We start from the raw sequence: 57,120 nt of genomic DNA on the forward strand, positions 1-57,120 counted from the left end.
TAGCAGTCGCCGTCTCAGTCTCAGGTGGCGCTGAGGTTGTGGGCGTCGTGTTGCAGGCCGGGGCGGTCACCACGTTGGTGTCAAGGGAAACCTGCCCGTTGCGGGCCAGCAGCCGCCCCTCCACTACTGCGTTGGTTTGAGCGGTTATGGACGTCAGGGCGAGGATGGTTCCCTTGAAACTCGAGGCGGTGCCCAGGGTAGCTGAGCTGCCCACTTGCCAGAACACGTTGCAGGCTTGGGCGCCGTTAATGAAGACGATGCTGCTGGCTGAGGCCGTAATCAGGGTTGAGGCAACCTGGAAGACAAAAACCGAGGCAGGGTTGCCTTGGCCGTCCAGGGTGAGCTGTCCGCTGAGCGCCAAGGAAGACGTTGATTTGTAAACGCCCTCAACGAGCGTTCGACCCACCAGGTCTCCGGAGACACTGGTTGTGAGTGGTTGCCCGGCGGCATTGTTGTACGCGGTGGTCAGATCAGTCTGAGCCTGCAGTGCCACTGCGTCCGCTGCATGAATGGTTCCAGCGGTGATACCCGGCGGAAATCCTGTGATGGCAGTGCCCGGGCTCACGCCGAGGTCGCCTTGGAGGGTAGTTGGTCCGGTGTTGGTCACGGTTGTGGCGGCAAGGACGGAATAGGACGTCGCCGTACCCAAGTTGACCGGCGTGGCTGCGAACGCAGGAGCCTGTTGCAACATGATGGCGCCTACAAGGAGAAGAACTCCGGAGGCCGCTCCTACTGATGCCGTGGTGCGGCGACGGCCCAATACCGTGGATGGCGCTCCTGGATTTTTTCGCGCGGAGCTGTGTTGCATGGCAGTTCCTTCCCCCGGCGGGGCAAACGCCCCAAAGCAACTGCCCAACAGAATGCGGGGAGCTATACAGCGGACTGTACGCCCGAAAATACAGCGCGACTAGGGCAGGATCGGGGCAAATTAACGGCGGCCGAGTGCGCAGGATCTCCTCCGATAGCCGCGAAATGTGTATCGTCCCTGCTCAAACCATCAGGATGCTGATAATTGGGGCAAAGGCGCCTGTTTAATTTCACAAATAATTTCTCCAGAATCTCGACAAATATCGGAACGCCGGGCTTGCAATTGCTCAAACCGCTGTTGTCGGCGCCCGGCCTTCGTCACCGTGCTGCGTGCGTGCCGCAGCCAGCCGAAGCCGGTCCAGTCGATTCATCAACGGCGCAGTGGTGGCCCCGTGCACCACAATGGACAACGCCACTACCAACGCGATCAGCGCCCACAGTTGGTGCGCCTCGGCGTCGAAGTTTCCATGGGTCAGCGCGTAGCCCACGTAATAAAGTGAGCCGATCCCACGGATGCCGAAGTAGGAGATGGCCAGGCGTTCGCGCGGACCGGTCTTGCCGCCCATCAACCCGAGCCATCCAGCCAAAGGGCGCACCAGCAAGAGGAACGCCAAAACCACCAACAACTCCACCCAACCGATCCCCTCCAAGAGTCCACGGGCTATTGCCCCGCCAAGGAGCACCAGGATCACTACGGTCATCAGACGCTCGAGTTGCTCTACGTAACCATGAAGGACCTGGTGGTACGCGTGGTGGCGCTCAGCGGAGCGGATGGTCACGGCGCAGATGAAGACGGCGACGAATCCGTAGCCCTCCACCAACTCGGCCACTCCATACGCCAGGAAAGTGGCAGCGAGCGCCACGAAGCCTTCGGAGTGATCCGATAACCGGAAGCTTTTACCCTTGGCAGCGAAGAAGATCACGCTGAGGAGTTTGCCGGTGCCGAACCCGAGCAGCACGCCAACAGCTATTCGCCACAGAACGTCCAAGCCGACCCATTCCCCCAGCCAAGCGCCGGGAGAGGCCCCCACAAGGCTGATGAGAATGGCCAGGTACACAAAAGGGAAAGCGAGGCCATCATTCAGGCCTGCCTCGGAGGTCAAGGCAAAGCGGACCTCATCCTCATCCGGGTCCTCCTCAGTGTCCGCAGGTTTTCCCACTTGGACCTCGGAGGCCAGCACCGGGTCCGTGGGCGCAATCGCGGCCGCCACCAGGATGGCAGCGGCAAGACCCAGCCCCAACACCCACAGTCCCAGCAGCGTCATCACCAGAATGCTCAAGGGCATGACGATTCCGAGCAGGCGCCACGTGGTGGACCACCCGCGCCAACGGAAGGGTCTATCCAAGGCCAGTCCGGCGCCCATGAGGGAAATGATGACGCACACTTCGGTCAGGTGCATCGTGAAGTCCGCGTGCAGGATGGGGTTTGGATCTGGCAGCTCAGGAAGCAGGGTGAAAGCGAGAATTCCGCTGCCCAGAAAGACCATCGGCATTGAAAGGGGCATGTGGCGCAACAATTTCGGCAGGACCGCAGCGGCCAACACCGCAAAGCCTGCCGAAAGGAACACAATGCTGGGGACTTCAAACACGAATTGTCTTCTTCCTGACGCGTTGAAGGCGTGTCAGAAGCCTAGTTGGATGTCAGCGCCACGTCGATCAGAACTTCGGCTGCTTGACGCGCCTGCCCTGCCGCATCAGAAGTTCCGGCAATAGCCGCAGTGGTCTGGGCGCCCTCGGCGAGGATGGCGAGTTGCGGAGCCAAGTAAGACGGGGCGCCGGCTTCTACCGCCAGGCGAGCCACGAATTCCTGGAATGATTCCTTGTGCTTCCGCGCGTACTCGGCAACCTCGGGGCTGATGGCCCCTAACTCAGCGAAGCTGTTGATGAAGCCGCACCCACGGAACGAGTCCTGGCAGAACCATCCTGCAAGGTAGTCAAAAATGGCGAGGAGGCGTTCCCTGGCCGTCCCGGCTTGCTGGACGGTGGCATCCAGCCCTTCAGTCCACGACTCATGCCGGCGCTCCAGAACGGCCATGACGATGCTGCTCTTTGAGGGAAATTCCCCGTAGAGCTTCTTCAGTGAGATCCCTGCCGCCGAGCGGAGTTCATCCATCCCGACGGCCTGGATTCCCTTGGCGTTGTAGAGTTCGTCGGCTGTGGCAACGATGCGTTTGCGAACCTCGGAAATATCCATAAGGCCATTCTACTTGCATTGAGAACGAACGTTCTCTACTATGGAAAACACAGAGGGAGAACGGTCGTTCTCCACTTAGAGAAAAGGGACACATCATGGGTTTCATCAAGGTCGGCACGGAGAACACCACGGACATTGAGCTCTACTACGAAGACCACGGAACGGGTCAGCCCGTAGTCCTCATCCACGGCTACCCGTTGGATGGCGGCTCCTGGGAGAAGCAAACCGCAGCCCTCCTCAACGCCGGCTACCGGGTGATCACCTACGATCGCCGCGGCTTCGGCAAGTCCAGCAAGCCGACCACCGGCTACGACTACGACACCTTCGCAGCCGACCTCAACACCGTGCTTGAAACCCTGGACCTGCAGGACGCAGTGCTGGTGGGCTTCTCCATGGGAACCGGGGAAGTTGGACGCTACCTTGGCACCTACGGTGAAGCCCGGGTCGCCAAGGCCGCATTCCTCGCCTCCCTCGAACCGTTCCTCCTCCAGACCGACGACAACCCCACCGGCGTTCCGTCGTCAGTCTTCGACGGCATCCGCAACGCCGCAATCGAGGACCGCTACGCCTGGTTCACCAACTTCTACAACGACTTCTTCAACGCCGATAACTTCCTGGGCAACCGCCTCAGCGAAGAAGCCCTGCGGAATTCCTGGAACGTAGCCGCTGGCTCATCCTGGTACGCATCCTTCGCAGTGGTGGATTCCTGGCTCACCGACTTCCGCTCGGACATCGAGAAGGTCACCATTCCGTCGCTGATCGTCCACGGCACCGACGACCGCATCCTGCCGATCGATGCCACCGGCCGCGAATTCACCAAGCGACTGCCATCAGCCGAGTACGTGGAAATCGAAGACGCACCGCACGGCATGCTCTGGACGCACGGCGCTGAAATCAACGAGATCCTGCTGCGCTTCCTGGCCAAATAACCACTTCCGCAGGCTCAACAGGCACAACATATAACGCTTACGACGGCGGCAGCCCGCCTTGGTTCCACCGGAACCAAAGGTGGCCTGCCGCCGTCGCGCGTTGACGTAGCTTGCATCACGTTCTATGCTTTATGAATCGATTCAAGATGTAACCTTCCTCACGCTGAATAACCACTTTGTTCAGTCCTGGATGGGAAGAGTTCTTGTTCCTTGCCAACGACGCCAGAGGAGTACAGCGACGTGACAGTCACGCAGCGGAGGGATCTCAGCATCTCCCCGGAACCCACCACGGGCCAGAAAGATCCGAAGAAAGCCGCCATGAGCGGTTGGATCGGAAGCGCGCTGGAGTACTACGACTTCGCCCTGTACTCACTGGCGGCGACACTCCTGTTTCCCACCATTTTCTTCCCCACCGAGAACCCCACTGTCGGCATCATCGCCTCACTGGCCACGTACGCCGTCGGATATGTTTCCCGTCCTGTGGGCGCCGTGATCCTGGGCGCCTACGGTGACCGGCACGGGCGCAAGAAGGTCCTCGTTTTCGCGATGCTGCTCATGGGATTCGCTACGTTCGCCGTCGGCCTCCTGCCCACATACGGACAGGTGGGCCTTCTGGCCCCCGTCCTCCTGGTGATCCTCCGCCTGATCCAGGGATTCGCGGTCGCCGGCGAACTCGGTGGCGCCAGCGCGATGATCGTAGAGCACTCCCCCGATGCGAAACGCGGCTTCTTTGCCAGCTTCAGCCTGCAGGGTACGCAAGTGGGATCCATCCTTGCCACAGCTGTCCTGATTCCGCTCGCTGCACTCCTCCCCGACGAGCAGTTCCACTCCTGGGGTTGGCGCTTGCCGTTCCTGCTCAGCGCTGTTGTGATCATCGCAGGCTATGTCATCCGCCGCCGTGTGGAAGAGCCACCCGCATACTTGGCCCAGTCCGAAGACGCCACCGCCAAACGACGCTTCCCCTTGGTAGACCTCCTGCGCACGCACCCTTGGGTTCTGGTCCGTTGCGTCATCATGACCTTCACCAACGTCATCGGCATGGCCACCCTCATCTTCGGCGTCTCCTTCGCCACCCAAAAGGGATACGGCATCGGCTTTTCCAGCAGCGAGTTCCTCTGGGTGACCATGGCCGCCAACGTGGCCGCCGTGCTGACCATCCCGCTGTTCGGCGCCCTGTCCGACAAAATTGGCCGGCGCTCCCTGATGGTTGCCGGTGGCATTGCCGGCGGCCTGCTCACCGTGGGATACCTCTGGGCCATCGAACAGCGCAGCCTGCCTCTGGTGTTCCTCTGCGTCGTGACCGTGCAGGGCATCCTCTTCCAGATGTGGAACGCCACGTTCGCCACGTTCTTCCAGGAGCAGTTCCCCATGCGGATGAGGGTGACGGGCTTCGCGGTCTCCCAAAACATCGGGCTCATGATCGCCTCCTTCTTCCCCAGCCTGTTCACGGCGATCGCTCCCCCTGGCTCAGCCAACATCCCCCTGGTCATCGGCCTGACCACGCTTGGCATCTGCCTCGTCTCAGCCGTAGCAACCCTCTTGTCCCCGGACACCAAGGGCAAGACGCTCGAGGACCTCGAAACCCGCTAGTCGCCGAAACCCGCTGCATCGCCGAGATCGCCGGAAAGCTGCCGGATCGATGGCAACCTTCCGGCGATTTCGCATGGTTCCAGCGATCTCTCGCGCGTCCCCTGCGATCTCGCGGTTAGTCGTTGACGAGTTCGGCCCTCTCACTGACCGGCACTACCGCATCCCGCACCTTCTTGCCGCGTGCATATCCCACGAGTCCCAGGGCCAGGATGCATCCGAGGGTGCCGAGGGCGAAGGCTTCGAAGGTGAACTGCGAGACGCCCCACGTTGCCTCGAAGTCGTACGGCAAGCCGAAAAGCACATCCAGTGTGCCCGGGAAGATGGCCACCCAGGACCCGATAAGGATCCACGCGAAGCAGATGTACCCGAGGATACGGAAACCTAGATCGGAGACCGGCACCTTGAACGGCCGGTCAACACGGGGATACTTGCTCCGGAGCTTCACGGCTGCCGGGATTGCCATGAGGTAGCTGAGCAGGAACGTCGAGATCGCGATGGAGAGGACCACCCCGAAGAGTGCGCTGCTGGTGCCGCTGAGCTGCATGGCCGCGAGCATGAACAGCGTGGCCACTACACCGGAGAGCGTATTGACGCGGATTGGCGTGCCCAGCTTGGGATGGAAGCGCCCGAAGAATCCTCCGAAGAAGGAGCCGTCCGCCGCGGCCATGGCCTGCATGCGGTCGCTGATGATCATCCATGCAGCACCCTGCGAGACCAGGATGAAGCAGAAGACTACAGCGGACACCGACAACGTGATCTCAGCCGCAGGACCAAAGACTGTGTAGACGGTGGCGATTGCCCCGAACAGCCCGCCAATTCCCGTGATCTGGTCCAGCGGCACCACCAGCAGGATGGCAAGGATGGGAAGCAGGTAGCTCGCGGCGGCGATCATGGAGGACCGGGCCACCGAGATGGGAACGTCCTTGGCCGGGTTCTTCATTTCTCCGGCGGCGCTGTTCCCGGACTCAAAACCAAGGAACGAGAACAGCAGAAGTGGAGTGACGCCCAGGAATCCTGCAAGCGTGGGTGAGAAGAAGCCCAGGTCCAAGCCGTTGAAACCGTGCTGCAGCCCGTAAATCATGGTGACAATGATGAAGAAGGTCAGGAACGCGACCTTGAGGATAGCGCCCAAGGAGGGCAGCCATTTGCCGTGCTTCAGGCTGATGATTGCTGACGTGACCGTGATCCAGATGAAGAGCAGCTTGAAAAAGTAATCTACCGGGCTGCCGGCGTCCACGTGGCCCACATACTCGGACCACGTTTCCACCGCGACGAAGGCCATGGCGCCGCCCACCCACACAGGCTGCGTCACCCAGGTGAAAAGGGACGTTATTGCTGCAACCACGCGGCCAAAGGCCATCTTTGTCCACACGTAGACGCCGCCTTCTTCGGTGAAAGCGCCGCCGGTCTCGGCAAAGATGAGCCCGTAGGGAACCATGAACGTGACGGCCAGGATAAGCGTCCAGGTGAAGGTCTCCCCGCCGAAGCCGGAGACCTGGCCCAGGACCTCCACTGAGATGACGGCTGCAACTACCAACAACAGAATGTCGAAGCGGCCCAGAGATTTTTGCAGATGCTTGCTTTGCTCTTGCGCGAGTCGCGTTGAGGCTACTGGCTGATCCATGATCGATCCTTTGCTACTGCTTAAGTTTGCTACTGAGCAGGAAGGGTGGGAAGGGAAGGTGTCTTGACGACTGGTGCGAACGGGAGGGACGGGGCGGACCCCCGTCTACGTTGACGAGGCAGGTCCGGTCCACTGTGAGACTCAGCGTAGGCTCGTGAGTTGCATCACGTAAACCATGGAGTAACGATGCATATCAACGGATTTTCAGATGCCAAGGATCAGCCGAACTGGATCCACGTAGTCTTCGGCGCGGTGTAATTATCGAAAGCGTGCAGGGAGAGGTCACGGCCGAATCCGGACTGTTTGAAGCCTCCGAACGGAGTACTGTTTCCCAGCGCATCCACGGTATTGACCGAGACCGTTCCGGCAAGCAGCTCCCCCGCTACACGATGGCCGCGGGACAGGTCGGACGTCCACACAGAGGCAGCCAGCCCGTAGTCTGTGGCATTGGCCAAACGCACCGCCTCCTCCTCCGAATCGAAGGCGTGCAGCACGGCCACGGGCCCGAAAATCTCGTCCCGGTGGACGTCATGATCCGGCCCAAGCCCTCCCAACAAGGTGGGTTCCAGATAGGCGTCCGAGCCGTGGATTTCGCGCCGCTCACCGCCGAAAAGCACTTCACCTTCGGCGCGTCCGCGCCGAATCCAGCCTTCGACGTCGTTCGCGTGGGCGCTGCTGATCAGGGCACCGTTGCCCTCCAAACCGGCCAAAGGATCCGCGGGGTGATAGCCCGCCGCCGCACCTGCAAGCAGGGCAGCGAATTCGTCATGGATGTCCCGTTGAACCAGGATCCGGGAGTTCGCAGAGCAGACTTGCCCCTGGTTGTAGAAGGCGCCAAAGGCGGCCTTGGCTGCCGCTTCAGGCAGGTCTGGCGTATCAGTAAAGATGATGTTGGAACTCTTGCCGCCCGCTTCCAGGCTTAGCCGCTTGAGGTTGCTGCGACCCGAGGCTTCCAACAGGGTCCGGGAAACGGCCGTGGAGCCCGTGAAAGCCAGTGCATCAACGTCCATGTGGTGTGCCAAAGCCGCGCCAACTTCGCGGCCCGTGCCGGTAATGATGTTCAGAACACCATCCGGGAGACCCGCTTCAGCAGCCAATTCGGCGAGGCGCAGCACACTCAACGAGGTCTGTTCGGCCGGCTTGAGCACCACGGTGTTTCCGGAGGCGAGCGCTGGAGCCAGTTTCCACACTGCGATTTCCAACGGGAAGTTCCAGGGAACGATCGCCGCCACGACGCCCAGCGGCTCGCGTGTCACCAAGGCGGTTGCCCCCGGCGGAACCGCCGGCAATTCTCCATTCTGCTTGTCCGCTGCTTCCGCATACCAGCGCAGCGTGGAGATGGCACCTGGCACATCCACTGTGGTGCTCTGGAGTATTGGTTTTCCACTGTCCAGCGTCTCCAAGAGAGCCAGTTCTTCAGCATGCTGCTCCATCAGGGCGGCCAAGGACAGCAGCAGCTCCTTCCGCTTCTCGGCTCCGCATCGTGCCCAGGCAGGAAAGGCGCGCCTCGCGGCTGCTACCGCGCGATCAACATCAGCGGCCGCGCAAGCAGCCAACTCAGCGAGGACGCGGCCGTCAATCGGACTGATCGTGGGGCGGGTAAGTCCGGTTCCGGCCGCTATCCGGCGACCATCGACGAAGGCCCTGCCATCCGTGGCCAGGGCGTCGGCACGGCCGCGCCAGTCCAAGGACAGGGTGGTGGAGGTGGTGTTCATGGTGACTCCTGAGGTGGGTTTTTTTAGTTCCGGGGTGGTGTTTGGGCGCGGGCCATGCGCAGAGCCGCCGAAGCAGCCATGAGGCAAAGAAGTTCAATGCCAATGATGGCGAGCATGGCCCATTGGTGGTCCGGCGTGGTTGAGCTGTGGACGAGGCCATGGTGGCCATTGGCGGGTGGCCCCAGAAAGAGGCCCAGATGGATGAGGATCATGGCTGCACTCATGGCCAGGAGGTGGCCGGCAGCCCGTGGTGCAGCCTGCCGGGCACAGGGCCGCAGTCTTCGCGCGGGGAATCCCGCCATGGGAGCGACGCAGCTCAGGCACGCAGCACCCATCGCCAGCATCCACCAAGCCATCACGCCTACCGGCCCACTGACGGCTGCCACAACATGAGCTACAGCGCTGCCCGCGGCGGCCATGCTGACAAGGCCCACGCTGACAAAGCCCATGGAAGCGGGCGTGCTCGTGCCGTACCGCCAAGGTAGGCGGGGTTGTTGGTTCATGGTTCTCCTGGCTGCCGGGAATGTTTGGGTCAGGGACTTTACGCCGGCCTGTGAGGTGAGTAACATCAAAGCGTTGGTTGAACAGTTGTACCATCAAAAATCGACTTCAGGAAGTGCCATGATCCTTCAGACCACCCCCTTGGCCGCAACGACGCTGGCTCCGTTGGGGCAGCATTCGCTTGAGCAGCTCTCGGCACAGGAAGTTCACCAGGCCCGCCGGATTTTGGCCGAGGCCGGCCTTGTCGCAGAGACCACCCGCTTTGCCTACCTGGGCCTGATCGAGCCGCCCAAGTCCGCCCTACAGGGGGAAGCCGCGGATGCCGCCCGCCTGGTCCGGGCCATGCTGTGGGACGCCGCGCAGTCACGCTCCCTTGACGTCAGACTGTCCCTGACCACAGGCCTTGTCTGCGAACAGCGGGAACTCAACCCGCAAATCGACGGCCAGTTGCCAGTCCTCCTCGAGGAATTCGGGATCATCGAGGACATCCTGGCCGTAGATGCACAGTGGAACTCAGCACTGGCCAGCCGTGGTCTGAGCCCGGCCCAAGTCCGCGTCGCTCCCCTGTCCGCAGGTGTCTTCGAGTACGGGAATGAGGAGGGCAAGCGGCTGCTTCGCGGCCTCGGATTCCGACAGGACCACCCCGCAGACCACCCGTGGGCCCACCCGATTGACGGGTTGGTGGCTTTTGTTGATGTGGAAAACCGCCGGGTTAACCACCTGATCGACGACGGACCGGTTCCAGTCCCGGAAATCAACGGCAACTACACGGACCCGGCGATTCACGGCGAACTCCGCACGGACCTGAAACCCATAGAAATAACCCAGCCCCAAGGCCCCAGTTTCACGCTGGAGGGCAACCACCTGTCATGGGCCGGCTGGGACCTGCGAGTTGGCTTCGATGCCCGTGAAGGATTAGTACTCCACCAACTCCACCACTCGCACCAGGGGCGGCGCCGCCCGGTGGTTCACCGGGCGTCCATCTCCGAAATGGTGGTCCCTTACGGAGACCCCTCCCCCTACCGCAGTTGGCAGAACTATTTCGATTCCGGCGAGTACCTGGTGGGCCGGGACGCGAACTCCCTCAAGCTTGGTTGCGACTGCCTGGGCGACATCACATACATGTCCCCTGTGGTGGCCGATGACTTCGGCAACCCCCGCACCATTGAGAACGGCATCTGCATCCACGAGGAAGACGCTGGAATCCTGTGGAAGCACACGGATGAGTGGGCCGGCTCCAACGAGGTTCGGCGCAACCGCAGGCTGGTTGTCTCCTTCTTCACCACCGTGGGCAACTACGATTACGGCTTCTACTGGTACCTCTACTTGGACGGCACCATCGAATTTGAGGCGAAGGCCACGGGCATTGTGTTCACGGCAGCGCTTCCGGACAAGGACTACGCGTACGCCTCGGAGATCGCTCCGGGCCTTGGCGCCCCTTACCACCAGCACCTCTTCAGCGCCCGGCTGGACATGATGATCGACGGCGACACGAACCGGGTTGAGGAACTGGACCTGGTGCGCCTGCCCAAGGGACCCGGGAACCCGCACGGCAATGCCTTTACCCAGAAGCGCACGGCGTTGACCCGTGAATCGGAAGCAGTCCGCGACGCCGACGGCACCAAGGGAAGGGTGTGGCACATTAGCAACCCGGACTCGTTGAACCACCTGGGCCACCCGGTGGGATACACGCTCTACCCCGAGGGTAACCCCACGTTGGCCATGGCGGATGATTCCTCCATCGCCTCCCGGGCCGCCTTTGCCAAGCACCACCTGTGGGTCACCCAGCACGACGAGGACGAACTTTACGCCGCAGGCGACTTCGTCAACCAGCACCCCGGAGGTGCCGGGCTTCCCAGCTATGTGGCTCAGGACCGCAACCTCGATGGCCAGGACCTCGTGGTGTGGCACTCCTTTGGCCTGACCCACTTCCCCAGGCCTGAGGACTGGCCCATCATGCCCGTTGACACCACCGGTTTCACGCTGAAGCCGCACGGCTTCTTCGACCAGAACCCGACGCTGAACGTGCCTTCCTCTGCTGCCGGACACTGCGCTCCTCCGGAGCAGAACGCCGGCGGCTGCGGACACTGACCGTTTCACCCGCGCCCACCACTGCGGGAGCGCTCCCGGCGTTCCCGCAGTGGTAGGGTGCTCACGGCCCCGCCATGGCAACCCCGCCCGATTGAAGGAGCAGCATGCCTCGCTTGGTTGATCACGAGGAACGCCGGCGTTCCATCATCGAGACCACGTGGCGCCTGATCGCGGAGCAGGGCATCGAGAACGCCAGCATGCGGGACATTGCCCGGGAGTGCGGTTACGCGGCGCCGGGCGTGCTGGCCCACTATTTCCCCAACAAGGACGCTCTTTTGCTGGCGTCATATGAGTTGATCTGCGAACGCACCAACGAACGCATCGCGGCTGGCACGGCGGGCCGTCGCGGCCTTTCCGCCCTTCGAAGCCTGGCCTTGGAAATCATCCCGGCCGATCCGCTCACCGTGGTGGAAGCCCGCGTGGCGGTTTCCTTCTGGCAGCGCGCGCAGACGGAAAATGCGCTGCGCGCGGTCGGCCGGGAGGCCCTGCTACACTGGCGCGGCTTGGTGATGGGCTTCCTTGCCCAGGCAGAGCACGACGGCGAATGCGAACCTTTGGTGGACCCCGACGCGGTTGCCGATGAGCTGCTGAACATCATGATGGGCCTTCACGTCACGTCCATGCTGGATCCGGATGCGGTCACTGGTTCCCGGCAACGGCATTTGGTGGAGCGTGCACTTGCGCGTCTAGCTGCCCGGAAACAGGCGTATCCCGGGCTCTGATGTGAGCCCGGGCTACGGTTTGTTGATGTCCAGATCTGTTTCAGCGGATGATCCGGGTTGCTTCCTTGGTGCTGGCAGCCACGGGTAACGCGGCGGCCGCGTCCTCGCTCAGAAGGTCCTTGCCTTTGCTTTCCTTCATGCTCAGCACGGCAGCCAGTCCAATCAGGCCTACCAGGATCAGGTAGAAGGCGGGCATCATGTCGTTTCCGGTCTGCGCAATAAGCCAGGTCAGGACGAACGGGACGGTTCCGGCGAAGATGGCTGCGGTGACGCTGTAGGCAATGGAAAGCCCTGTCTGCCGCGTGCGGGTGGGGAAAAGTTCGGCAGCCGCGGCCGCATGGACACCCAGGATGAGGGCCAGGATGACGCCCAGTCCAATGGTGCTGACGATGCCGGCCCAGGCCGTGCCCATTTGCATGATCAGGAACAAGGGATAGGCCAGCACCACCAGTGAAACGGCGGCAGTGATCAGGAGCGGCTTCCTGCCGATTCGGTCTGATAGCGCGCCCACAAACGGTACGAGAATCAGGCCGGCCACGGACGCTGCCGTCGAAAGCAGCGCGGCAGTTCCGGCGTCGAAACCCAATACTTTCTCCTGATAGGTCAGGAGATACACGAGCACTACGTAGAAGGTCACGTGCATCATGACCTCCAGGCCGCTCATCTGCAGCAGCTGCTTCCGGTGCTTGGTGAAGACTTCCTTGACGGGACTCTGCGGGACGTTGCCCAGCTCCTCCAGTGAACGGAATTCCGGGGTGTCTTCAATCTTGGACCGGATGTAGAAGCCAATGACCCCCAGGGGAACCGCGATCAGGAAGGGGATGCGCCAGCCGCCGTCGGCGATTGCTTGGGCGTCCATGGCGCTGGAGAGCACGAAGACCACCAGCGAGGCCGCCAGGAAACCGAGGAGGCTTCCGAATTCAAGCCAGCTAACGCCGAATCCGCGGTGCTTCCTGGGAGAGTACTCGGCCAGGAAGGCGGCCGCGCTTCCGAACTCACCTCCGGCTGCGAGGCCTTGAACCACCCGGGCAGCCACAAGAAGGATGGGCGCCCACAAACCGATTGCGTCATAAGTGGGCAGCAGTCCCACCACCAGCGTGGCACCGCTCATGGAGAGAATCACGATTGACAGCGTCTTCTTGCGGCCGATCCTGTCGCCCAGCGTTCCGAAGACCAGGGCGCCCAGGGGACGGACTCCGAAGCTGATGGCGAAGACCGCAAAGACTGACAGCAGTGCTGCCGTGCTGTCCTGTTGGGGGAAGAAGACTACGGCGATGGTGGAAGCGAGGTAGGCGTAGATGGCCCACTCGAACCAGTGGACGAAGACGCCGATGGAACCGGCGGCAACGCTGGTGTGCAAACCCTTTCGGCTGATTTGCCCCTCGATGTTCTTGGTGTTCACAGTTCCTCCTGGAGGAAGAGATCCTCATGACGTGGATCACGCCCGGTTGCTGGTTTTACCCATCTTCAGGCGCTGGAATGTGATCTGTCCAATAGATTTTTGACAGCAAATGCATCTGCTGAGCAGATGCAGACAATAACCCGATCTAGCTCCGGGCCGCGCGTGCAGCGACAATCTGATGCCGGACCGCCTGCGCTACCGCCCGCACCCTCGCCGTGGGCCGGTGGGACTTCAGGTGCGCCAGGACTGTCTTCAATTCCGGCACATCGTCGCGGATTTCGACGGCGGCCAGCTGGCCGCCGTCGTACGTCAACTGGTGCTGTGGCCGCTGGTGAAGGATGGAATATCCGAGTCCTCGGGCGACAAAAGTACGCACCGTTTCGTAGCTGGCCGAACGGAACCTGATGTCCGGTTCCTGGCCGCCCAGCCTTGCGATGGACATCATGAGGTCCCGGGTGTGCGGCAAGTCCAGCAGCACAAAGGGTTCACCGCTCAGTGCGGACAGTTGAACGGTCTTTGATCCTGCCAGTTTGTGGTCTGACGGAAGTGCCACGTAGGGCCTGACAGTGTCCACCACCGATCTGGCTATCGGTTCGGGAAGGTCCAGGTCGTAGCAAAGCGCCAAGTCGGCCTGCCCACTGAGCAACGCGGCGATGCAGCCTGACGTGTCGGTCTCGATTACTTCCGCTTCCAGGGCGGGGTGGTCTTCCCGCAGCCTGGTCAGCACACCGGGAAGCAGGAAAGGGGCAAGGGTGCTGAAGCAGACTATGCGGATCCGACCAGAGACGCTCTGGTGTTCGCCGCGTGCGTGGTCAATGCTCTCTTCCACCTGCGCGAGGATGGCCTGGGCGTCCCTGACAAACAGCTCGCCGGCCGGCGTGAGCACCAGGCCTTTGGAGCGCTGCCTGATGAAGAACTGCGTTCCGACGTGCCGTTCCAACTGGGCGATCGCGGCGGAGACAGCTGACTGGGCCACATTGAGGCGAACGGCAGCACCGGTCATGGACAGCTGCGCTGCCGCTTCCACGAAATAGCGCAACTGCGTGAGGGTCACATCCATGGGACGAGAATACACTCTGGATCGGAAAAGTCGATGCAATCGTTCTAAAAGAACTGTTGGACAGATTTAGTGCAGCGCACGAAGCTGAAGGATACGAGCACCCGCCACAAACCGACTGAAAGGCGCTACAAGGTGAAGCACCAGCGTATCCGCACGTTCAATACCAAAGAGACCTATCCGGAACAGAACCTGGACAACGATCTGTGCCAGGCCGTCGTGGCCAATAAAGTGGTTTACCTTCGGGGCCAGATCGGACAAGACCTTGAGACGCGCGAGTCCGTGGGCATTGGCGACGTCGAAGCCCAGACCGAAAAGGCGATGGCCAACATTGACATGTTGCTCAAGGAGGCGGGCAGCAGCCTTGAGGACATCGTCAAGGTCACCGTCTACCTCATCGATCCCCGGTACCGCGAGACTGTCTACCGCACCATGGGCCGCTGGCTCAAAGGCGTGTTCCCGGTTTCCACCGGAATTGTTGTCCAAGCACTGGCACGCCCCGAGTGGCTCGTGGAAATTGACGCCACAGCAGTGCTTTCGACGGAAGGCCAGCGGTGACCTTCAGCATCGCGGCCACCGATGGAAGCGGCAGGTTCGGCATCGCCGTCTCTTCTTCCTCTCCTGCGGTCGCTGCCCGCTGTGCGCACTTGCGCGACGGGGTCGGCGCCGTCAGCTCCCAGAACATTACCGATCCCCGGCTGGGAACAGCATTGCTGAACCGCCTGCAGGCGGGCTATTCCGCGCAGGAGGCGATTGACGCCGTCGTGCAGGAATCACCGGCAGTCGACTACCGGCAACTGGTGGTCCTGGACGCAAACGGGGGATCCGCCGTGTTCAGCGGCGCGCATACCCTTGGCGTGTTCGGCGAAGGCCGGGGTGCGAACAGCGTGTCTGCGGGCAACATGCTCGCGCATCCTGGTGTTGCTCAAGTCCTCTGTGACGCCTTTGAAGCCAGCGCCGGGGAGCTGGAAGTGCGCCTCATGGCTGCCCTTCGAGCCGCTGTCGCGGCCGGCGGCGAAGCCGGCCCCGTGCGATCGGCCGGACTTTCGGTGGTGTCCGGGCACGGCTGGAGAGACACTGACCTGCGCGTGGACTGGCACGATCACCCCATCGCGGAACTGGAGACGCTCGTGGACGTGTGGCTTCCGCAGCGGCAGGATTATGTGATTCGCGGCCTGGACCCCGCGGCGTCAGTGGGTTATGGAGTGGCGGGCGATGAGCGCTAAACAAACAACCACTGCCAATCCGGCAGTTCAGCGCCAGAGGGTCTTGGAATCCGTTGACGCACAACAGCCGCACCTGATCAGGCTCTCCGAAACACTCCACGCCAACCCGGAACTTGGCTGGCAGGAACACCGCGCCGCCGGCTGGACCGCCGAGTACCTGACTGGTCACGGCTTCGAGGTGGAAAGAGAATACTTGGGCTTTCCCACCGCGATCCGCGCCGTCTTCGGAACGGGCTCCCGTCGCGTTGGGCTCATGGGCGAATACGACGCCCTTCCGGGCCTCGGCCACGCATGCGGCCACAACATCATCACGGCCATATCATGCGGTGCTGCCGTTGCCCTGGCGCAGTTCTCTGCCGAGCATGACCTGACCGTGGAACTGTATGGAACGCCTGCCGAGGAAGGCGGCGGCGGAAAGATCGAGCTACTCAAAAAGGGCGCCTTCCAGGGCTTGGACCTGGCCATGATGGCACATCCCAGCCCCGTCGACTCCGCCGAAGCCCGCCCCTACGCAGTGGCCCACAACCACGTGGAATACCGGGGTAAATCAGCCCATGCCGCTGCTTATCCGGACCAGGGCATCAACGCCAACGACGCCTTCATTGTTGCCCAGGTTGCCTTGGGACTGCTCCGTCAACAGTTGCCGCCCGGTACACGGGTCCACGGGATCCAGACGCGCGGAGGCGAAGCACCCAACGCCATCCCGGAAAGAACCGAGGGCCGCTGGTACGTCCGCGCAGAATCACTTGCGCTGCTGGGCGAGCTGGAAGAACGCGTTCAGCGGTGCTTCGAAGCGGGGGCTTTGGCATCCGGCTGCGAGTTGTCGGTGTCCCCGGAATCCGAACCCTATTCAGAGTTCCGCACGGACATGCGGGCCCTTGAGCTGTACGTGAAACATGCGCAGGCTCTGGGACGCGACTTCAACGCACCCCCGGAACAAGCCACCATGAACCGGGCCTCAACCGACATGGGCAATGTGTCCCAAGTGGTTGCGGCCATCCACCCCTACATAGGACTCGGCTGCTTCCCGGCAGCCAACCACCAACCCGAGTTCGCCGCGCACTGCGTCGGCGACGCCGCCAACCTTGCCATTCACGACGGCGCAGCCGCCTTGGCACTCACAGCGTTGGACTACCTGGCAACGTAGCCAGACAGTCCGGCGTCGTGAGCATCTCCAGGAACAGGACCATGACAGAACAAGTACTTTCTCCCTGCCCGGGAGCACCCAGCCCGGGAATTCGACGAGAGCAGGATAGCCTCGGGGACGCACATGTTCCCGAGGCTTCCTACTGGGGTATCAGCACGCACAGGGCCGTGGACAACTTCCCCGTCAGCGGACGAACAATCGGCACCCTGCGTTCCCTCGTCTGGAGCCTGGGTGCCGTGAAATACTCGGCGGCACGTGCGAATGAAAGCCTGGGCCTTCTTCATCCGGACAAGTCGGCAGCCATCCAAAGGGCCTCCTTGGAAGTCATGGAGGGTCGCCTTGATGACCAGTTTGTGGTGGACACTATCCAGGGCGGTGCGGGAACCAGCACCAACATGAACGCCAACGAGGTGATCGCCAACCGCGCGCTGGAACTAATGGGCCACCGCAAGGGCGACTACGCGGCCTTGCACCCAATTGACGAGGTGAACCGCAGCCAGTCCACCAATGACGTCTATCCCACCGCCATCAAAATCGCCCTGCAGCGGGAAATAACGGCGTTCTGCGAGGAACACGGCAGGCTCATCCAGGCCTTTGATGTTAAGGCCACGGAGTTCGCCGGAATCATCAAAGTTGGCCGCACCCAACTTCAGGATGCTGTGCCCATGTCCATGGGACAAGAGTTCGGGGCCTTCGCGGACACCCTCCGTGAAGACGGCCTGAGGCTCCTTGAACTCCTTCCGCATTTGCGGGAATCCAACCTTGGAGCCACCGCCATCGGCACAGGCATCACCGCTTCTCCCGGGTACCGGGAAGCTGTGATCAAGGAGCTCAGTTGCATCACCGGCCTTCAACTGACCTCCGCGACCAACCTGGTGGAGGCCACCAGCGATACGGGCGTCTTCATGCTGGTGTCCGGAGTCTTGAAGAGGGCGGCGGTGAAGCTTTCCAAGATCTGCAACGATCTCCGTCTGCTCTCCTCCGGCCCGCAAACGGGATTCGGCGAGATCCTCCTGCCCGCAGTGCAGGCTGGGTCCTCCATCATGCCGGGGAAGGTCAACCCGGTCATCCCGGAAATGGTCAACCAGGTTGCCTTCCGGGTGATCGGCGCGGATGCCACCGTAACCATGGCCGTGGAGGCAGGGCAGCTCCAGCTCAATGCCTTCGAGCCGGTCATTGCCGACGCCTTGCTGGAATCGATCGCCTGGCTCACCGTGGCCTGCCGTCAACTCCGGACGCACTGCGTGGTGGGCATCACCGCCAACACGCAGATGCTGCAGCAACGGATGCTTGAATCCATCAGCGTGGTCACCGGATTGGCGCCCCTGATCGGATACGCCGCCGCGGCCGAACTGGCCAAGGAAGCTCTCGCTTCCCATCGCGGCATCGCGGAACTCGTCATTGAGCGCGGACTGCTCGACCCGCAGAAGATGGAAGCGGCTCTTTCCGCCAAGTCGTTGGCGGGGCTCGGCTGAAGCCGGACACGCGAGAGGGGACCACGCCTGCTGGCGTGGTCCCCTTCTTTCGGCTACGGCGTCAGACGGCTCCGCTAGCCACCAACGCATCCTGCTCATTGTGGATCAGGTAGCTTCGCTGGATGGTGATCTGGTCTGCAACATACTTGGCGTCGTGCCAGACGCCCCAGATGAAGCTGGATCCACGGCGTGACTGCCACGGCAGCCCCAGGAAATATACGCCCGGCTCCGTGGATACGCCGCGTTGCTGCAGGGGCCTTCCTTTCGCGTCGAAGGCATCCACTTGCAGCCAGCTGTAGTCGACGGCGAAGCCAGTTGCCCACACGATGGACGTAACGCCAGCTCCGGCGAGGTCGAGCTCGCGGATGGGGTTGGTGAGGCTCTCCGGGTCCGGCCTGAGGAAGCGGGCTTCGGGTTCCTCCGGCAGGTCCAAGCCATTGCGTTCCACGTAGGCGTCGGCTTCGTCGAGCAACTCCAAGTAGTGGGCATCGCCATTCGCAATGTTGGTACGGAGATCGTCTGCGAAGCGCATGGTGCCGTCCTGAAGCTCCATGGTCCGTCCCACGAGCTTGATTCCGTTCTCGGCGAGCGCCCGGAAATCCACGGTGTGGCCACCCTCTGCCCCGCTGACCGCGATGGTCACATGTTCGGCGCCCAGAGCAGGCGTGGAAGCGTCCCACTTGCCTAGCACACCCAGCCACCAGCAGAAGTCCCGGCCACGGTAGTTCCGCGGGGGCCGGTCGTGCGGGCCAACCGAGAGGTACACCTGGCGGCCTGAACGCTGGATTTCCGCGGCAATCTGCACGCCCGAGGAACCGGCGCCCACCACCAGTACTGCACCTTGGGGCAGTTGGCCGGGGTTGCGGTACGAGCTTGAGTGCATCTGCATCAGGTTGGCAGTTTCGGGCACGACGGCGGGGATCACCGGCCGCTGGAACGGACCGGTGGCGGCAACGACGTAGCGTGCGTTGTAATCGCCGTGGGATGTTTGCACGTGGAAGCCCGGCGCACCTACGTTTCTGCGCACGGACCTGACCTCCACACCGCAACGGATGGGCGCGCCGATCTTCTCGGCGTACGCCACGAAGTAGTCGGCTACCTGCTCTTTGGAGGGGAACGACCCGGCCTCGATGCCGGTGAATCCCAGGCCCGGGAAACGGTCGTGCCAGGCGGGCCCGTTGGCAACCAGCGAGTCCCACCTCATTGAACGCCACCGCTCGGCGATTCGGTGGCGTTCCAGGACGATGTGGGGAATTCCCCCCTCGCTCAGGTGCTCGCTCATGGCTACCCCGGCCTGGCCTGCGCCTACGATGAGGACCTCAACCTCTTGGCTTGACATGTGATCTCCTATGTGGCGAAAGGTCACAGCGCGCTGGCTGCTGCGGCCCTTGTTTGTGACGGTTAATTCATTCTCACGCGCACAAAGTGCATCTGCATAGCGAATAAAACAGCACAAGCGCATCGGAAATTGTGATTATGACCCGCCGCCCATCACAGCTCTGTGGCACCATGACATACAGCTTGCAAAGCCCATCGGGTACATCGGAACAGCAAGGAGAACTTCACGTGAGCACGCCCATTAAGATCGCTGTGACCGGCGCGGCCGGCCAGATCGGCTACAGCCTCCTCTTCCGGATCGCCAGTGGTGCCCTCTTTGGTGCCGATACTCCTGTGCAACTCCGGCTTCTGGAGATCACGCCTGCGTTGAAGGCACTTGAGGGTGTGGTGATGGAACTCGATGACTGCGCGTTTCCCACGCTCGACTCGGTGGAGATCGGCGACGACGCCGACCATATTTTCGACGGCGTCAACCTTGCCTTACTCGTTGGCGCCCGTCCGCGTTCCAAGGGTATGGAGCGGGGCGACCTGCTCAGCGCCAATGGTGCTATTTTCACAGCGCAAGGCAAGGCTCTCAACCGGGTGGCGGCAGACGACGTCCGTATCGGCGTGACGGGCAACCCGGCTAACACCAACGCCTTGATTGCGATGAGCAACGCCCCGGACATTCCCGCCGCGCGGTTCAGTGCCCTCACCCGGCTGGATCACAACCGCGCCCTTGGACAGCTTGCCCAGAAGACCCATGCCAAGGTGGGCGATATCCGCAAGATGACTGTCTGGGGCAATCATTCGGCGACGCAGTATCCGGACATCTTCAACGCAGAGGTCTCCGGTCGAAACGCGGCAGAGGTGGTGAACGATCAGGACTGGATAGAAAACGACTTCATCCCCACAGTTGCCCGGCGAGGCGCAGCGATCATTGACGCCCGGGGCGCGTCCTCTGCGGCATCGGCAGCTTCGGCAACCATCGACGCCGCCCGTGACTGGCTACTCGGCACCCCCGACGACGATTGGGTTTCGATGGCGGTTGCCTCCGACGGATCATACGGGGTGCCCGAAGGGCTCATCTATTCATACCCAGTGACTACCTCAGGCGGAAACTGGGAAATTGTTCAAGGACTGGAAGTGAACGAGTTCAGCCGCCGGAAGATGGACGCTACAGCCGCTGAGCTCCTCGACGAGCGGGCTGCCGTGGCTGAGCTCGGCTTGATCTGATGCCCATCAGTGGCGTCGCGTTGGCGTGACCAGGCGTGCTAGCTCGGTGCCGGGTGCCGCCACCCGGTCCACTGTGCTAAAGATAAACTCCTGCATCGCTGCTGTGGCTGCTGAAGGAGCAATGTCGTTACGTCGGGCCAGGTTGACGGTTCTTGTCAGCGAGGGGTCGACCAGGCGGGCGCTGCGCAATCCGGGCCGGCCGATGACAACCATTGCCGGTACCACCGCCACCCCGAGTCCCCGTTCCACGAACCGCAGGACGGCATCCATCTCGGCACCTTCGACGGCGATCACCGGTTCCAAGCCCTTGGCGGAGAAGGCAGCCTCGGTGGCCATCCGCAGATCATAGCTTCGGTTGAAGGCCACCTGCGGAATGTTCGCCAATTCTTCCAAGGTCAGTTCTTCCCGCCACGCCGATCCGGTGCCGGAGACAACCACCAATTCCTCGGTGAGCAGCGGAATCAGTTCGGTGCCCTGCACGGCGGGGTCCGTTCCGCGGGTAACCACCAATGCCAGGTCCAGCGCGCTTTCGTTCAGGGCATCAACCAGGAACCGCGAACCACCTTCAGTGATATGCAATTCGACTCCGGGATGCGCACTTCGGAAAGCGGCCAGTACATCGGCCACCAGTGAGACGCACAGGGTGGGTGGGGCACCCAGTCGGATACGGCCCCGGCGCAATCCCGCGAGCTCGTTCATCTGCTCCCGCGCGGTCTCTGCGTCACCGAGCATGCGCCGGGCGATGGGCAGGAGGAGCTCCCCCGCATTCGTCAGCGTCGCCCCGGACTGGCCTCGGTGGAAAAGTGCCATTCCAAGATCGGCCTCCAGTGCCGCGATTTGCCTACTGAGAGAAGGTTGCGCGAGATACAGTTGCTCGGCCGCGCGTGTGAAGTGCCCCACTCGGGCGATCGCCTCGAATGAGCGTAATTGCTCCAGCTTCATGCTCATAGCATAAACGCATCAGGTTGACTCAAATAATTCATTGGATACATGGAGCCGATCCTCCTAGCGTGGGAGTCATGAACCTCAACACCACTCCAGAACGGCTCTTGTCCACTTCGGTGCTCGTCATCGGTACCGGCGGCGCCGGTCTGCGCGCCTCGATTGAACTCGCACAGCGCGGGGTGCAGGTGCTGGCTGTGGGTAAGCGTCGCAAGCACGACGCCCACACGAGCCTGGCCGCCGGAGGCATCAACGCCGCCTTGGGCACGATGGATCCCCAGGACAGCTGGCAGCAGCACGCCGCCGATACCCTGCGGGAGTCCTACTTCCTGTCCGACCCAGCCATTGTCGAGACAGTTGCCCGCAACGCCGCCCGGGGTATCGAGGACCTTGAAAAGTGGGAAATGCCCTTCGCACGAGAGGAGGATGGACGCATTTCCCAGCGATTCTTCGGCGCACACAAGTATCGCCGTACCGCCTACGCCGGGGATTACACCGGATTGGAGATCCAGCGCACGCTGATGCGCCGGGCCGCAGAGTTGAACGTGCCCATCATCGACACCGTCTACATCACGCGATTGCTCGTGGCCGACGGCACCGTCTTCGGCGCCTATGGATTCGACGTCGTAGACGGCACCCCCGTGCAGATCCACGCCGATGCGGTCATCCTGGCCGCTGGCGGACATACCCGCATCTGGCGGCACACCTCATCCCGGCGGGACGAGAACACCGGGGACTCCTTCCGGCTGGCCGCCCTGGCGGGGGCGCGGATCCGCGACGCCGAACTGGTCCAGTTCCATCCTTCCGGACTCTTGGAGCCCGACGACGCTGCCGGCACCTTGGTCTCCGAGGCAGCGCGCGGAGAAGGAGGCATCCTCACCAACGCACTCGGTGAGCGCTTCATGGAACGCTACGACCCCGAGCGCATGGAACTTTCCACCCGTGACCGCGTTGCCCTGGCCGGGTTCACCGAGGTTGCCGAAGGTCGAGGGACCGAGAAAGGCGGCGTGTACCTGGACGTTTCGCACCTGCCACGGGAAACCATCATGGAAAAGCTGCCGCGGGTCTACCGCACCCTGATCGACCTGCAGATGCTGGACATCACCACCACCAAAATCGAAATCGCTCCCACAGCCCACTACTCGATGGGCGGGGTTTGGGTTGCACCAGAGGACCACGGAACGGGAGTCAACGGCCTTTATGCAATCGGCGAGGCATCCTCCGGGCTGCACGGCGCCAACCGCCTCGGTGGCAACTCACTGATTGAGCTGCTGGTTTACGGTCGCAATACCGGAGAGCATGTGGCCGACTACGTTCATTCGCGCACCCACGTTGTCCGGGACCCCGCCGCCGTCGGAATAGCCCGCGGAGAAATGCAGACACTACTCAGTGAACGCGGAACTGAGTCCGCACGGCGGCTGCAGCGTGAACTACGCAACCTCATGACCGAACACGCCGGGGTGGTACGCACGGAACAAGGACTGGAACAAGGACTTGAGAAGTTGACGGCATTGGAGGAACGCGCCCAGCTGGTCACAGCCCACCCGGACATCGCAGGGTTTGATGACCTGGCCCACGCCTATGATCTGCTCGGCTCCCTGCTGGCAGCACGAGCCACCCTGGAGTGCGCGCTCGAACGCCGTGAAACCCGCGGAGCCCACAACCGTGCTGACTTCCCGGCGGCAGATCCCGCACTGCAGGGAAACTTCATCTGGTCAACGGACGAGGGCGTCAGGTTCGAAGGTCTGCCTCCGGCTCCGGACTCTTTCCGAGCCCTCGCCGAGGCCACCACAGACGACTCGGTTGCCGGCAAGCTCGTGGAGTAACACCAGCTCAGGATGGTTGGCGGGTGACCTCTTCCAGCAGCTCCAGTACATGCCGGTATTGGGAACCCGTTGCCCGTGTCATGCCAAGTTCGCAGGTTCGGTTGCAGGAGGCGTGGGCAGCAACGTCCATATCGGCTACGTCCGCTGCTTGACGCTCAGTTGCCGACGCCGTCAGTTCCGGATGCAACATGCCCCTGTCACCGGCGAAAGCACAGCACCCCCAATTTTCGGGAATGTCCACACGCTCCGCCACGGCACCGGCAACCACTCCCAACGCATCATTGAGCCCCATTCGTGTAGACGAGCAGGTGGGATGCAGCGCCAAGGATTGCAGCTTTTGGTGCTCGGGCAGCCGGGGCAGTATCCAATCGGCAGCGAAGTCGACAGCGTCAACGATGCGCAGGGGAAGCCGGCCTTCCTCAGGGACTTCGGATTCCACCATATGGCGCAGGCCCTCCGTGCAGGACGATGCGTCGCAGACGATTGGTAGCTTGCCGTCACGGGTCGCTTGGCGGAGCGCTGCAACGGTTTTCGCTCTCATCGTCTCCTGGCCGTCCGCCATGCCCTTGGAGGACCACGGCGTTCCGCAACAGAGTCCGTCAATTCCTTGCGGCACCAGGAGCGTAAGGCCAGCCCGGGCCGCAAGCTGCTCAAAGCTGTACTGCACGCCGCGCCCGTCGGACCCTGCCGGATCAAACCCCGCCGGGCCGAACATCGTATTGACGCAGGCAGGGAAGTACACCGCCTCAACCGGCCCTGCCGGGTTGGGACGTTTTCGCATTGAACCTCCACCGGGAAGGTCCCCGGAGTACAGGGGTACGGTGTCTGCCCCCAAGACGGCACGCACTGCTTTATTGGGCGGTTTGATGACGGCCGCCGGAAACTTATCCACCACCGTCAGGGCAAGGGACGCGCCCCGGGTGATACCTTCCCAGTGTTTGGCTGCGGCGATCCACGCACCGTTGGCGAGTTTGCCGGCGTCGTTCTTCCTTAGGCGCTTCACCAACGAACCTGTGTTGATGTCCACGGGACAGGCGGTTTGGCACATGCCGTCCACGGCGCAGGTGTCCACCGACTCGTACTCGTAGTCGCGCTCCAGCTCCCTCATCAGTGCCATGTCCCCGGCCAATCGTGCAGATTCGATGGCACGCAGAGTGACGATCCTCTGGCGGGGCGTGAGGGTGATGTCTTTGCTGGGACACACCGGCTCGCAATAGCCGCAGGAAACGCAGCGGTCCACTTCCTCCGCTACTGGCGGTGCCGTCTTGATGTGCCGGAGGTGGGCCGCCGGGTCCTCATCCATCACCACACCCGGGTTCAACATGCCTGCGGGGTCGAAGAGGCGTTTGATGGTGCGCATGACGTCGTACAGCTCGTCGCCGTATTGCCGGCGGACAAACGGGGCCATGACCCGGCCCGTGCCGTGTTCGGCCTTCAACGATCCTCCTTCTGCAAGGACCAGATCCGCCATGTCCTCGGTGAAGGCGCTGTAACGGTCCAGTTCGGACGACGAGGCAAAGCCGTCAGTCAGCATGAAGTGGACGTTGCCATCCTTGGCATGGCCAAAGATCACGCTGTTGCTGTAACCGTACTTTTCGAACAGTCTTATGAGGCCCCGGCACGTGCGGCCCAGCACGGGAACCGGCACCACAATGTCTTCCAACAGTGCCGTGGTGCCCTGCGGACGCGCCCCCGCCACGGACGCATAGAGTCCCTTGCGCAACTGCCACAACTGCCCGCGCTCCCTGGCATCTGCGGTGAATCGGGCAGGAGCTGACAACCCAAGGCCCTGCAGGATTTCCGAACCGCCCACCTGAAGCTCTTCCAAGTGGCCCGCATTGCCTGCGGAGTATTCCACCAGAAGGGCGGCATGGTCCTGTACCGCTATGTCATGTACGACGGCGGGCGTTCCCTTGAGCGTCTGACCCACCTTCAGTGACAACGCGTCCATGAGTTCAATGGTGGCGGCTCCCGTTTCCACCAAGGTGGGCAGCGCAGCGTTTGCTGCCTCAAGATCCGGGAAGACCAGCAAGCCCGCCGCAGCGTACTGGAGCCTCGGAATGGTACGGAAGACCGCCTCAGCCACGAAGCCCAAGGTGCCTTCGCTGCCGATGATCAGGTGGGCCATGATCTCTAGAGGGTTCCGGAAATCCAGCAGGGAGTTCAGCCCGTAGCCCATGGTGTTCTTCATGGAAAACTGCTGCCGGATCCTGTGTGCAGAGTCCGGGTTGTTCCGGACCCGCTCGGCCAGGCGAGCCAGGCCCTGATGCAGGTCCGGCTCAACGGTGCGGAGCTTGTGATCGGCGTCCGCTGCCCCGGAGTCTATGACGGTCCCCGAAGGCAGCACTACGGTCAGGGATTCCAAGGTGCGGTACGTGTTGTCCACGGTGCCGCAGTTCATGCCGGAAGAGTTGTTGGCTACAACCCCGCCGATGGTGCACGCCGCTTCGCTGGCGGGATCCGGGCCGAACTTCCGGCCGTAGCGTGCGAGTCTCGCGTTTAGTGCCCGAACGGTGACGCCGGGCTGGACGCGGACCCGGGCGCCGTCGTCGAGCACTTCAATGTCCCTGAAGTTCCGGCGAACGTCTACCAGCAAACCGTCGGTGACGGCCTGCCCGCTGAGGCTGGTACCACCGGAACGGAACGTCAGTGGCACACCTTGGGAGGCGCTGGCACGCAGCAAACCGGCCACATCCGCGGCGCTCGTCGCTGTGACCACGGCCTGCGGAATCAACAGAAAATGCGAAGCATCGTGGGCGTTGGCATGAAGATCTATGGCCCGTGTGCTGACGGCGTCGGGGTCCTGCACCGCAGCACGGAAGTTTGACACGTCAAGAGAAGCCACGGGGGCACCATCCAATCCAGTACGGGGTGGACTGCATTATCTCAGCAGTTCAGCCGCTTACGTGACGGCGACCACAATCTTCCCTCGGGTGTGACCCTCCATATTGAGCCGGAAAGCATCAGCTGCCTCGGCCAGAGGCAGCGCGGTATCGACTTCAACCCGGATCCTGTGCTCGTCCACCAGGTCAGCGAGCTGCTGCAACTCGGCACCCACGGGGTTGACCCACATCCAGGTGCCGCCGTGGGCTTCCACCTCATTGTCGGCGATGGAAGCATGCCGCCCGTTTCCAGCCAGGACCTCCAACGTTGCGTCAAGATTGCCGCCCACGAAGTCGGCCACAACGTCCACGCCTTCAGGACGCAAAGCCTTCACCCTTTCGGCAAGGCCCTCACCATAAGCAACGGGCTCGGCACCCAAGGACCGCAGGAAGTCATGGTTCTTTTCTGACGACGTGGCGATCACCTTCGCGCCACGCACCACGGCGATCTGAATAGCCAGTGAGCCCACCCCGCCGGATCCTCCATGGATCAGCACGGTCTCTCCCGAAGTCAGACCCAAACGGTTAAGGACCTGAAAGGCAGTGAGTCCGGCCAGGGGCAGCCCGGCGGACTCGTTCCAGTCCAAGGACTTTGGCTTGCGCGCCAGCAGCCGCTCCGGGAGGGCAATGTACTCGGCGAAGCTTCCGCCATGGACGTAGTCCTTGCGGCCATAGGAGATCACTTCATCGCCGGGCTTGAAATGAGGAGCATCAATACCCACAGCTTCAACGGTGCCCGCCACATCCCAACCGGGGATCGCGGGGAATTGAAGGTCCATGAACGAGTCCAGGTACCCGGCCATGATTTTCCAGTCCACCGGATTGACCGAGGTCGCCTTCACTTTGACCAGGACCATGCCCGGCCCGACTCTAGGCATGGGCCGCTCCGTCAGTTCAAGGACGTCCGGACTTCCGTAGTGGCTGTAGGTGATTGCCTTCATACCCGCGGCCTAGTCGAAGAAGCCAACGATGTAGCCAATGAAGAACAGCAGCGTCAGCAGCACGCCGGCACCGATGGCTGCCAGCCACAGGAACTGTGTGCCTTTCCTGGGGCCGCCCTCATCGTGGCCTTGGGGACCGGCTGTTGATGATTCGCCGGGTGGTGTCTCGCCAGGGGGCACTCCCCCACCCGGCTCCAAGCCGGTGATCTTGTCCTCATATGGGTCGGGGTTGCTTCCGGACACGTTCACTCCCTCGATCGCAGTGCTGGTGCTCAGTCCCAGCGTATCGAATCACCTTCCCCAGACCTACAGCAACCTTACTAATCGGCCGAAAGGTGTACTCAGCCCTGTTGACGATCCCTCGTGGCATCCCGTGTAGAGGTCCGGAGCCGGTACAGGGACGTTGTGGCCGTGATGTAGAGATCTTGACCGTCGACCCCTCCAAAGCAAAGATTGGACACCTTTTCAGGAACTTCGACGGCGGCCAGCAGCGCAGCGTTGGGGGCATAGACGCGAACTGACGAGCCCGCCGACGTCCATACTCGGCCCTCGACGTCCACGCGGAAGCCGTCCGACGCGGCATCGTCTTCGAGTTCAATGAACGTGCTGCCTTCCCCGCACGCGCCACCCTCCACCGGGTAGACGGCGATCCGGAACGGCACCCCATGTCCGGGGCCCGCCGTGTCCGCAACGTAGAGAAGCGATTCGTCCGGAGAAAATGCGAGGCCGTTAGGGTGCACCAGATCCGTAACCACCGGAGTCAGTTCTGCTTTGGCGGGGTCGAAGCGGAACACGTAGCAATCCCCGTATTCCTGCTCGCCCTCATGCCCTTCCACCGTCCCGGGCAGGATCCCGTAGGGCGGATCGGTAAACCAGACCGTCCCATCCCCCGCCACCACAACATCGTTGGGCGAGTTGAGCCGATGCTCACCGAACGCATCAACGATCGGCGTCACCACGCCGTCGTCGTCCCGCTCTACGAGCCTGCGACCATGGCTGCACTGCACCACGCTGCCGTCACGGTGGAGCGTGCGCCCGTTGGTGTACTCGACGCCGGTAGCGTATTCGCGCGTGGCGCCGGTGCCGGGAGAGAACTCAAGAATCCTGTTGTTGGGGATGTCGCTCCAGCGAAGGGTCTGCGATTGCGGTATCCACAAGGGACCTTCAGCCCAGACGGTACCTTCAAACAACTTTTCCAGCGTGCCGGTGATCAGTTCTTCCATGTGTTCGAGACTAATCGTTGGCGGGTTCCGAGCTGGGCTTCCGGGCCCGTTCTTTGGTGCTGAACTTTTTGTCCGCGGGCATCACCAGGACCGCCACCACAGTGAGGACTGCGCTGACGAGCACAGCCAGGAAGACAGCCGTAGACGCGTGCGTGGTAGTTTGCGGATCCGGGCCACCGCTGGGACCGTTGGCATAAATGGCGTTGGCAATGGCACCGAAAACGGCCACGCCGATGGAACTGCCGATTGAACGTGCAAAAAGGTTGGTGCCGGTGACCACTCCGCGTTCATTCCATTCAACGCTGGTTTGCGCGGCAATGAGGCTCGGCGTTGCCACCAGCCCCAGTCCGAGCCCGACGATGAAGCAAGCCACCGCCACCAGCAGGATATTTGGGGTCGGGGCAGTAAGGGCGAGGACGGCCGCGCCGATCACCGTGATCACGATGCCGATGATGGCCGTATTCCGAAACCCGATGCGGAGATAGAACCTGCCGGCTTGAGACGCACTGATAGGCCAACCGATGGTCAGCGCCGCCAAGGCGAGCCCGGCCAGAAGTGGTGAGGTCTTCAGGGACCCCTCCAGGAACGTTGGGACATAGGATGTCAGCCCGAGCATGACGGCACCAACGCCGAAAGAGATCATTGCGGTGGTCGCCAGCAGCCTGCGGGAGACAACCCAAGGTGGCAGGACCGGCTCTTCAGCCTTCCTTTCCACCAAAAGAAAGGCACCGAGCAACAAGGCACCCCCGGCAAAAACAGAGATGCTGATTGCGGAATCCCATGGCCAGGCTTGACCGCCCTGAAGAGCCCCAAGGATCAGCAGGCTCAACGAAATCGTCAGCAGCCCGGCCCCCAAGTAGTCGATTCGGTGCTTGGTCCGCTCCACGTTCTCATGGAAAGAACGGAGGAGCATCCAGCCAGCCAGGAGGCACAGCGGAATGTTGATCAGGAAGATCCACCGCCAGATTCCCAGCGAGGCGAAGACGCCGCCCAACGTTGGCCCCACAACAGAAGAAACAGCCCACACACTGGCCAGATATCCCTGAACCTTTGCCCGTTCCGCCAAAGTGTAGATGTCACCGGCAATCGTGATCGCCACAGGCTGGACCGCACCGGCGCCGAGTCCTTGGAGCACACGGAAGGCAATGAGCGCCGGCATGCTCCAGGCCAGCCCGCACAGAATTGAGCCAAGCAGGAACAGCCCGATCCCACCCAGGATCATCGGCTTACGCCCTACGACATCTGAAAGCTTGGCATAGACGGGTACGGACACTGCCTGCGCCAACAGGTACGCAGAAAACAGCCAAGGGAACGAAGCAAAACCGCCAATGTCCTCCACAATGGACGGCACTGCCGTGGCAACAATGGTGGCATCGATCGCCACCAGGCCCGTGGCAAGCATCAGTGCAATCAGAATGGGGCCTCGCCGGGAGCGGAACCCGACTCCTTCGTCAGCCACTGTGCTCATGCGCACCCCTTTAGCGTCGTCATCCTTGGTTTCGTTCCGAAGTGAGTAACCCCAATGGCCGCAAGATTAGTCCCTGAATACAAAGGCTCATTCGAAAACCTGTCCGGCACCCCGCCCTGCGAGCCGGGCCGTCACAGCGGAAACGGAGACGGCGGGCCACCCGCTGGTTCCGTGAGAAACCAAGGTGACCCGCCGTCGTCGTGAGCTTGGCTGTACTTAGTCGTTGATCAGATCGTGAACAACAATGGTCTGGTCGCGGTCCGGGCCGACGCCGATAGCCGAGAAGCGCGTACCGGAGAGCTTTTCGAGGGCCAGCACGTAGTTGCGCGCGTTCTCCGGGAGGTCTTCCAGGGTGCGGGCGCCGGTGATGTCCTCGGTCCAGCCGTCGAAGTACTCGAAAACGGGCACTGCATGGTGGAACTCGGTCTGCGTCATAGGCATTTCGTCGTGGCGGATGCCGTCCACGTCGTAGGCAACACAGACCGGGATCTGCTCGATGCCCGTGAGCACGTCCAGCTTGGTGACGAAGTAATCCGTGAAGCCGTTCACGCGGGCAGCGTGGCGGGCCAGGACGGCGTCATACCAACCGCAGCGGCGGGGACGACCGGTGTTTACACCAAACTCGCCGCCGGTCTTCTGCAGGTACACACCCATGTCGTCGAACAGTTCCGTGGGGAACGGGCCGGCGCCAACACGGGTGGTGTAGGCCTTGATGATGCCGATGGATCGCGAAATGCGGGTGGGGCCGATGCCCGAGCCAACGGACGCGCCGCCAGCTGTGGGATTGGACGAGGTGACGAACGGGTACGTGCCGTGGTCGACGTCCAGGAATGTTGCCTGGCCGCCTTCCATGAGCACAACCTTGCCCTCGTCCAAGGCGTTGTTGAGGACAAGTGTGCTGTCAATAACCAGCGGGCGGAGACGCTCGGCGAAGGAGAGGAAATAGTCCACGATCTCGTCCACCACGATGTCGCGACGGTTGTAGACCTTGACCAGGAGCTCGTTCTTCTGGCGCAGCGAACCTTCCACCTTCTGGCGGAGGATGGACTCGTCAAAGACATCCTGGACGCGGATACCCAAGCGGGCCACCTTGTCCATGTACGCCGGGCCGATCCCGCGGCCGGTGGTGCCGATGGCGCGGCTACCAAGGAAACGCTCAGTCACCTTGTCTAGGACCTGGTGATACGGGGCAACCAGGTGGGCGTTGGCCGAAACGCGAAGGCGGGATGTGTCCGCGCCACGCGCTTCAAGGCCGTCGATTTCCTGGAAGAGGGCCTCCAGGTTCACCACGCAGCCGTTGCCAATAATAGGGATTGCGTTGGGGCTCAGGATGCCCGCGGGAAGGAGCTTCAGCTCATACTTCTCACCGCCAACAACCACGGTGTGCCCGGCGTTGTTACCGCCGTTGGGCTTGACCACGTAGTCAACGCGGCCACCGAGCAGATCGGTTGCTTTGCCTTTGCCTTCGTCGCCCCACTGGGCTCCGACGATCACGATAGCGGGCATGGGATCCTCCCCCATTCTTTCGGGCCCAAACCCAGCCGGATGACCAGGACTAGACGCCGTACATGAGAATGCCCCGACGTAGCTGGTGCAGCCTGCCAGGAGGCACGGCATGCGCAAGAGTTTCGGGGCTCTTACCCGCCAAGTTTAGCCGATGACAACGGTTTCTCTGGTGTTTGGCCGGCGTTGGGGCGCCGTTGTGGATAAGTCAAGGAACAGCGAGCGCCACAGGGCCGGCCGAGGAACTGCCAAGTTGCAGGCTCAACAAGCCGGCACTGTCCACCAGCCCCACCCTGATGGCCGAAACCTTGTACTCCCCCGTCGCCGCCGTAACATCCGCCGGTTTGGTCCCGGGCCAGCTTTGGTCCGGTTGAACGTTGACGTTGATGGCCACCAGGGTACGGACTGCTGTCAGGACAGGCCCGACGGCGTTGATCACCGGTGTGATCAGTAACTGCAGGCTTGTACCCAGGTTGGCGACGAGTCCGGTGTTGAAAATGGTGGCGTTGAGGACGTTCCTGACCACGTTGTTGGTGCCGGTCAGGAGGATGGAGGTGATGGGTGTGAGCAGGGCAGCTACGGCGCCTCCGAGGTCCAAGCCCAGAACATCGGCTGTGACTACGGGAGCCACAGCGGTCCCATCCAGAAACTGGCCAAGGGTGGACGGTCCGATCTTGACCCCTATGGCGGCCACGTTCAGGCCAGCCAGCTTCAGCGTGATGTTGGTGGTCGCGTTCAGTGTGATGGATCGCAAGGCTGTAGTGAGCGCGGTGAGGACACGGTTCTTCCACGAATCCAGCAGTGCCGTGACCCTGTTGGTCACAGCTGTTGTCGTGCCCGCATCCAAGACCACGGCGTGATTTGGTTCCATGCCGTTGAGTCCCAGGGTGCTTCCGGCCAATGATGCGATGTCGACTTTGACTGTGCCTGTCCCCAGATTGATGGTCACAATGCCATCCGTTATGGACTCGGTCATGAGAGCAGTGACCCCGGTGAGGTTCGGGGCGGACAATGTGGCAGTAGTGCTGATGGATCCCAATTGCAGAGTGCCAAGTACAGGGTTGATGAGCGCCGAAATACCGTTGCTGATCCCCGTGGTCAGCCCTCCCGTCCCCAACACCGCATTCAGCTGCGTCGGCACAGCCCCCACCAGCGACGCACCTTGCGTGGACAGAGTTCCCACTGCCGGGATCGCTGCGTTCAGGTCCAAGCCTGCAATGCCGTACTGGCGCTGAACCTCGGGGGCGGGATCCAGCGTTGGCCAACCGTTGGTCATGTCGCAGCCGTCCAGTTGTGAAGAAGAGGCCACCGCTCCCACGTCCAGCGTGACTCCGGCAAGCGAGGCCGGGACGATGTTTCCCAAGGAAATACTGGCCGATTTCGGCACCGTCACCGCCCCCTGCGCTGTCCCGGCAACGTCCACGGCACCTGTCTGATCCGACACCAGGCCCGATGCTCCATGGGCTTGGCCGCTGTTCCCGGAGCGCGCCCATTGCGTGTAGGTGCCAACGCCGCCCACGGGCAAACCGAGTCCCAGGCCCGCCGAGATGGGACTGCTGCCCAGGACGGACACCGGGATCTTGGTGACGAAAGCATCCGTGGTTCCGGGAACCAGGACTGCGGACAGTGGCGTGGGTGTGGCCGCGGCGCCGTTGTTCACCACAGTCAGGCCTTGGACTCCGGCCACAGTGTCCAGGTTGGTGTTGAGCACGGTGCCCTGCAACTGCCTGGCCCAGGACTTGTTGGTGAACATGGTGTTGGTGCTGCAGTCACCTGGCGAGCTGACGCCGACGGCGCTTCTCACCCACTCGTTGTCCGTCCAGGCGGCGGTGGTGACGCTCGTCGTGGCGGCTAGTGTGATGGCCGCAGCGGCTGCTACCAGGACAAAGCGACGCGGCCGGTCCAGGACCCGGCGGAAGAAGTGCCGTGCCTTCATGTGCCCTGCCCCGGGGTCTCGCGCGGGTCCGCAGTTTCACGCGGGTCCGCAGTTTCGCGCGGGCGCCTCATCATGGTCAGGAGCGCAGCCCCGACAAGGAGCAGCCCTCCACCGGCGAACAGTGCCGGCAAGGACGATGCACCTGTGTTCCCCAGCGGATCCCGTCCCTCCACGGAGGTGTTTCCGTCGGCGGGCGGTGGCAGCGAAGGTGCGCCTTCGCCGTCGTCGTCTCCCATGGCAGTGATCCCGATTCCCAAGGTGAGCCGGGCGCCTTCCAGGGGTGCGCTGTTCGCAGGTTTGCTCAGTGTGAAACGCAGGTAGGGCGACGTTCCGGTGTGGAGGTCCCTCAGCGGAATCCGCACGCTTTGGTCCCAGCCTTCCAAGGTGGTGGCCGCGATCCGGGGAGTCGAACCCAAGGGACAATCGAGTTGCTGGTTGAGTCCACTGCTGCCCTGCCAGGGAGTGGCGCATTCGTCCACCGCAATGGCGTAGCCGCCGGCCCCCGCCAGACCACCGCCGGCCGTGAGTTGGAGCGTGGACGTAGCCCGCGGCTTCTCAAGGGACAACCCGATCTGCCAGGAAAAAGAGTCACCGGCGTCGAGCGTGGGGAACTCCAAGGGGTACACGGAGGAAGAAAGCCACAGCACGCCGGGCGTTCCGGTCTCCGGAACCGGGATGAGGTGATCGGCAGCGTTAGCGGGGAGAGCCAACGTCACGGCACACACCACGGCGGCGCACGCCACCGCTGCCGGCCTTGCTGCCTGCATCCACCGTTTCACTGCTCAATCACCTCCCAGTTGACTTGCTCGGAATTGAATCATTGCGGGGGACGAATCCTTGATGGGGCGAATCCTTGATGGGGCGGGTCACCCCTTGTGCCGGGCGACCCGTTTGGGCCAGTACGCCCAGACAACCAGCACGGCCACGGCCAAGGTTGCGCCGCCGATGAAGCCGGGCCCCCTCATGGCCATCACCCAAGATCCCAGTGCCGGTACTGTTGCCAGCACCTTCTGCGCTGTATCCACTTCGTACGGCAGCGGGTCCTCGGAACTGTTCGCATCGCCCTTAAGCCTCAGGGACGCCCCGGAGCCGTCCGGCTCCACCGAAACCACCCGGTGCGTTACCAACACCCCGGATTCGGAGCGTTTCACGGATACGACGTCGCCTGGAACCAGGGACTCGGCCGGCACCTGAACGGTGAGTGACAAAGCCCCTACCGGATAGTCCGGTTCCATGGAGCCTGTCCTGAACACCACAAACGAGGCCTTGAAGATGCACCCCAGGACCAGCGCCACAATGCACAGCAACCCCAGGAGGGCCACCACGGTCAGTGCGACTTCGCGTGAGACCTTGAGGAGCCGGAACACGACGGGCCAGAAACCCGCCCCTCCCGCGGCAGGGGCCGTGGGTGGCAGCAGGAACGAGCTTCTGGTCCGGGTCAAAGGCTCTGTCACAGAGCTTGGCTAAGAGCCGGCGATGCTGGTGAACCTCCACAGCGGGATGGTCTGCTTGCCCTGAAGGGTCACATCGGTCACGGTGGACGGGAGGGTGATGGCGAAGCACACATCCACTGCGGCGCCTGCTGTGGCTGCGTCTGCACCCTTCGGCAAGGGAATGGCGGTGGTTGAGGTGGAGGACAACGGGACGCCGGCTACAGCGGAACCCACAATGTCCGTGCCGCCAGTCAAGGTTCCTGCTGCGCAGTTCTGCTTGGTGACCCCATATACGGCGCGGACGGTCAAGGCGTTGTACAGGGCCAGGGAGTTGTCAGTAGTGTCTGTAGCTGGCGCTAGTTTGACTGCCTCCGCCAACGTTGCCGTCAGCGCTTCCGAGCCCGCGGCTGCCCTGAGCTGCATGGGCGCGTAAGCCGTATCCCCGGGCTTCAGTGCGGCTGAGATGGCACCGAATGTCAGGGCGCCATCAGTGGCCGAGTCCGGCACCGTAGGAATGTTCGGCTTGTCGCTCCACAGATCATCTCCACCGCCGTTGGTGTTAGTGAACGTGTTCTGCTCCATGTGGTACGTCAAAGTACCGGGGTCGTTGTCTCCTCCGGAATTACCGAAGACCCACTCGTTATCCGTCCAGGCAGCCAAGGTGAATGCTGCACCGACGCCCAGGACAAGCCCGCCAGCAAGGAGCGCACGGACCTTCGTGGCCTTATTGGATGAAGTTTTTGCGACCATTTTTCTTACCCCCACGGTAGGTGACGCTGAGACCTGAATCTTGTGGGGTGGCCATACGGTTTCCCCCGAAACCGGTGGTTTTCAATGCCAGTATGTGCGTGGGGAAAGCCGCTTCGGGCGGGAGTGCACTTTAGGGTTAACATGTTCGACGACGGCGCTGAACTTCGACGACGGAACTCTGGACGCTGCCGCCGGCCCGCCTCAGTCGGACGAGCCGCCCGCCACGAAACGAAGCGCCGCTTCGGCAAGCGCCGGCCATTTTTGCTGCGAAGTGAAGGGCACTTCAACCCAGTCTTTGTATGGACGGTTCATTCCGGACGGATCAAACAGTGAAGCGCCCGGAAGTGCCAGTGCCAGGGCAAACGCTTGGCTGTCCCGGCCCAGCTTGAAAACCACTTTGTCTCCGTTGAGGCAGGCCAGTGCTTTGTTGCTCAGCATGAGCGATCTTGCACCGAACATTTTTCCCATCAGTACCCCGGCCGACGCCAAGTCAGCTCCCAGACCCTCAAAAGCGGCAGTGGCGGCAGCGGACGACTCCGGTTTATCCATAGGTCGCATCATCCCGCAAGGTGCCTGCCGCCGTCGAGAGCTGCCTGCCGGCAGGTGCCGCCGCCGTCGAGACGCCCGACACGTTTCCGGGCAACACGCCGCATCGCATTTAAAGGGCGCGCCGAAGAGGGCCCCGTTCACCCCCATAGTCCGGTAAGGTTAGTTAGCCCCCAACAGCACCCTTTGAGGTTCGGCTGCGGCATGCCCGCGGCGCCTCGGAACGGTGCGCTGTAACACCTAGGAGACCTAACCCCTGATGCAAGAACTGGCGACTGAATCACCCGAAGAAATCCTCTGGAACCGCCGCTACGAACCGCACATCGCCGAGGTCAACGAGCTGTGCGACTCCATCAAGGTGCAGAAGCCGGGCAGCGAGGTCCTCTACATCGACCCCGCCCACAGCATGGATGACTGCCGAATCGTCAGCCTTTTCTCCAATCAGCGCACCAACACCGGTGAGGGTTTCATCAACCCGGGAGATGAAGAAGCCAACACCCGCATGCTCGGCATGCAGTGGCAGCTGGGCCTGCGCCCCGAACTCATGATGCCGTGGAACGCGTACCCGTGGATTGAACCCTCCGAGGAACCGGGCAAGCTGACCCCCGCCAACATCACCGAGGGCCTCAAGCCGCTCCTGCGCCTCCTGCAGCTCCTTCCGCGCACCTCCGCACTGGTGGCGCACGGCAACGAGGCACACCGCCTGGCCGATCAGCTCATGAAGGCCGCACCGGCCAGCATCGCGCGCCGCGGCTTCAAGACCTTCAAGGTCCGTTCACTGGGCGGCCGGTCCTTCGCCGGAACCCCTGCCCGCCAGCAGGAATACCTGGACGCCATCCACGGCGCCTACGCCGAAGCCATGGCTCGCACGGGGATCCCCCGCAAGGCCTAATACCCACCCCTCGTTGCAGGGCCCGCTCTGCGCCCCAAACCCCCGGGTTAGCGCGCAGACCATGCCTCACAACGCACATACGACGGCGGCCCCCACCTTTTGGTGAGGGCCGCCGTCGTTGTTCGCCTGAGTTCCTAGCGGGCTTCGAGCGCTGCCTTGGCTTTGGGGTCCGAGTCGTTCAGGAACTTCTCGATCCGCTCTGGCTCTTCAGCCTCTCCGATTGCCGAGGCCGCCCGGCCCAACGCGTAGAGAGCACGCAGGAAGCCTTGGTTGGGCTCGTGCTCCCACGGGATGGGTCCGACGCCGCGCCATCCGTTGCGACGCAGGGAATCCAGGCCGCGGTGGTAGCCCACACGGGCGTAGGCGTAGGACTCGATGGTCCGGCCTTCGGCCCAGGCTTCCTCGGCGAGGATGGCCCACAGCAGAGACGACGTAGGGTTCTTGGCCACCAGGTCCAGCGCCTCGTTGCCGAGTGCCAGGTGCTGGTAGATCTCGGTTTCAGCGGGCAGGAGCGTGGGCTCCGGCCCCATCAGGTTCTTCCGGAATTCGTCAGACATTAGAAGGTCTTGCCAACCGATCCGAGCTGCTGTGCGGCTTCGACGATGCGCGCGGCCATGCCGGCTTCAGCGGAAGCGCCCCAGACGCGCGGATCGTAGGTCTTCTTGTTGCCCATTTCGCCGTCGACCTTCAGAACGCCGTCGTAGTTCGAAAGCATGTGCCCGGCAACCGGGCGGGTGAACGCGTACTGGGTGTCGGTGTCAATGTTCATCTTGATCACACCGTACGAGACGGCGTCAGCGATTTCCTGCTCGGTGGAGCCCGAACCGCCGTGGAAGACGAGGTCGAACGGGTTTTCCTTGCCGATCTTGGCACCAACTTCGGACTGGATCTGCTTGAGCAGTTCCGGGCGGAGCTTCACGTTGCCCGGCTTGTACACGCCGTGCACGTTACCGAAGGTCAGTGCGGTGAGGTAGCGGCCGTTTTCGCCGGCTCCGAGTGCCTCGATGGTGGCCAGGGCGTCCTCGGTGGTGGTGTAGAGCTTCTCGTTGATCTCGTTCTCAACACCATCTTCTTCGCCACCAACAGTGCCGATTTCAACTTCGAGGATGATCTTCGCAGCAGCGGCGCGTTCCAGCAACTCACGGCCGATCCGCAGGTTCTCCGACAGGGTCTCGTGCGAACCGTCCCACATGTGCGAGTTGAAGATCGGGTCCTTGCCGGCCTTCACCGCTTCCTCGGACGCGGCCAGCAACGGGAGGACGAAGTCCGCCAGCTTGTCCTGCGGGCAGTGGTCCGTGTGCAGGGCGATGTTGACGTTGTAGTTCTTGGCAACTTCGCGGGCGAACGCGGCGAAGCCGAGGGAACCGGCAACCATGTCCTTGACCGAAGCGCCGGACCAGTAGGCTGCGCCGCCGGTGGAAACCTGAATAATGCCGTCGGATTCGGCCTCGGCGAAACCGCGGATCGCAGCGTTCAGAGTCTGCGACGACGTCACGTTGACCGCGGGGAAAGCGAATCCGCCAGCCTTTGCGCGGTCGATCATCTCGGAGTAAATCTCTGGGGTTGCAATGGGCATGGTGACTCCTATGCTGAATTCGTCTGTGGGTTGGTAACCCTGGAGTAGACCGCTTACGGCTAGCACCCATCCTAGCGATATCCGCCGGGACGCCGTGTTTCGGGTCACTGAGCGCTCTTAACACTTCCGCCGAGTTCACACTCCACCGACTACCTCTGATTCATCAAAACGGTGGATATACTGCGGGAATGGAGATCCCCCCGAGTGCAAACAATCAGCCCCGCCTGACGCCACCTCTGCAGCAGCAAGGCGGTTCTTTCCCCGAAGGGCAACCCCGGCGGAAGCGGAAGATGATTATTGCCATCGCAGCAGGAGCAGCGGTAGTCCTCGCCGCAGCCATCGGTGGTCTGGCTCTCCTGGTTTTACCGTTGTTGTCACCGGCCCAGGACATGAGCGCCACAGCTAAAACATACTTCCAGGCCTTGATCGACGGGGACGGCGAGAAAGCCCTGAGCGTATCCGACCCCGGGGTCCCCGAGAATGAAAAAGCTCTCCTCCGGAACAACGTGTACAAAAGCGCAGGACAACACATTGACGGTTACCGGATCCTGGAGGCAAGGTCGGATTTCGTCACTGCCGAAGTCACGCAAAACGGCCGCAAGCAGGAAATCATTTTGAGGATGACCAAGACACGGGAGGGCGCGTGGAAGGTTGGGCCTAAAAACTTTCAAAAGATCCGGCTCAGTTCCAGCCGTCCCGTGAACTCGTTCACCGTTAACGGCGTCGACGTTGCCGCTCCTGACCCCGGAACCGGAGCGAGGGATTCCCAACTGCTGATGCCGGCCTTCCCCGGCGAGTACACCTTGGGCGTCTCGGGAGACAAGTACGCAACGGCAGAAGAGCAGAAGGCCTTGATCAGCATTGACCGGGCGATTTCCAAGAGTTCCGGAAATTTGAAAGTGATACCCAGCCTGCTGCTCCTGGACGAAACCCGGACACTTCTCGAGAACAAACGAAGTGAATGTACTGCCTCCACCCCGGGCAATGCATCCGAAGCGTCCAGTCGTGGTTGTTCCGGGTTCGCTCTCTACGAATACCGCCCTACCCGCAATCTGAAATGGACCATCGAGAAGGAACCCACCTTCACTCTCCTTCGTGGCGAGGACAGTTGGATCATTCAGCCGGAGAAAGAGGGCAAGGCTTCCGTGAGCTACGAAGTGAACAGCGGCCGTGATGACGCCCCGCAATGGGAGCCAAAGGTTGAGCTTGTAGCACCCAGGGTCTCTGGCGAGATCCACATCGTGGACGGAAAAGCCACCCTGGAAGATCGGTAGAAGCATCGGCCGGGCCCCTGCTGAAAGCTTGCCTAGCTGACGGGCTGCTGGAACACGTGCCGGCGGACCCAAGCATGCATGGCAATGGCCGCGGCTGAGGCCGCATTCATGGACCGGGTGGAGCCGAACTGCTCGATTGAAAGCGTGGCGACGGCGGCTTCGTGCACCTCGGGCGTCAGGCCCGGGCCTTCCTGTCCGAACACCAGCACGCAGTTCTTGGGGAGATCGTAAGTTTCCAGCGGGACCGAATCCGGGAAAATATCGATGCCGATCACCGCTAGCCCCTCCCCCTCAGCCCACTGGACGAAGTCCTCAACAGTGGGGTGATGGCGGACGTGCTGGTAGCGGTCGGTGACCATTGCCCCGCGACGGTTCCACCGCCGTCGGCCAATGATGTGGACCTCTTTGGCGAGGAAGGCGTTGGCGGTCCGCACCACGGTGCCGATGTTGAGGTCGTGCTGCCAATTCTCAATCGCGATGTGGAAATCGTGGCGTTTGGAATCCAGGTCCGCCACGATCGCCTCGTGCTTCCAGTAGCGATACTGGTCCACCACGTTGCGACGGTCACCGTCCCGCAACAGGTCCGAATCCCAGTGCTCACCTACGGGCCACTCACCCTCCCAGGGCCCGACGCCCACCTCGGCTTTCGCTTCTGCTTCGCCTTCAGGCGTGGCGTCTGGTGCGGTGTCCACGGCGGAGACGGCAGGCGTGGGCAGGGCTGTATTGGGGGGAAGGTCAGTCACCCCTCAACTTTAGCCCCGCCCGGTTGCCCGCCCGGGCGCGCTGAGCGAGACAGGTCTTAGACCATCTTCCACTTGTTGATGCGGTAGGAGTTGCCCAACTGCTCAAAGAGTCCGGGGTGGGCGTCCCAGTATTCCTTGTGTCCGCTGACGCCCAACATCTGCGGGGTGCCCCACGGTGTCACGGAGAACAGGTTCACTGCCTGAATCGCTTCGCCGCGGGCGTTGGTGCAGGTGAACCCGATGACCACAGCCGCGCCGCGGCGGAACTCACGGATTTCCGGCATGCTGGTCTTGAAATCGGAGGTGCATTTGTGGCCCACCAGGTTCTGGGGCAGCTCGCTGGCGGTCATCCCCTTGAAGCGGGTTTCAATGTCCTGGATGGCCTTCTTGACCTCTGCCGGATCCTTGCCGTACTTGCCTTCCTCGGACTCCGCAAAGAACGCGTAGGCGAGCGCGATCCCGTCGCCGTCAGTTTCGACGGTGCCTTGGGCCTTCTTCTGGATCTCCACACCGGTAGTGGGATCCTTGGTGATGCCGAACGACTCGTCATGGGTCCACTCGGCCAGGTACTGGAAGGACGATTCGCCCGAGACCCACTTGCTGAACAGTGGATCGCCGTCCGCGGGAACGTTGCTTGGCCCAGCCAAATCGTTCCACCCTGCAGGCAGCGGGATGGCATCAGCGGGGATTTCCGAAGCTGCCGAGGCTTCGCTGGAAGGTTCAGCAGACGGTTCCGCTGCTGCCTCGGATGCTTCCTCGGAGGACGTTACGGACGGCAATGGAGTATCAACGGCCGTGGGCTTGGTCATGGACGGAATCAGCCACGTGAACGTCACCACCAGCGCAATGATCACGACGACGGCGACGCCACCGAGGATGAGGAACAATGACTTCTTGTTGTGGTCGCCCGGGTTCTGGCCGGGTCCGCCGGGACCGCCAGGCTGACCCGGGTTGCCCGGCTGCCCCGGGTAGCCGCCGCCCGGCGGCGGGAAGCCGGGTTGTCCCGGCTGCCCCGGATATCCGGGTTGCCCCTGCTGGTCTTGGGGGTAGCGGTGCACGGTTTCGGCGTACTCGCCGTCGGGGTGTTGCTGGGGTTGGTTCGGTTGCTGCTGCGCTGCGAAAGCCTCAGTCTGGGCCTCCGGCTCGTACATGGGCTGCGTCTGGCCGGGCTGGTACTGGCTGTACTGGTCCTTGCCGGTGTCGTAACGCGGCTGCGGCACGCCGTCGGGGTTGTAGGGAGGCTGAGGCGCTCCGTTGTTGTTGCTCATGACAGGCCCTTTCACATGCGGTAAGTGGGGACCTGCTGGAGCGCGGCAACATGAAAAGTCCACCGTGTCGATCCCCCGACCCACGGTGGTGGCACACCAGCGCCGCAACCAGCCTAGTCCAGCCCAACGCACCCAACGCAAGTCAACAAGAGATATCCACATGGGCAGAACTTCCCACATAAGCGAACTTTCAGGATGTTGGGTCAGCAGATTGATGGAAGACTGGGAGGCAGTGCAAGAACAATTCCAGCCGGAGGCAAATATGGCAGAAGAATCCACGTCCACATCGGTGTACCGGAACGGCCACGAAATCGAATGCTGGCTTACAGACATGGACGGTGTCCTGGTTCATGAAAACCAAGCGATCCCCGGGGCAGCTGAACTCATTCAGCGCTGGGTAGACACGTCCAAGCGCTTCCTGGTTCTGACCAACAACTCCATCTTCACTCCCCGCGACCTCGCAGCCCGTCTGCGCGCGTCCGGCCTGGAGGTCCCTGAAGAGAACATCTGGACGTCCGCGCTGGCCACCGCCCAGTTCCTCAAGGACCAGGTCCAGTCCTCGGATTCAGGCAACCGCGCCTACACCATTGGCGAGGCCGGACTCACAACGGCCCTTCACGAGGCCGGGTTCATTCTCACGGACACCGACCCCGACTTCGTGGTGCTCGGCGAAACCCGTACTTACTCCTTCGAAGCGATCACCATGGCCGTCCGCCACATCCTGGCCGGCGCCCGGTTCATCGCCACCAACCCGGACGCCACCGGACCCTCCAAGGACGGCCCCATGCCCGCTACGGGTGCAATTGCGGCCATGATCACTAAGGCCACGGGCCGCGAACCGTACATTGTGGGCAAGCCGAACCCCATGATGTTCCGCTCCGCCATGAACCAGATCGACGCCCACTCCGAGACCACGGCCATGATCGGTGACCGCATGGACACGGACATCGTGGCGGGCATGGAAGCGGGCTTGCACACGGTCCTGGTGCTCAGCGGCATCACGCAGCGCGAAGAAATTGTGTCTTTCCCGTTCCGGCCTAACCAGATCCTGAACTCCGTGGCCGACCTCAAGAGCCAGATCTAAGAGGGACGACCCATGGCTGTGCTGAATCTGCGTCCCCTCGCCGGAGGCCGGATACTCAGGGGAAGCCAGCCGTTCGGCTTGGATGCCGCTGCAACGTCGGATTTCCTTACGGAGCACGGCATCCAGGCCATTGTTGACCTGAGGAGTGAGCTTGAACGCTCGTTGGTCCCGTGGCTGGTTCAAGATGATAACGACGACGGCGGAGGCGCGCCTGCCGCCGTCGTCCCGCCCGCCGTCGAGCTCATCCATAACCCGTTGGACCCGAACGCCATTGCCGGGTCACTCCAATCCGTGGAAACGGCGGAAGACCTTGGCGATCTGTATTTGGGGTGGATCCGGCTACGCCCCGAGTGGGTGGCCGACGCCCTGCGACCCGTGGCTCGTGGCAAACGCACGTTGGTGCACTGTTCACTAGGCAAGGACCGGACGGGTGTGGTGTCGGCAATCGGGCTTCTGGCAGCGGGTGGAACCAAGGACCAAGTGGTGGCGGATTATTCGGCCACCACCGCCAACCTGCCGGACGTCCTGGCTGTCATGGCGGAAACGTGGCGGCTGAGCGTCCCCTCAACACCCGCGGAGTATTTTAGCCCCGACCTCATGGTCCTGCAGAGCCCCGAAGCTGCAATGCGCCATTTCCTGGCAGGCTTTGCGCAAGAGTTCGGTGACGTGCGGAGCTTTCTCCGGGAGGCGGGCCTCACCGCCGTCGAGGTTGAATCGCTGGCTCTGTAATACTTGGGTGGATGAGTAGGACGAACTGGCTCGCTGACGTCAAACCCTTGCCTGGAGGGTGGGTTGTTCGCTCGGCTATCGTCCTGGCAACCATGCTTTTCCTGGTGTTGGGGATTCGCTGGCAACAGCACGATCTTTCGTCTTTCCGAGGTTGGTTGGAGCTGGTAGTCCCGTATCTACCGCTCCTGGCGCTCCTCCTCGGTGCAACACAAGCCGCTGTCGCCTGGTGTCTGTCTCTGGCCGTCATCACGGTCCTGGGCGGAGACGCGTCCCTTGTGGTGGCGATGATCTTCCCCACCATGGTGGTTGTGGCCTTCTGTTCCTTCCTTCTTCCGTGGAAGCTTGCCATCAATTTCTCACTGTTCGTGCCTAGTGTCTTGCTGGGTTTGTACATATCAACGCCGGAGATGGCCGACCAGCCGGCAGTGCTGCTGGCGCTTGTGGTCTTCCTTGCGGCCGCGGCGTGGCGCAGCGTCAACGTCTACCGGCATCGCTACGAGCAAAGCACACACCACATCCGTGATTTGCAGGAGCAACAGGCGCAAGTCCGCAGTGAGGAACGAACCCGACTGGCGCATGAACTTCACGACATCGTGGCTCACGACGTGACCATCATCGCCATGCAGGCGCGGCGCGCCGAGTTCGTGAACGACCAAGCAAAGACATCCCAAATCCTGGAAGGTATAGGGAATGCAGCCCAGCAGACCCTTCAGGATCTGCGCAGCCTGGTGACCCTCCTCAAGGAAGAGGAAAGGGACGAGCCGGGAGGCATTTCACAGATACCGGGCAGTGAAGGACAAGCCGCTGGGTTTCTGGACGCTCCTGCGATGTCCGGTGAAACCACTACTGCCGTTGGCTTGGTCCACGACCTCGACGGTGTTGTGGAAGCACTGGACCGCGCGGGCTTCAAGGTGAATCTGGTCGTAGAAGGCGAAGTAGCTCGAATCCCTGCAAGCCTGCGACAGGCGCTTCGCCGGACGGTCCGTGAGATGGGCACCAATGTGCTCAAACACGCCGACCCGTCCGGGGTGGTGGATCTGCGTTTGGCCGTAGGGGCGGACCGGGTGCAGCTCACATCGGATAATACAGTCTCCAACGCCGAGCCGATCATGTCTTCCCGGACCGGGCTCGAGGCAATGAGCGCCCGCTGCGAAGTGTTTGGCGGCTTCATGGACGTGGGTCTCAGCGAGGAGCGCTGGACCACCGCGGTGTCCATCCCGCTGGAAGGACTAGCCTCTTCGAATGCATGATCGCATCTGTGGGAGGATTGGCTCCGGGACTGACATTGGGGGATCAGTATGACGCGGGTTTTGTTGGTGGATGATGAGCTGTTGGCCCGGGAGATCCTTCGGGATTATCTCTCTTCCGACCCATCCATCGAGGTTGTCGGTGAGGCATCTGATGGGCGCGTGGCCGTGGTCCAGGCAGCCGCGCTTCGTCCGGATGTGATCCTGATGGATATGCAGATGCCGGTGATGGACGGCGTGGCTGCAACGGCCCAAATCCATACAGACTTCCCGGAAATCGCCATACTGGGGTTGAGCACCTTCTCCACCGATCGCTACGTGGTGGATTTACTGCGTGCCGGAGCGTCGGGATACCTCGTCAAGGACACGTTGCCCAAGGAAATCACCGCCGCCATCCACACTGTGATGGCCGGTGAGTCCGTTCTATCCTCCAAAGTGACACGGCATGTCGTGACAGGGCTCGCGGGGTCCGTTCCGGCTGAAGTTATTCCGGACCCCAAGCTTGTGGACGCGCTGACCAAGAAGGAGCTTGAGGTGATTCAGCTGCTCGGACGGGGAATGAGCAATCGCGAGATGGCTGCAGAGCTCTTCGTGACAGAATCCACCATCAAAGCACGGTTCGTGAACGTGATGGAAAAGCTCGGTGTGAGGGACCGGGTACAGATTCTTGTGGCGGCCGTCGAGGGAGGCCTGGTGGACCTTAGCCCCGGTTCGCGGACAGGTTTGGATTCCTGAGGATCAGGGACCACCCTAGCTGCGCCCCAAGATCTCCCTGATGGGCCGAACCAAGCCTTCCATCGCCTTCTCTACAGCAGCTGGGGTCACATGGTCGAGGGCAGCATCCGGATCACGGACGAGCTCGCCGCCCCATCCCATCACCTCGTAGTGGGCAAGGGAGCGGGCCAAGTCAAGAGGTGACTGCCACGCGCGGTTCAGATTTGTCCGGGCAAATTCCCGGGCCTGCTCCACGTCTTCCAAGTGTTCCGCCACTCTGTATTCGGCAACTGTCGAAAGCGCCGTTTCCAGAACGGCCGAACCGTTGGGCCGGGATGCGATGACTTGCCACGTGACTGTGGGCGTGGCGTCGCGCAGCCCACGGCCGGATTGAAGGATCGCATGGTATCCGGTCTTTTGGATTGCGTCGGGCAGCAGAGTTCCAGGGCCTCCGGAGATCAGGCAAATGGCCAGAAAAGTTGCGGCGAACCCGACGTCCGCTGCCGGGTCCTGGCCAATGACGATTGTTTGTTCAAATCCCTGTGCCGTGGTCTGCTTCATGGTGCTCCGGAACGATGGCTGAGGAGGATGTAGGCCTTCGCCCTCTCCCTCCGAAAGACCGTCTTCAAGACCGTCCAGAACGTCGGCGGAACCGACAACAGCAAGTACGGGATCACCAAATTCCTTTGTTCCGGAGTGCTCGGCGTTGATGACCTGTTCGATCCAACTCCGTACAGCACCCTCCGGAAGGGTCGCAGTCATGACCACGGCACCATCAGCCGGCATCCACGTCATGGCAACCGGCTGGTTGGCTGGTCCGCGGTGTTCCCCGGCCCGGGAAACGGCGCCGCGAAGGCGCTGGACCCCGTCAGAAGGAGTCCGCCAGCCCATTGACACGGTGCTGAAGCGGGAACGCCGGTCGACCTGGCCTAGATATCGGCGAGTGGTGATCATTGGACAGTCTCCTCGGAAGGCTGGACGGTCAGAGACACTGAGTCCTGACCGGCGAGACGCTGTGCCGCGATGGTGACCAAGGGCCTCAGGCGCACGGCGTCGTCGGATATTTCGGCGAGGGCCTCCGCCAGCCCAGCGGCGAACAGCGGTGTCCCCCTCAACAGCACGTCGCGCGTGACGGTCCGGGCGAGCCGTCGGTCATCATGGATGAACCTCTCCATCCGGAGTACTGAGCGACGGGCCGCAAGGATGATGGATGCATCATCAGCGATCGCCAGCGCCCGGAATCTCTCGGAGGGATCGATGGCCTGTCCAGTGTCGTCGACCAGGACAAACAGGTCGTCCCGGGCCAGGTCCCCTGGCCCGAACAGGCCGGCGCTGGCATCGAGGCCATCTTGCTGGGACAGCAGCTCAGCTGCCATCAGGTCACCGAGCAGATCCGTGCACGGAGAGTCCCCAAACGCTGCCGCCGTGGCAGAAAGTACGCGTGTGGATCTGGCCCCGGTGTAGTAGACCGTGGACGTCGAACCACCCCTGCGGGCGGAGTCTTGCAGCGTTGGCACAAAGGGCGCTTCGGCTGTAATTCCTGAGAACGGCGCGGCCAGCAACCGGAGCGTCTTCAGCGGTTCTTCCGATGTCACGGCCGTCAGCACGGCCGCGGAGGGACGGTAAAGGCGGCGATGAAGTGCTCGTAATTTTTCAGGGGTAACGCGGGTTGCGAGGTCACTATCGCCGGTGCCGTCATGGCTATTTGGGTGATCCGCCCAATAGCGTGCGGTCAGGTGCGGCCAGGGCAGGACTCCCCCGGGAGCGGGAGCCAGACGCTGTGCCCGTTCAGTGGAGACCGCGACTATTTGCTCAGTTAGCTGGTGTTCGGTTAGTGCTGGATGGAATACCTGTTCGACCAAGCGATTGGAGATCTGTTCAAGGTGTCCTGTGGGACCGGACTCGTAGAACTCGGAGTAGTCCATATGAGTGTTCCCGCCGAGGATTCCCCCGGCTCTGTGAACGGAAACCTGCCGTTCGGACGCCGTGATGTTCTTGCTGTCCTGGTAGACCATGTGTTCAAGGAGGTGCAGCATACCCTCCTCCCCCGGCATTTCATGGCGCATTCCCGCCGGCACACCGAGACTCACGGACAGGATGCGGGCCGAAGGATCATGGATGGCGATCAGCCTTGTTCCGGTGTCCAATCGCATGCCGAACACAGTGCGGCCATCCAGTGTGCCGAGATTTGCAGGGGCAGTCATCGCGACTCCCGGGTGGTGTCCATGTGCGAGCCAGCCAGGCGAAGCAGTGACTTCGCCTGGGCTTCTCCTGCGCCGGCATAGTGGTGCCAGTCGTAGGCATGCTGGGCGATTCTGAAGGCCAATGCGGGGCCAATCTGGGTCGGCCCGGGAACTGCTCCGCATGTTTCCAGGAACCCGTTGCGCATTTCGTCGAGGGCTGGCCGGAGCGCAGGGTGGAAAGCATGCAGTTCCGCCATCTCTCCGAGCACCCAGGCGATGTCGTAAGCGGGGTGGGCAAGTCCGACGTCCTCGCCGGTGAGAAGCGAGCCGGCGGCACCATTGGGGGTCACCACCCAGTGGGCCATCCCGGGATATCCGTGAACCACCACCCGGTCAGGGCTGGAAAGTATGGAATTGATCCAACGGCGGATCTCAAGCAACCCAAGTTCGCCCAGGACTTCACGCGCCGGCTCCCATGTCCCTTCCAGCCAGGCCTCCGAGCGCTGGACGGTTCGTGGGGTACTTTCAGGGAAGTCGCCGACGATGGACGCGCTGTCATGGAGACAGTTCAGGGCAGTTCCCCAGAGCCGCCCGGCTGCCCTAAGGTTCGCGGGCTCTCCTGCGGTGATGAGGTCCAAGACCGTGGATCCTGCGGGTGTGGAGTACGATCGGTGGCGATCACCACCGACTCCCACTACCAGGAGGTCATCATCGGGGACAGAGTCGATGCTGACCGGCAGGGATGAGAAGGGAATCGGCGCTCCAATTCCGAGGCTGTGCACCCATTCATAGGACCTTCCGACCTCGTAAACACCCGTGGACAGCAGGTCGGTCCGGGTGGAACGGATGAAGGATTTTTGCCGGGAATCCATCGCGGCGTTCATGCCGTAGCCGCCTCTTTGGTCAGTCCCGCACGCAGGAGCCGTTCCTCTTCCAACCGGCGCATCACGGCGGGGAACGACGGCGGCACCCAGGCCAAGGCGACGTCGCTGGATTCGCTGGGGCCAGGGACGGGGTCGATGACCAGGAAATTCTCCGGCATCCGCAGTTTCTTGAGGGTCTCGGAAACGATCGGGTTCTCCAAGGCCCGCGGCGGCAACGCCGGAGCGATGCAGACCTGGGCTTCCGTAGTCATTGCTGCCAACAACGACGGCGAATCAGCGATGCCATGAGCCAAGCGCGATGAGTAGTCCAAGGTTGCCGGGTAGACCAGGATGAGGTCTGCCCACTCTGCCAATTCGATGTGTGCAGCTATGAGTTCTTCCCCCCAGCTATCGGCCTGTACACGGGATTTCAACCTGGACTCAATGCTGTGACGGGTGATGAAGCGCTGCGCGGAGTCCCTCATGATCACTTTGAACTCTGTTTCCGGTGCGGCGGAAACTGCCCATTCAATCCAGAAGGGCATCACTTGGGTGACGGCCGAGCCTGTGAGGATCAGGGCAACCTTGGAGTATCCGAAGGCTTCGAGGGTGAGGTCCGCCCATATCGGACGAGGACTGCTGTCGGTGGTGGTCATGGCAGGTCTCAGCATTCAGGAGGGTGGGTGGGACAGAAATGGGTCAGGAGGCGCCAGCGTGATGATGTTTCCACCATCTCGCCGGCGCCTTCCCCGTAGTCTGGTCTGCCTAGCAGCCCATGGTCAGGGTTGCGCCGATGATCACCCCTGCACAGAACGGCGTGGTGGCCGGTGCGTCGGTGGCAGCGTCGCCGCCGAGCTCGTCAGCAGCCGTAAAGGTGCTGTGCGCCCGGGCCAGGTCGGTGAGGTTGGCCTGCGGAATGCCAGTGATGGTGTTTGTCATGATGGTGTCTCCTTTTGATAGCCCCACGTGGTGGGTGCGTCCGGGCCTGCGAGTGAATGAAGCTTTTGTTGCGGTGTTGCGCGGTACTTAGCAGCCAGCACCGAGTGTGGCGCCAACAATGATGCCGATGCACAGCGGGGAGGTTGCGGGGGCTTCGGTGGCAGCGTCGCCGCCGAGCTCGTCAGCAGCTGCGAAGGTGCTGTGGGCGCGTGCGAGATCGGTCAAGTTGGCCTGGTGGATGTTAACAACTGCGTTGGACATGGTGTCTCCTGTTTTGTTTGCTTCCCACTGCGTGGGAATGGGTTTTCTTTCTGGGTTCCTCATGGGAGGTCTTTGGGTGCCGGTCAGGGGCAGGTTACTGCCCGGATACATCACTGGCCCGCGTTGTATCCGGGTCGGTGAGGGTTGATGTAGGCCGTTTGCGCTTCGTCAACCCAAATGGGCTCGAGCTCGGTTCCCTCCACAGACGCGCGGAGAAGTGCGTCTGCCAGCACCCGTGAGCGGTGCTGCCCGAAGCTGAGTCCCCGGTACGCCGGTCGCGGATCCTTTGGTTCCATGGCAAGTGCCAGGCGGTCGCCGACGTTGTGGGTGAAGACTGACACAGGAGTGTCTTGCGCGGCCAAGGACTTGAGGGCAGGACGTATAAGGGAAGCTGCAGCGTCGGAATCGTTGGTATGAAGGTAAATGACCATCGCGTCACTGCGCGGGAAAGCCCGGGATGACGAGAGGGTCTTTACTTGGTGACTTAGCCTGCTGGCGGCCAGGGCTCGAAGAACTTTCGGCCACACTTCAAGCGCTTCCGACGCCTCGGCGCAGGACACGTAGAGCCTTGAAACGGCCGCAGGGGTCACCGAACCGTGGGCCCCGAGTGCCAGGAGGAAACCGGGGGTGGACCGGCTTCGCCAACTGGGAACACGCACCCCCACTATTTCGTCCAAGGGGTTGCGTACCAGCGCCTCCGCCGGAAAGATGACCTTCACCCCGGAGAGCTCCACCACGTGGTTCGGAACGCCTTGGACGGACGTCCCTGCCTGCGTCCTCGCCGACGCTGATTGGATAACGCTGCGGTGCGGGATGGCATCAATAAGTGCCGCAGCAAGATCCTGGTGTCCCGTTCCTGGCACGGTCTCGATGCCTGGGTGCCCGACGTGGAGATGCGTGTAGATCGCTCCAGCGAGTTGCGAACGCAACTCGCTGTGGCTGGTGGCTCGAAGCGTGGTGGAGTCTATTACGGCGGTGAGCTTGTGGGCATCAACCGAAATCCGGTGTTCCAGCAATGCCAGGACCTGTCCGAAGGAAGTCGGTGTTGGAGCGTTGAGTGTGACGGTCATCGGGGTGTCCTTTCAAAACCGAGCGCGCTGACGTAGTGGCTGGGTGAAAGCAGCGCTTCACGCCCTACGCCCGCAGCAGCCCGTTCGATACCGGGCAGCCGGGACACCATGGGAGCCCTGGTGATGGTTCGGTCCACAAGGTGCCATCCCAAGTGGGCAGTAGCCCGAACCGGCAGGTCCGGATCTTCGTAATCGGCATGATCGGCATAGGAGGTCCACATCCGGCGGACTGACGGAACAATGGCTGCCATCCGCTCGGCGATGCGTACCGACGCGGTCTCGTCGTCAAACCTGGCAGGGGGTGCGGAGGCTCCACCGCGGGTGGTGACCGTGTCCAGGACCGCCCGGTAGATCCACTCGCCCGCCAGCATTCCAAGATCCCGGGCAGGATCGCCGAGTCCGAACTCTTCCCAGTCAAGGACACAGAGTCTCCCGTTGTGCAGGTGGAACTGGTCAAGGCGCAGGTCGCCGTGGATGGGACGTTTCTGGTGCTTCCGCTCGGAGGCCCTCAGCCTGCCCGCAGCGGCAACCAGCTCCCGGTCATTCTGCAGTTCTGCCCAGAGGGCCATCTCCGCCACTGTGAACTCAAGATAGCGAGCGTGGGGAATGCCAACCGCGAGCATTTCCACCGGCGGGCTTGGAGGTGTGGAGCGCTCCAACCCAAATGCGGGCCCGGCGTGGAGCCGGGCGAGCAACGCGCCTGCTTCTTCCGGAAAGGTGTCCGGCATGGACTCCTCCACCAGCAGGTGCGCCAGGCTTGTCCCGGGGCAGTGCTCGAAAACAAGGAGTCCGTTCTTCGTGTCGCTACCGATGAGCTGTGGCGTTGGCGGCGCAAATTCAGGGGACTGCTCGGCAAAGGCGGCGAAGGCAACCGACCGGCCGAAAGCCATCGGGCCGGAAGCTTTCGCTGAGATCTGCTTGACGAAGACCTTTTCCCCGCTCCGCAGCCTCATGTTCCATGTGCCATTGCGGCCTGCGAAAGCGGCCGGGGCGATGTCTGCCACTGCTTCTCTGCCGTGGCCAGCAAGGACTGCGGTTGCCAGGACTGCTGCGCGGCGGGCCGTCGGAGTCGTGGACTGCGGGTGGGGAGCTGTGGCGGTCATCATGAGGGTCTCCATCAGAGCAGCAGGGTGGTTACCGCATAGGCGGCCAGAATGCCGACAAGCAGAAGGGCTATGTTGCGGATGAGCTTCTTGGTGGCCAGTGACTGGTTGCGCTTGTTGTCAGACATGGTTTTTCCTATCTAGGGCCCGACGAGCCGGGCCCGTGAACTATGTGTGGAGCTGGCTAGGCCATCTCGTCGGAGGTCAGGGACTGTTGCAGGGAAACCCGTGAGCCGGTACGCAATGCGTTGTTCCGGTAAATCACGGTGGCTAACCAGAACAGAGCGGGAATCGCTGCCAGCGATATGCCGGCGGCCAGCACCATCTCCCACGTGGATACGTCTTCCAAGGCGAAGCGCATCGGCATGAGGTAGGAGGAGAACAGCGGCACGAAGGAGAGACCTTCCAGCCATGGGTTCCCCATGTTCATTGGCAGGACGTAGAGCGAGACCACCAAGAGCACCATTTGCAGTACGGACAGCGGCATGACCGCAGTGCCCAGGTCCTCTTGCCGGGAAACCGTCGAGGCGAGAGTTGTGTTCAAAGCCGCGAATATCACGTAGCCCAAGAGGAACCAGAGGAGGAACCACAGCAGGCTCGGTCCCACGGCGACGTTGATGAGGGACCAGCCCCCCACAACACTGAACCCCACCACAGCGGTGCCACCGATCGCCAGCAGTTGGACAAGGGTGACCAGCCCAATGCCGATCATCTTTCCGGCCAGCAGCGGGACGATGCCGATCTTGGTCAGCAGGATCTCCACGATCCTTGACGACTTCTCCTCCACCACCCCGGAGGTTAGGCTCGATGCCGAGTAGACCAGGGATGCCAGTAATGCGCTGATCATGGCGGTGGCGAAGATGGCCCGAGGGTCAAAGCTCATTGCCCCGGCCCCGCCCATTGAGTCCACGAGGAACCATCCGCCGATCCCGGCAACAGCGCCGGCGAAAAGGGCGAGAAGCCCTGTAGCAGTGAGTATGGTTCGGTTGCCCAGCCGGGTAAGGATCTCGCGCCGTATGATCAGGCGAGTCTCGCGTAGTCCATTGCCGGTAGAAGGAGCGGCGTTTCGGGTTGTGCGATCAAATGTTGTTGTGCTCATTGCGATACTCCAACTTTGTCGAGGGAGCGCTCCGCCCCCGGGGTGATTCCTGGATCGGGCAAAATGAACTTGCCGGCAAGCAGGTCTGCCAATGACCTCTGTGCTGACACAATGCTCTTCAGCCCGCCGTGCCGCTGGGCTGCTGCAAGGATTTCGCCCGGCACGTCCCGCCCTGAGCCGTCCACCGAGACGAGGACCGTAGTTCGGTCGGATGCTGAAAACTCCACGTTGATGCCCCGGGTCATCGAGGCTTCAGCGGCGAACGAATCTGCTGCGCGGGAGAAGCCGAGCCGCCAGCGGCTCTTTCCGTCGTCCTGCAGCTCCACGACGCTACCGCTGGCCGTTACACGACCGCGATCAAGAATGCATACCTTGTCGCACAGGCGCTCTACGAGCTCAAGTTGGTGAGAGGAGAAAAGTACCCCGACGCCCCGGTCGGCTTGCTCCCGGATGAGTCGGGACATTGTTTCGACGGCGATGGGATCCAGCCCCGAGAATGGCTCGTCCAGCACCAGCAGTGCAGGGTCCCCCACCAAGGCCACGGCCAGCTGGACGCGCTGCTGATTTCCCAAGGAGAGGTCCTGGACCAATGCCTGCTCACGGCCTTGCAGGCCGAGCGAGGCGATGAGTTCATCTGCCACCACACGTGCGGCGTCGGGTTGGTGCCCTTCCAACAGGGCGAAGTGGATGATTTGGTCCCTCACCGGCATCTGCGGATAGAGGCCTCGTTCCTCGGGCATGTACCCGATGCGCCTCCGGTCCTTGGCCGTGATGGGCAAGTCTTCCCAGGTCACTTCGCCGTGGTCCGGGGTCAGCAAACCAAGGATCACGCGCATGGTGGTGGTTTTACCTGCACCGTTGCCGCCGATGAATCCCACGATCTCCCCGCGATGGACTGCGAGGTCCACATCGTGGAGGACCCTGCGGTTACCGAAGCTGCGGCTGATGCCCGTGAGCTTTAGGCCATTCATACTTCGCTCCTCGAAATTCGTTCTTATTTCCTGTCAAGAACGACGCTACGGAGGACCGGGCATTTCCACCCTGTACTCGAGTACAGAGCTCACTTGTACAAAAGTTCACCTAAGCAGGCCGAATGACCTTACCGTTGGGCTCTTGGTATGACGGCTCTTGGGGCTCTGGTGGGAGCGGCTGAAGTTCGTCCTGGACCCGTTCCAGCAGGGGCCGGTAGATGCTTCCGTTCCACTGCGGGCTGGCGTGAGCGGGGCGCGCGCCCTCCGTGCTGAGCGTGGGCAGGGCCATGTTGGCGCCGAAGACCTTGCTCCACCCCGCTCGAGCCGACTCGTAGTCCACTGTGCCGTCCTTGGCGTTGCCGATGAAGGCCATCCTGGCGCCACCGATCTTTCCGGCCAGCCGGAGCCCGTCAAAGTGGTAAATGTACGCCGACTCCGTCTGGATCAGGACGCTTGAAGGGGCGATCGGCGACAGCTGCTCCAGGGATTGGTCGAGGATTTGCCGCCACGTTCGCTCGTCCTTGTGCGCAACTCGCTCCCCCAGCTCATAACTGCCGCGCAAGACGGACGGGATGCGGAATCCGTTCTCATAGAGGAACACCACGCCGTCGAACCAGCTCTCGTCCAGGACATCAGCGCGGCTGAACGGAGTGGAATCCAGGACGATCAACTGCGTCTCGACGCCGTGCAGCTCCAGCAGGCGGGCAGCCACCTGGGTGGCGAGCATCCCGCCGAAGCTGTGGCCGTAAAAGTAGAGCTTCTCCAGTTCCAGCTCGCGGACGTGGAGGATGATTTCGCGGACGATCTCGTCCACGTCCAGTCCCAGGTTGGAATATCCGACGGCGGCAAGGCGGCCTCGTTGATGCAGGGCAGGACGCAGCGAGTTGAGGATCCACTGGGCCTCTTCCCAACTGGTTTTATAGCCCGGAAAGAGGATCCAGCTGGCTTTGGGGAAGTACAGGTCCGAGTACGTATCCGGGACACGGAGGATCTTGGTGGACCGCCGCTCGGCCTGGACGCGCCGGGTGAAGAGCATGTCCGCGGCGAGCGCTCCGGATGTTCCGGCGGTGATGAGGAAGTTGCGGCGGGACGTCTTTTTAAGCCGGGCAGCGTAGGGCAGGATCCGGGCCCATGAGCCCGGATCCTCTGCCAACTCCGGCTTTGCATTCACCGGCGCCGGAAGGTTTTCGTGAAGCTCCGGGGGTGCCGGGAGCTTCCCTACCTCAACGTCCACGCAGCAAGCATAGGCTTAGTCGAGGCCCAGTTCATCCTTGCCGAAAGCGAAGAGGTACGGCACGCCCGTTTCGGCTTCGATCTTCTCTTTGGCACCGGTGTTGCGGTCAACAATGACAGCCACGGCCACTACATTGCCGCCGGCCTTACGGACGCCCTCGACGGCGGTTAGCGCGGACCCGCCGGTGGTGGACGTGTCCTCGAGGACCACCACGTTGCGGCCTTCAACCGAGGGACCTTCCACCTGACGGCCCATGCCGTAGGACTTCTGGGCTTTGCGGACAACGAAGGCGTCCACGGCACGGCCGGCGTCGGCAGCCGCGTGCATCACGGCGGTACCCACCGGGTCGGCACCCATGGTGAGTCCGCCGGCGCACTCAACTGAAACGCCGGCGTCGTCGATCATTGCCAACATGACCTGACCCACCAGCTTGGAGGCCTCGTGGTGCAACGTGATGCGCCGGAGGTCAATGTAGTAGTCCGCTTCCTTGCCGCTGGAGAGGATCACCTTGCCGCGGACCACCGCCAGTTCTTTGATGAGTTCAAGAAGGCGGGCGCGGGCAGCAGCAGTATCAAGCGTGGACGTCATGGCTCCTAGTTTAGTGGGGCCGCGGTGGTTGCGCGGATCACCAGGCGGGGATTGACGATCTGATCACCCGTTCCGCCGTCTCCGTCCAGTTGCTGCAGCACCGCTTCCATGCAGCGGCGGCCGAGCTCCTCGAAGTCCTGTTTGATGGTGGTCAGTGGCGGCATGAAAAACTCAGCCTCGGGTTGGTCGTCATAGCCCACCACGCTGATGTCGCCCGGGACGTGGAGGCCGGCTTCCTGGACGGCACGGAGAACGCCCACCGCCATTTGGTCGTTTGCGACGAACACAGCTGTGACCGTGCGCTGCTGAACGAGATCAAGCCCGGCACGGTAACCGGAGGCCGCGTCCCAGCCACCTTGGAGCAGGATGTCAGCGGCTAAACCGGCATCCGCCAGCGATTCTTGCCATCCCTTGATGCGCTCGGCGGCATCAATCCAGTGCGGCGGACCGGAGATGTGGGCGATGTGATGGTGCCCCAAGCCGATCAAGTGATCAACTGCGAGGCGGGCGCCCATGCGCTGGTTCAGGGATGCGCCCGTCAACTGGTTGCCCGCGCCTGCCCCGACAGCCACGATCGGCACGGAAAAGGAAACATCGCGCAGGGCCGCGAGGACATCGGGGTGCGGGACCAGGATGACAATCCCATCCACGGACTGGTTCCGGAAATGCGCAATCGCGTCATTAACGCTTTCGTCCGTCACTTCCCGGAGGTTCGCGATACTGACGAAGTACCCTGCTTCACGCCCCGCTTGCTCCACTCCCAAAAGGGTGTTCGCGGGTCCGAACTGGCCTGTCTCGC

Annotated in this window: 54 protein-coding genes (1 of these 54 running past the window's edge); 16 read left to right on the plus strand and 38 right to left on the minus strand. The window is 62.3% G+C overall.

Going from position 1 to position 57,120, the window contains the following annotated elements; genetic code table 11:
- From J7I86_RS22605 to J7I86_RS03565, 3 genes are all read right to left on the minus strand, one after another.
- On the minus strand, nt 1-808 hold an 808-nt coding region (locus J7I86_RS22605), incomplete at its 3' end, for an ice-binding family protein (RefSeq protein ID WP_286179261.1).
- Between the two features lie 286 nt (nt 809-1,094).
- Nucleotides 1,095-2,396 carry a cation:proton antiporter gene (locus J7I86_RS03560; protein ID WP_214815578.1) on the minus strand — a complete coding sequence of 434 codons (1,302 nt, stop codon included), beginning with the start codon at nt 2,394-2,396 and terminating at the stop codon, nt 1,095-1,097.
- A 41-nt stretch (nt 2,397-2,437) separates the two neighbouring features.
- Entirely contained in the window at nt 2,438-3,001 is a 564-nt protein-coding gene (locus tag J7I86_RS03565) for a TetR/AcrR family transcriptional regulator (protein ID WP_214815581.1), read from the minus strand.
- A gap of 95 nt (nt 3,002-3,096) precedes the next feature.
- Between J7I86_RS03565 and J7I86_RS03570 the strand changes: the two genes are divergently transcribed.
- A complete protein-coding gene (locus J7I86_RS03570; RefSeq protein WP_214815584.1) occupies nt 3,097-3,930 on the plus strand; it encodes an alpha/beta fold hydrolase in 834 nt (277 codons plus the stop codon).
- Between the two features lie 318 nt (nt 3,931-4,248).
- A complete protein-coding gene (locus J7I86_RS03575; RefSeq protein ID WP_396019854.1) occupies nt 4,249-5,520 on the plus strand; it encodes an MFS transporter in 1,272 nt (423 codons plus the stop codon).
- A 115-nt stretch (nt 5,521-5,635) separates the two neighbouring features.
- Here J7I86_RS03575 and J7I86_RS03580 read toward each other — a convergent pair whose 3' ends face one another.
- The 3 genes from J7I86_RS03580 to J7I86_RS03590 form a co-directional block, all read right to left on the minus strand.
- Nucleotides 5,636-7,144 carry an APC family permease gene (locus tag J7I86_RS03580; RefSeq protein ID WP_214815590.1) on the minus strand — a complete coding sequence of 503 codons (1,509 nt, stop codon included), beginning with the start codon at nt 7,142-7,144 and terminating at the stop codon, nt 5,636-5,638.
- 218 nt (nt 7,145-7,362) lie between these two features.
- Complete coding sequence (locus tag J7I86_RS03585) at nt 7,363-8,859, minus strand: aldehyde dehydrogenase family protein (protein ID WP_214815593.1); 1,497 nt, start codon at nt 8,857-8,859, stop codon at nt 7,363-7,365.
- Between the two features lie 23 nt (nt 8,860-8,882).
- Entirely contained in the window at nt 8,883-9,362 is a 480-nt protein-coding gene (locus J7I86_RS03590; protein WP_214815596.1) for a hypothetical protein, read from the minus strand.
- A gap of 118 nt (nt 9,363-9,480) precedes the next feature.
- On the opposite strand from J7I86_RS03590, the gene J7I86_RS03595 reads away from it, so the two are divergent.
- Together J7I86_RS03595 and J7I86_RS03600 are read left to right on the plus strand one after the other, a co-directional pair.
- On the plus strand, nt 9,481-11,451 hold the full coding sequence (locus J7I86_RS03595) for a primary-amine oxidase (protein ID WP_214815599.1): 1,971 nt from the start codon (nt 9,481-9,483) through the stop codon (nt 11,449-11,451).
- A 104-nt stretch (nt 11,452-11,555) separates the two neighbouring features.
- Complete coding sequence (locus J7I86_RS03600) at nt 11,556-12,173, plus strand: TetR/AcrR family transcriptional regulator (RefSeq protein ID WP_214815601.1); 618 nt, start codon at nt 11,556-11,558, stop codon at nt 12,171-12,173.
- Between the two features lie 40 nt (nt 12,174-12,213).
- Here the strand turns inward: J7I86_RS03600 and J7I86_RS03605 are convergent, their stop codons facing one another.
- Both J7I86_RS03605 and J7I86_RS03610 read right to left on the minus strand, forming a co-directional pair.
- Complete coding sequence (locus J7I86_RS03605; protein ID WP_214815604.1) at nt 12,214-13,575, minus strand: MFS transporter; 1,362 nt, start codon at nt 13,573-13,575, stop codon at nt 12,214-12,216.
- 145 nt (nt 13,576-13,720) lie between these two features.
- Nucleotides 13,721-14,635, minus strand: a complete 915-nt coding sequence (locus J7I86_RS03610; RefSeq protein WP_214815607.1) for a LysR substrate-binding domain-containing protein — start codon at nt 14,633-14,635, stop codon at nt 13,721-13,723.
- A 132-nt stretch (nt 14,636-14,767) separates the two neighbouring features.
- On the opposite strand from J7I86_RS03610, the gene J7I86_RS03615 reads away from it, so the two are divergent.
- From J7I86_RS03615 to J7I86_RS03630, 4 genes are read left to right on the plus strand one after another with little or no spacing between them, the layout of a single operon-like run.
- The gene (locus J7I86_RS03615; RefSeq protein WP_214815610.1) at nt 14,768-15,190 is read left to right on the plus strand and encodes a RidA family protein; all 423 of its coding nucleotides are present in this window, start codon (nt 14,768-14,770) and stop codon (nt 15,188-15,190) included.
- Nucleotides 15,187-15,858, plus strand: a complete 672-nt coding sequence (locus J7I86_RS03620; protein ID WP_214815613.1) for a DUF1028 domain-containing protein — start codon at nt 15,187-15,189, stop codon at nt 15,856-15,858. Before J7I86_RS03615 ends, J7I86_RS03620 begins: the two co-directional genes overlap by 4 nt.
- Complete coding sequence (locus tag J7I86_RS03625; protein ID WP_214815616.1) at nt 15,848-17,005, plus strand: M20 family metallopeptidase; 1,158 nt, start codon at nt 15,848-15,850, stop codon at nt 17,003-17,005. Before J7I86_RS03620 ends, J7I86_RS03625 begins: the two co-directional genes overlap by 11 nt.
- A 41-nt stretch (nt 17,006-17,046) precedes the next feature.
- Nucleotides 17,047-18,480, plus strand: a complete 1,434-nt coding sequence (locus J7I86_RS03630; protein ID WP_214815619.1) for an aspartate ammonia-lyase — start codon at nt 17,047-17,049, stop codon at nt 18,478-18,480.
- 61 nt (nt 18,481-18,541) lie between these two features.
- Here J7I86_RS03630 and J7I86_RS03635 read toward each other — a convergent pair whose 3' ends face one another.
- A complete protein-coding gene (locus tag J7I86_RS03635) occupies nt 18,542-19,819 on the minus strand; it encodes an NAD(P)/FAD-dependent oxidoreductase (protein ID WP_214815622.1) in 1,278 nt (425 codons plus the stop codon).
- Nucleotides 19,820-20,046: 227 nt separating this feature from the next.
- Here J7I86_RS03635 and J7I86_RS03640 point away from each other — a divergent pair, with 227 nt between their 5' ends.
- The gene (locus J7I86_RS03640; protein ID WP_214815625.1) at nt 20,047-21,033 is read left to right on the plus strand and encodes a malate dehydrogenase; all 987 of its coding nucleotides are present in this window, start codon (nt 20,047-20,049) and stop codon (nt 21,031-21,033) included.
- 6 nt (nt 21,034-21,039) lie between these two features.
- On the opposite strand, the gene J7I86_RS03645 is transcribed toward J7I86_RS03640, so the two are convergent.
- Entirely contained in the window at nt 21,040-21,981 is a 942-nt protein-coding gene (locus tag J7I86_RS03645) for a LysR family transcriptional regulator (RefSeq protein WP_214815629.1), read from the minus strand.
- A 71-nt stretch (nt 21,982-22,052) separates the two neighbouring features.
- On the opposite strand from J7I86_RS03645, the gene J7I86_RS03650 reads away from it, so the two are divergent.
- Nucleotides 22,053-23,801 (plus strand): L-aspartate oxidase, encoded by a 1,749-nt coding sequence (locus J7I86_RS03650; RefSeq protein ID WP_214815632.1) that lies wholly within the window; start codon nt 22,053-22,055, stop codon nt 23,799-23,801.
- A 7-nt stretch (nt 23,802-23,808) separates the two neighbouring features.
- Here J7I86_RS03650 and J7I86_RS03655 read toward each other — a convergent pair whose 3' ends face one another.
- The 11 genes from J7I86_RS03655 to J7I86_RS03705 form a co-directional block, all read right to left on the minus strand.
- Nucleotides 23,809-26,646 carry an FAD-binding and (Fe-S)-binding domain-containing protein gene (locus J7I86_RS03655; protein WP_214815634.1) on the minus strand — a complete coding sequence of 946 codons (2,838 nt, stop codon included), beginning with the start codon at nt 26,644-26,646 and terminating at the stop codon, nt 23,809-23,811.
- 57 nt (nt 26,647-26,703) lie between these two features.
- Nucleotides 26,704-27,624: an NADP-dependent oxidoreductase gene (locus J7I86_RS03660; protein ID WP_214815637.1), complete on the minus strand. Its 921-nt coding sequence runs from the start codon at nt 27,622-27,624 to the stop codon at nt 26,704-26,706.
- Nucleotides 27,625-27,633: 9 nt separating this feature from the next.
- Nucleotides 27,634-27,867, minus strand: coding sequence for a DUF6480 family protein (locus J7I86_RS03665; RefSeq protein ID WP_214815640.1), 234 nt, complete (start codon nt 27,865-27,867; stop codon nt 27,634-27,636).
- 98 nt (nt 27,868-27,965) lie between these two features.
- Nucleotides 27,966-28,847, minus strand: a complete 882-nt coding sequence (locus J7I86_RS03670; RefSeq protein ID WP_214815642.1) for an SMP-30/gluconolactonase/LRE family protein — start codon at nt 28,845-28,847, stop codon at nt 27,966-27,968.
- Between the two features lie 10 nt (nt 28,848-28,857).
- Nucleotides 28,858-30,315, minus strand: coding sequence for an MFS transporter (locus J7I86_RS03675; protein ID WP_214815645.1), 1,458 nt, complete (start codon nt 30,313-30,315; stop codon nt 28,858-28,860).
- A gap of 216 nt (nt 30,316-30,531) precedes the next feature.
- On the minus strand, nt 30,532-31,821 hold the full coding sequence (locus tag J7I86_RS03680; RefSeq protein ID WP_214815648.1) for an adenylosuccinate synthase: 1,290 nt from the start codon (nt 31,819-31,821) through the stop codon (nt 30,532-30,534).
- 205 nt (nt 31,822-32,026) lie between these two features.
- The gene (locus tag J7I86_RS03685) at nt 32,027-33,754 is read right to left on the minus strand and encodes a choice-of-anchor G family protein (RefSeq protein ID WP_214815651.1); all 1,728 of its coding nucleotides are present in this window, start codon (nt 33,752-33,754) and stop codon (nt 32,027-32,029) included.
- Complete coding sequence (locus J7I86_RS03690; protein WP_309476657.1) at nt 33,751-34,533, minus strand: hypothetical protein; 783 nt, start codon at nt 34,531-34,533, stop codon at nt 33,751-33,753. The genes J7I86_RS03685 and J7I86_RS03690 overlap by 4 nt, the downstream gene beginning before the upstream one ends.
- 87 nt (nt 34,534-34,620) lie before the next feature.
- On the minus strand, nt 34,621-35,208 hold the full coding sequence (locus J7I86_RS03695; RefSeq protein ID WP_309476658.1) for a signal peptidase I: 588 nt from the start codon (nt 35,206-35,208) through the stop codon (nt 34,621-34,623).
- Nucleotides 35,209-35,217: 9 nt separating this feature from the next.
- Nucleotides 35,218-35,937, minus strand: a complete 720-nt coding sequence (locus tag J7I86_RS03700; protein ID WP_214815654.1) for a SipW-dependent-type signal peptide-containing protein — start codon at nt 35,935-35,937, stop codon at nt 35,218-35,220.
- 201 nt (nt 35,938-36,138) lie between these two features.
- The gene (locus J7I86_RS03705; protein WP_214815657.1) at nt 36,139-36,486 is read right to left on the minus strand and encodes a hypothetical protein; all 348 of its coding nucleotides are present in this window, start codon (nt 36,484-36,486) and stop codon (nt 36,139-36,141) included.
- 256 nt (nt 36,487-36,742) lie between these two features.
- Between J7I86_RS03705 and J7I86_RS03710 the strand changes: the two genes are divergently transcribed.
- Nucleotides 36,743-37,375, plus strand: coding sequence for a uracil-DNA glycosylase (locus J7I86_RS03710; protein WP_214815660.1), 633 nt, complete (start codon nt 36,743-36,745; stop codon nt 37,373-37,375).
- Nucleotides 37,376-37,509: 134 nt separating this feature from the next.
- Here the strand turns inward: J7I86_RS03710 and J7I86_RS03715 are convergent, their stop codons facing one another.
- Together J7I86_RS03715 and fbaA are read right to left on the minus strand one after the other, a co-directional pair.
- Nucleotides 37,510-37,932: a DUF3151 domain-containing protein gene (locus J7I86_RS03715; protein WP_011773312.1), complete on the minus strand. Its 423-nt coding sequence runs from the start codon at nt 37,930-37,932 to the stop codon at nt 37,510-37,512.
- On the minus strand, nt 37,932-38,951 hold the full coding sequence (fbaA, locus tag J7I86_RS03720) for a class II fructose-bisphosphate aldolase (RefSeq protein WP_214815663.1): 1,020 nt from the start codon (nt 38,949-38,951) through the stop codon (nt 37,932-37,934). The genes J7I86_RS03715 and fbaA overlap by 1 nt, the downstream gene beginning before the upstream one ends.
- A 188-nt stretch (nt 38,952-39,139) precedes the next feature.
- Here fbaA and J7I86_RS03725 point away from each other — a divergent pair, with 188 nt between their 5' ends.
- Nucleotides 39,140-40,225, plus strand: coding sequence for a hypothetical protein (locus J7I86_RS03725; RefSeq protein WP_214815666.1), 1,086 nt, complete (start codon nt 39,140-39,142; stop codon nt 40,223-40,225).
- A gap of 32 nt (nt 40,226-40,257) precedes the next feature.
- Here the strand turns inward: J7I86_RS03725 and J7I86_RS03730 are convergent, their stop codons facing one another.
- Nucleotides 40,258-40,917: a TrmH family RNA methyltransferase gene (locus J7I86_RS03730; RefSeq protein WP_309476671.1), complete on the minus strand. Its 660-nt coding sequence runs from the start codon at nt 40,915-40,917 to the stop codon at nt 40,258-40,260.
- 107 nt (nt 40,918-41,024) lie between these two features.
- Nucleotides 41,025-42,236, minus strand: coding sequence for a hypothetical protein (locus J7I86_RS03735; protein WP_214815672.1), 1,212 nt, complete (start codon nt 42,234-42,236; stop codon nt 41,025-41,027).
- 262 nt (nt 42,237-42,498) lie between these two features.
- Between J7I86_RS03735 and J7I86_RS03740 the strand changes: the two genes are divergently transcribed.
- The 4 genes from J7I86_RS03740 to J7I86_RS03755 are packed head-to-tail and all read left to right on the plus strand — an operon-like array spanning nt 42,499 to nt 46,031.
- On the plus strand, nt 42,499-43,320 hold the full coding sequence (locus tag J7I86_RS03740) for an HAD-IIA family hydrolase (protein WP_214816860.1): 822 nt from the start codon (nt 42,499-42,501) through the stop codon (nt 43,318-43,320).
- Between the two features lie 12 nt (nt 43,321-43,332).
- Nucleotides 43,333-44,049 (plus strand): tyrosine-protein phosphatase, encoded by a 717-nt coding sequence (locus J7I86_RS03745; RefSeq protein ID WP_214815674.1) that lies wholly within the window; start codon nt 43,333-43,335, stop codon nt 44,047-44,049.
- An 11-nt stretch (nt 44,050-44,060) separates the two neighbouring features.
- Nucleotides 44,061-45,299, plus strand: coding sequence for a sensor histidine kinase (locus J7I86_RS03750; RefSeq protein ID WP_214815677.1), 1,239 nt, complete (start codon nt 44,061-44,063; stop codon nt 45,297-45,299).
- 48 nt (nt 45,300-45,347) lie between these two features.
- Nucleotides 45,348-46,031, plus strand: a complete 684-nt coding sequence (locus J7I86_RS03755; protein ID WP_214815680.1) for a response regulator transcription factor — start codon at nt 45,348-45,350, stop codon at nt 46,029-46,031.
- Nucleotides 46,032-46,046: 15 nt separating this feature from the next.
- Here J7I86_RS03755 and J7I86_RS03760 read toward each other — a convergent pair whose 3' ends face one another.
- From J7I86_RS03760 to J7I86_RS03820, 13 genes are all read right to left on the minus strand, one after another.
- The gene (locus J7I86_RS03760) at nt 46,047-46,964 is read right to left on the minus strand and encodes a hypothetical protein (protein ID WP_214815683.1); all 918 of its coding nucleotides are present in this window, start codon (nt 46,962-46,964) and stop codon (nt 46,047-46,049) included.
- On the minus strand, nt 46,961-48,214 hold the full coding sequence (locus J7I86_RS03765) for a pitrilysin family protein (RefSeq protein ID WP_214815686.1): 1,254 nt from the start codon (nt 48,212-48,214) through the stop codon (nt 46,961-46,963). Before J7I86_RS03765 ends, J7I86_RS03760 begins: the two co-directional genes overlap by 4 nt.
- Entirely contained in the window at nt 48,211-49,077 is an 867-nt protein-coding gene (locus J7I86_RS03770) for an aminoglycoside phosphotransferase family protein (RefSeq protein ID WP_214815689.1), read from the minus strand. Before J7I86_RS03770 ends, J7I86_RS03765 begins: the two co-directional genes overlap by 4 nt.
- On the minus strand, nt 49,074-49,712 hold the full coding sequence (locus J7I86_RS03775) for a flavoprotein (RefSeq protein WP_286179268.1): 639 nt from the start codon (nt 49,710-49,712) through the stop codon (nt 49,074-49,076). Before J7I86_RS03775 ends, J7I86_RS03770 begins: the two co-directional genes overlap by 4 nt.
- 109 nt (nt 49,713-49,821) lie before the next feature.
- Entirely contained in the window at nt 49,822-49,995 is a 174-nt protein-coding gene (locus J7I86_RS03780; RefSeq protein ID WP_214815695.1) for a hypothetical protein, read from the minus strand.
- Nucleotides 49,996-50,082: 87 nt separating this feature from the next.
- Entirely contained in the window at nt 50,083-50,256 is a 174-nt protein-coding gene (locus J7I86_RS03785) for a hypothetical protein (protein WP_214815698.1), read from the minus strand.
- Nucleotides 50,257-50,366: 110 nt separating this feature from the next.
- Nucleotides 50,367-51,326 carry a T3SS effector HopA1 family protein gene (locus tag J7I86_RS03790; protein WP_214815701.1) on the minus strand — a complete coding sequence of 320 codons (960 nt, stop codon included), beginning with the start codon at nt 51,324-51,326 and terminating at the stop codon, nt 50,367-50,369.
- Entirely contained in the window at nt 51,323-52,432 is a 1,110-nt protein-coding gene (lxmK, locus tag J7I86_RS03795) for a class V lanthionine synthetase subunit LxmK (RefSeq protein ID WP_286179270.1), read from the minus strand. Before lxmK ends, J7I86_RS03790 begins: the two co-directional genes overlap by 4 nt.
- A 181-nt stretch (nt 52,433-52,613) precedes the next feature.
- Nucleotides 52,614-53,528 (minus strand): ABC transporter permease, encoded by a 915-nt coding sequence (locus J7I86_RS03800; protein ID WP_214815706.1) that lies wholly within the window; start codon nt 53,526-53,528, stop codon nt 52,614-52,616.
- Nucleotides 53,525-54,499 carry an ABC transporter ATP-binding protein gene (locus J7I86_RS03805; protein ID WP_214815709.1) on the minus strand — a complete coding sequence of 325 codons (975 nt, stop codon included), beginning with the start codon at nt 54,497-54,499 and terminating at the stop codon, nt 53,525-53,527. The genes J7I86_RS03800 and J7I86_RS03805 overlap by 4 nt, the downstream gene beginning before the upstream one ends.
- Nucleotides 54,500-54,608: 109 nt before the next feature.
- Nucleotides 54,609-55,733, minus strand: a complete 1,125-nt coding sequence (locus J7I86_RS03810) for a thioesterase domain-containing protein (protein WP_214815712.1) — start codon at nt 55,731-55,733, stop codon at nt 54,609-54,611.
- A 15-nt stretch (nt 55,734-55,748) separates the two neighbouring features.
- Nucleotides 55,749-56,321: an orotate phosphoribosyltransferase gene (gene pyrE, locus J7I86_RS03815; protein WP_011773291.1), complete on the minus strand. Its 573-nt coding sequence runs from the start codon at nt 56,319-56,321 to the stop codon at nt 55,749-55,751.
- Between the two features lie 5 nt (nt 56,322-56,326).
- Nucleotides 56,327-57,120, minus strand: the 3' portion of a protein-coding gene (locus J7I86_RS03820) for a LacI family DNA-binding transcriptional regulator (RefSeq protein ID WP_214815715.1). 190 nt of this gene lie beyond the right edge of the window; only the last 794 of its 984 coding nucleotides appear in the window; its start codon lies beyond the right edge, outside the window; its stop codon occupies nt 56,327-56,329.

The sequence above is a fragment of the Arthrobacter sp. ISL-95 genome, from assembly GCF_018613695.1.
In the GTDB taxonomy this organism is placed as follows: domain Bacteria; phylum Actinomycetota; class Actinomycetes; order Actinomycetales; family Micrococcaceae; genus Arthrobacter.

Excerpts from the sequence above, each read along its gene's own strand:
- J7I86_RS03565 (WP_214815581.1), bottom strand. The coding sequence starts at position 3,001 with ATGGATATTTCCGAGGTTCGCAAACGCATCGTTGCCACAGCCGACGAA.
- J7I86_RS03570 (WP_214815584.1), top strand. The coding sequence starts at position 3,097 with ATGGGTTTCATCAAGGTCGGCACGGAGAACACCACGGACATTGAGCTC.
- J7I86_RS03575 (WP_396019854.1), top strand. The coding sequence starts at position 4,249 with ATGAGCGGTTGGATCGGAAGCGCGCTGGAGTACTACGACTTCGCCCTG.
- J7I86_RS03580 (WP_214815590.1), bottom strand. The coding sequence starts at position 7,144 with ATGGATCAGCCAGTAGCCTCAACGCGACTCGCGCAAGAGCAAAGCAAG.
- J7I86_RS03585 (WP_214815593.1), bottom strand. The coding sequence starts at position 8,859 with ATGAACACCACCTCCACCACCCTGTCCTTGGACTGGCGCGGCCGTGCC.
- J7I86_RS03590 (WP_214815596.1), bottom strand. The coding sequence starts at position 9,362 with ATGAACCAACAACCCCGCCTACCTTGGCGGTACGGCACGAGCACGCCC.
- J7I86_RS03595 (WP_214815599.1), top strand. The coding sequence starts at position 9,481 with ATGATCCTTCAGACCACCCCCTTGGCCGCAACGACGCTGGCTCCGTTG.
- J7I86_RS03600 (WP_214815601.1), top strand. The coding sequence starts at position 11,556 with ATGCCTCGCTTGGTTGATCACGAGGAACGCCGGCGTTCCATCATCGAG.
- J7I86_RS03610 (WP_214815607.1), bottom strand. The coding sequence starts at position 14,635 with ATGGATGTGACCCTCACGCAGTTGCGCTATTTCGTGGAAGCGGCAGCG.
- J7I86_RS03625 (WP_214815616.1), top strand. The coding sequence starts at position 15,848 with ATGAGCGCTAAACAAACAACCACTGCCAATCCGGCAGTTCAGCGCCAG.
- J7I86_RS03630 (WP_214815619.1), top strand. The coding sequence starts at position 17,047 with ATGACAGAACAAGTACTTTCTCCCTGCCCGGGAGCACCCAGCCCGGGA.
- J7I86_RS03635 (WP_214815622.1), bottom strand. The coding sequence starts at position 19,819 with ATGTCAAGCCAAGAGGTTGAGGTCCTCATCGTAGGCGCAGGCCAGGCC.
- J7I86_RS03645 (WP_214815629.1), bottom strand. The coding sequence starts at position 21,981 with ATGAGCATGAAGCTGGAGCAATTACGCTCATTCGAGGCGATCGCCCGA.
- J7I86_RS03650 (WP_214815632.1), top strand. The coding sequence starts at position 22,053 with ATGAACCTCAACACCACTCCAGAACGGCTCTTGTCCACTTCGGTGCTC.
- J7I86_RS03660 (WP_214815637.1), bottom strand. The coding sequence starts at position 27,624 with ATGAAGGCAATCACCTACAGCCACTACGGAAGTCCGGACGTCCTTGAA.
- J7I86_RS03670 (WP_214815642.1), bottom strand. The coding sequence starts at position 28,847 with ATGGAAGAACTGATCACCGGCACGCTGGAAAAGTTGTTTGAAGGTACC.
- J7I86_RS03675 (WP_214815645.1), bottom strand. The coding sequence starts at position 30,315 with ATGAGCACAGTGGCTGACGAAGGAGTCGGGTTCCGCTCCCGGCGAGGC.
- J7I86_RS03680 (WP_214815648.1), bottom strand. The coding sequence starts at position 31,821 with ATGCCCGCTATCGTGATCGTCGGAGCCCAGTGGGGCGACGAAGGCAAA.
- J7I86_RS03685 (WP_214815651.1), bottom strand. The coding sequence starts at position 33,754 with ATGAAGGCACGGCACTTCTTCCGCCGGGTCCTGGACCGGCCGCGTCGC.
- J7I86_RS03700 (WP_214815654.1), bottom strand. The coding sequence starts at position 35,937 with ATGGTCGCAAAAACTTCATCCAATAAGGCCACGAAGGTCCGTGCGCTC.
- J7I86_RS03705 (WP_214815657.1), bottom strand. The coding sequence starts at position 36,486 with ATGGATAAACCGGAGTCGTCCGCTGCCGCCACTGCCGCTTTTGAGGGT.
- J7I86_RS03710 (WP_214815660.1), top strand. The coding sequence starts at position 36,743 with ATGCAAGAACTGGCGACTGAATCACCCGAAGAAATCCTCTGGAACCGC.
- J7I86_RS03715 (WP_011773312.1), bottom strand. The coding sequence starts at position 37,932 with ATGTCTGACGAATTCCGGAAGAACCTGATGGGGCCGGAGCCCACGCTC.
- fbaA (WP_214815663.1), bottom strand. The coding sequence starts at position 38,951 with ATGCCCATTGCAACCCCAGAGATTTACTCCGAGATGATCGACCGCGCA.
- J7I86_RS03725 (WP_214815666.1), top strand. The coding sequence starts at position 39,140 with ATGGAGATCCCCCCGAGTGCAAACAATCAGCCCCGCCTGACGCCACCT.
- J7I86_RS03735 (WP_214815672.1), bottom strand. The coding sequence starts at position 42,236 with ATGAGCAACAACAACGGAGCGCCTCAGCCTCCCTACAACCCCGACGGC.
- J7I86_RS03740 (WP_214816860.1), top strand. The coding sequence starts at position 42,499 with ATGGCAGAAGAATCCACGTCCACATCGGTGTACCGGAACGGCCACGAA.
- J7I86_RS03745 (WP_214815674.1), top strand. The coding sequence starts at position 43,333 with ATGGCTGTGCTGAATCTGCGTCCCCTCGCCGGAGGCCGGATACTCAGG.
- J7I86_RS03750 (WP_214815677.1), top strand. The coding sequence starts at position 44,061 with ATGAGTAGGACGAACTGGCTCGCTGACGTCAAACCCTTGCCTGGAGGG.
- J7I86_RS03755 (WP_214815680.1), top strand. The coding sequence starts at position 45,348 with ATGACGCGGGTTTTGTTGGTGGATGATGAGCTGTTGGCCCGGGAGATC.
- J7I86_RS03760 (WP_214815683.1), bottom strand. The coding sequence starts at position 46,964 with ATGATCACCACTCGCCGATATCTAGGCCAGGTCGACCGGCGTTCCCGC.
- J7I86_RS03765 (WP_214815686.1), bottom strand. The coding sequence starts at position 48,214 with ATGACTGCCCCTGCAAATCTCGGCACACTGGATGGCCGCACTGTGTTC.
- J7I86_RS03770 (WP_214815689.1), bottom strand. The coding sequence starts at position 49,077 with ATGAACGCCGCGATGGATTCCCGGCAAAAATCCTTCATCCGTTCCACC.
- J7I86_RS03775 (WP_286179268.1), bottom strand. The coding sequence starts at position 49,712 with ATGACCACCACCGACAGCAGTCCTCGTCCGATATGGGCGGACCTCACC.
- J7I86_RS03780 (WP_214815695.1), bottom strand. The coding sequence starts at position 49,995 with ATGACAAACACCATCACTGGCATTCCGCAGGCCAACCTCACCGACCTG.
- J7I86_RS03785 (WP_214815698.1), bottom strand. The coding sequence starts at position 50,256 with ATGTCCAACGCAGTTGTTAACATCCACCAGGCCAACTTGACCGATCTC.
- J7I86_RS03790 (WP_214815701.1), bottom strand. The coding sequence starts at position 51,326 with ATGACCGTCACACTCAACGCTCCAACACCGACTTCCTTCGGACAGGTC.
- lxmK (WP_286179270.1), bottom strand. The coding sequence starts at position 52,432 with ATGATGACCGCCACAGCTCCCCACCCGCAGTCCACGACTCCGACGGCC.
- J7I86_RS03800 (WP_214815706.1), bottom strand. The coding sequence starts at position 53,528 with ATGAGCACAACAACATTTGATCGCACAACCCGAAACGCCGCTCCTTCT.
- J7I86_RS03805 (WP_214815709.1), bottom strand. The coding sequence starts at position 54,499 with ATGAATGGCCTAAAGCTCACGGGCATCAGCCGCAGCTTCGGTAACCGC.
- pyrE (WP_011773291.1), bottom strand. The coding sequence starts at position 56,321 with ATGACGTCCACGCTTGATACTGCTGCTGCCCGCGCCCGCCTTCTTGAA.